The organism is Sphingobacterium sp. Ag1, assembly GCF_000988325.1.
Lineage (GTDB): Bacteria > Bacteroidota > Bacteroidia > Sphingobacteriales > Sphingobacteriaceae > Sphingobacterium.
Genome location: NZ_LBGU01000038.1, coordinates 57672 through 115342 on the forward strand (window position 1 = coordinate 57672; position 57671 = coordinate 115342).

Here is a 57671-nt window from a genome sequence, read left to right on the forward strand (position 1 = left end):
AGGTTGTTACTTATACCCCAGTAGCTATCTGTTGTCGTTTTAATCGTACTGGTTAGCAGGTAGGCCGGCTGAGGAGTTTCTGCTTCATTCTGATTTTGGTTTACTTTTGCCAACTCGTCTTTACAGGACGCCGTTAGGCCCAGTAAGAGAAAAAGTCCTGCTATATGTTTGTTATTTATTTTCATTTTCTATCGTTATTTGTTTATCAATTAGCTGTTATCAACGGTACTTGTACCTTATTTGCTTTGTTAATTGCCAGTTACTTGTATAAATCCGTAAGTTTTGTTCTATTTTTAATCCGATTGTTTCATTTTCTTAAAACTTCAGGTTCAAATTGAAACCAAAGCTTCTTGTAGTGGGCAATTGCAAACTTTCCAAACCTTGGGCATTTCCTGTGTTAAAAGCTGTTTCCGGATCAATGTTGGGTGCATTTTTATGAATAATCCACAAATTACGACCTACTAAAGAGAAAGATGCTCCCTGAAAACCAATTTTGGAAATCCAGCGATTGGGTAATTGGTAACCTAGTTTTACCTCGCGCAACTTGACATAGGAAGCATCGAATACATTTGCTTCATTGGTTCTATATAACGTTTTATAATATTGTTGTGCCGAAACAACCTTCGTGTTTTCCGAACCATCTGCATTAACGCCATCTGCAATAATACCGTCATCGTACGTTATACCGTTCACCGTATAGCTCAAACCGCCATGCTCAGCATCCCTTCCTGGAAGCGTGGAGGCTAATACTCCTGTTCCTGTACCTGTAGCATTCGTGCCAGAATACAGCTTTCCACCGTGTTTGATGTCGATCAAAAAGCTTAGGTCAAAGTCTTTGTAACGGAATTGATTAGTAATACCACCTAACCAGTTTGGTGTAAATTTTCCAAAATAGTGGTTGACAGGGTCGGTAGCAGGTGTCCCATCGGCATTCACAATAATACGTCCAGCGTCATTTCGCAAAAAGCCGGTTCCGTAGAGAGTTCCATAGGGTTTTCCGACTGCAGCTAAGACCTGTACTGTTCCCGAAGAACCGATCGTATAGCTTTTTAATAATCCGGCATCATCTAATTCTACGACTTTACTTTTATTCGTCGCAAAGTTTACATTGATGTCCCATTGAAAATCCTGTTTTTTTAACGGGGTAACACCGAGTTGAATTTCCAACCCTTTATTATTGATTTTTCCGGCGTTGACAAGTTGTTTTTTGTAACCTGTTGAAGGGCTAACATCAACGCTTAAGATTTGATTGATACTATTGATATCATATAAACTTAGATCCAAACGTACCCGACTTTTGAAGAAGGCCAACTCGGTACCTAATTCCGTCGAGGTTGTTGTTTCAGGTTTTAGATCTGGATTTTTCTTGATGTCATTGACTGATAATTGCGGGCTATTTCCATAAGGCGCACTAAAAAGATAAGAATCTATTAAATTAAATGGATCGGTGTCTTTACCTACTTTAGACCATCCGCCACGTAATTTCCAAAAAGAAAGTACATTGCTTTGAATAGCAAGAGCATCTGTCAATACGATACTTGCGTTTGCTGATGGGTAGAAATAAGATAGGTTATCAACGGGTAAAGTTGAAGACCAATCATTTCGTGCCGTCAGATTCAAAAAGGCATAATTTTTATAGCCTAATTGTGCGGAAGAAAAAATGCTGTAAGCTTTCAAGGGACTATACTCACCCGTTGAGATCAGAGCATCTCTCGAGTTTGCCAGTGTGTATACGTCAGGTACTGCCAAACGCGGTGCCTTTTGGTTATTCCGTTGTCGGGACTGGCTTCGTATATTTCCACCCCCTAGGATGTCCAATGTGAAATCATTGGAAAGGGGACGGTTATAATTTAAAGTAAACTCCGTATTATTTTCATTTACGGTGTAAGCATCCTCTTCGTAAGAGCCATAAGGCGTACCGTTCGTGCCATATGCGATTCTAATTTTACGCCGATCCGTATAATAATCGTTACCTGTACGGAAGTTTGCCGTCAAATGCTTATTGATTTTATAGTTCAAACCAATATTGCCAAAAATGCGGTCGCGCTGCTGCTGAACCGTATTCTCTTCCGCAATGAAATAAGGGTTGCTATAATAACTATTGTTCCAATTGACTAGATTGCCGTTAGCATCCCGATAATTTTTTAGACGCGAAACATCCACTTGTCTTCCAAACCACGTAAATTGTAACATGTAACCATTCGAACGGAAACCGCCTACACCGGGTAAATTACCAGAATTCGTTCGTACATAGTTTGCGTTGGCCGTAAGGGTTAGATCTTCTGTGATTTTATAACGTGTATTAATATTGAAATTGTTTTTTTCAATGGAAGAATTTGGAACAATCCCCGTTTGATTGCTATTATTATACGAGAAACGGTAATCAATTTTGTCCGTTGCATCGGCAATTGAAATACCATTATTTAAAGTTCTTCCCGTACCAAAGAAACTCCTGACGTTATCTGGATGTGCTACAAAGGGCACGGCTTCACCATTGGAATAAAACTGAGGAATCAGTCTGCCGTCCATCTTTGGCCCCCAACTTTCGTCCACACCATCATTTATCCCGCCGCCCTTGCCATCTACATAGCTAAATTTTCCATCGGCACCTTGTCCAAAAACATTTTGATAATCGGGTAAAACGGCAAGCCGTTCGATTGTATTATTTGAATTGATGTTTATTCCTAGTCCTTTGCGTTTTTTTCCGGATTTTGTTGTAATCAAAATTACACCTGCGGCGGCCCTTGAACCATATAATGCAGCGGCATTGGGTCCTTTTAGTACACTGATCGATTCAATATCTTCACTGTTGATGTCTGAGATTGCATTAGCATAATCCCGATTACCGCTCGTACCCAACTGGGAATTATCAACGGGGGTTCCGTCGATCACAAATAATGGCTGATTATTTCCCGCAATTGATGTTTCTCCGCGGATAATAATCCGGGAGGACCCCATGTTACCTTGACTATTTGTTACCTGAACGCCTGCAACCTTTCCTGCAAGTGAATTGACTAAATTACTTTCTTTAGCTTCCGAAAGGTCCTTTCCTTTCAGCTCCTGAATAGAATATCCCAATGTCTTTTTTTCCTTCGAGATATTTAATGCCGTCACAACGACTTCGTCGAGTTGTGAAGTCGTTGGCAAAAGTTGAACAGTGGTGAAACCTGTAGGATTGGTTTGAACAGTCCTAGTTTCAAAGCCAATGTATTGAATGCTGATGTTGAGTGAGCTTCCAGTCGAAGGGAACTCAAATAATCCATTTGCATCTGTTTGAACCTGCTTTTTGCTACTTGTTTCGGTAACTGTAGCCCCTTGGATAGGATTGTTGTTGTTGTCGACTACCTTTCCCTTTATAGTGGTTTGTGCGTATAGCGCGCCAGTACTAAGACAAAGCGCGGCCATTACGACAAAATTTATGTTATTTTTTGCCATATTAATTATAATAGTGAGTTTATTATTTGAGTTGGGTTATAGGAGATATTTGAAATTTACCTGTAAAACATCCCCTTAGGACATTCGTTTTTCAAGGATATTATCTGTATGCTGTTTCATGTGTTAAAAAATGTTAATGCAAATATATAAAATCTACCTGATAACTATACTTTGTTTTTTTGTTTTTTGTAATTTTTGAGTCAGAATGATGAGATGTGGTCGTTAAAGGAGGGGGGAGGCTAATTAATCAAGTTCGTTTTTTTTCCGGAATACCTTCATATGTTCTATGCAATATGTTGCTTATCAGAATATTGATTGGCGGATACGAATCATAAACGGCGACGTACGAATTGTAAATCTTCGTATTCTTGAATAGGAAAGGGCAATATTCTTGTTCAGCGATTCCATGTAATAAAACGTATAACGCAATGATTATTTTTGGTACAAGAACAAAGGTATTAGCTAACAGATCGCAATCGGCGATTGGCAACTGTGCATATTGTGGTATTGCTCAGTCTCTTTTTGCATACAGACAAGTGAAGTACATTCATATTTTTTGGATACCCCTATTTCCATATGCCTCGGAGATTATTACCATGTGTACCCATTGCAAAAAGCTAAGTTATCAACGTGAAATCGACCCACAAACACTTCAGTCCATATCATCGGGAACTATCCGTAAAACACCTATTGGATATTTTGCGGGCTTAGTTCTGATTGGACTTTTTGTATCCGCTATTGTTATAGCAGGAATTTCCGGTGCAAAAAAGAAGGAAAAATACCTGAAAGATCCAAAGGTTGGCGATGTGTATGAGATTTCCTATACAAAAGATGGAAAAACCATGCGTACCCTTTATCGCATCGCCAATTTAACGACGGACTCTGTTACCTTTGACCTAAACGATTATGAAGCGGATAGCCGAAAGGGCCTGCGCAAATTGCGCGAGCAACATGCAGATAGCTATTCTGAAAAGCAACGTTTATCACGAGCTGAACTTGAAGAAATGAAAAGTAAGATATCGAATATTGAAAGATTGTAATGATTATTTTTATCGTTGTTATGAACAAGCTTCAGCTCTTTACCTGATCTATTTCTTTGTTTTGACAATATTAAACTTGTGAATATAACCTACCATAAAATATTGTTTTAATGTTAGTGAATTTCCAAAATACGTCCTGTTGCCCTGACTGCCCCAATAATTTTGGGTATTCTGATTCAATATGTCAAAGCCAGTCAATTTTAGCTGTGAATTGTTTTTCAATGTGTAATAGACTGAAGCATTTAAGATATGGTAGTTTTTTCTTCCACTCAATCCGCTGGCCCGGTTATGTAGCGAGTAGGTAGATTCCAATGAAAACCCGTGGATCGGATTAATATTCAATCCTGCGCCAATTTTATGTGTAGAATAGGTTGATTCAATAAAGTCGGGGTTATCTTTTACCGAATTTATGTTTTTGTTCCAAGAATAAGTGTACTGTGGTGATATCGTCACCATGTTTTTCCACGTCGCGGAAAATCGTTGGCTGGCATTAATCCCTATATTGGTCCCTTTATTATCAACATCATTGATGGAACTATAATTTTCATAGGTGTAGATATTGTTGTTTTGCGATAGATAGAATGACCAATTTTTATTAGCTTTTAGGTTGTATCTCAGGTAAGTATAGGCACTATAGTTATATTTTGAGCCAGCGAGAAACATCTGGGTGGTCATTTGTCCTGTATTGTTGTTTCGCCAGCTACGGCTCCCGATGCTGTTATTGACATAATTGATATTCCCATTGACATTAAACTGCAATTTCGAGGTATACTTATAGTAGGATATACTAACATTCTGTTTTTCGATATTGTTGAATATAAAAGATGTCTTTCGCGTATACAATGGATTTAGATCCATGACGAGCTGTTGAATTGCGTAGAGTTCGGGAGACTCGAGATCTTTGTACCAGCCGAGGTTTAGATCTTTATAACGGATGTTAATATTGGGAAGCCAGTAGCCTAAAGATGATTTCTCGACCGAATTGATTTTAAGTAAATCAAAATGATTTGCCTTTACTTGATAGGCTGTTCCAAACTTTACATTGAAATCTTTGGTTGGTCTCCAGTAAAATATAATCCCCGTAATATAATCCTGGTATTTGTAACGGTAACTATTTTCATAGGGAGCAGCATGTACTTCTCCCGTACTGTCGCGGTTGATGTACACACGCTCCTGTGGTCCCTGCCGGTTGGTGACATAGGTTAAATAATAATCAAAGTTGAGTTTTTTAATAGTTTTATTGTAATAGGCAGCACTAAAATAGAGATTGTTGGAATTATTTTGTGTTAGGTTTTTATGCCATAGACTAGTTTGAGGATTCGCTGTATCGTATATATTGGTAAGCTGGAAAGAGCTGTCGGTCTTTTCATTGGTATTGATGGAAACCGTATTTCTAAATGATACAATATGATTTTTATGGAGTTGCTTTTCGATATAGAAACCATGTGAATAGTTCAGGGTATTTTCATTATCCCCCCCTGTACCTGTTGCGTCATTTAGTTTTTTGAGATCCGTATAGGAGCGGTTCATTCCGAAGGTTGAACTGTTTTTTGCATTGATACCCAAACTCGGTGTAAATTCAAAGTAGGCTGTGGTGTCCATGCGATGACGCAGCAGGGTTTTGATATTATGCCCAACAGATCTCTCCTGTCGTTGGTAATTGGATTCTGAATATTGTTTTTCCTGGTCGAATAAAGAGATTTGATTGCCTGTATTCTGATTTTCGGCTTTATTATATTTCAGCATATACATGATATTCAACTTGGTTTTCTTTCCCCAGTCATTGTTGAGGTTAAATCCTAAGCCAATATCGTTGGCTTTACCTGAATAGTTTCTACCTCCAAAATTATCAAAACCATAATTTTCGGAACGACCAAGCCCAGCTTCTTGGTTCAATTCATTGTAGTCAAAACTTTGGCGGTTAATGTTATTTCCAAAACCGATTAAACTCAGCTGGAGTGTATCCTTAAATGTATTGAATAAACCGCCCGCCTCATATCTACTCCGGTTGCCGACACTGCCATAGAGCTTACCGAAGCTAGCTCTGAGGAAATCTTTCTTAAATTTTAAATTAATCGTGATCGGCAGCTTATCTTCGTCCTCATTATCCTTTTTTGTTTCACCCTTATCGCGGTACACCTGTACAGTTTTAATAAGGGAAGCGTCCAGATTCCGTGTAGCAATGCGCAGATCGCTCGAAAAGAAATCCTTATCATTTACTTTTACTTTTGAAACTTCTTTCCCTTGATAGTAAATCGAACCATCCATATTAACTTGTAGACCAGGCAGTTCTTTGAGTAATTCCTCTACGTTGGCGTTGGGACGAGTTTTGAAGAAGTTTGTGTTATATTCTAAGGTATCTTTATTCATCCGTACGGGGGGAACAATATTGACGACTACTTCATTGAGACTTTTGGAATCGAGCTTTAATTGAGCGAAATCATAATTTTCTCCATTGGGAATATTGAATTCTTGACGAAAGGGGTTTGCATTAACATGTGAAATAAAAAGTGTTAATGCGGTCCCTGTGGGAATTTTAACAAATTCAAACTTACCTTTTGTATCAGTAAGGAGATAGGAAACCACGGAAGAGTCTTTTGAATTGAGAATCGTTACAGTTGCTTTTTCTAATGGTTCCGCATTTTGAGCAAATACCGTCCCGAGAACTTTTCCCTTCGACTGGCCTATAGCTATAGTTGCGGTGAGTAATAAAATTAAAATAAAGTAAATTTTCATAAAATTTAAGTACGTATATCTTGGCTATATTGTATTAAAATGATTAAATGTAAAATCATTTTAATACAATATTAAAGAAATGAATTTTATACTATAAATGAAAATTTATTTAAAAAACAATCGATTGCGGGTTTTATTTGTTACAATATTTTTTGCATTATTTGTCTGAAGGGCAATCTTTTTGCGATAATCTTATTGTGTTCACGATATAGCTAGCATTTTGATCAGCAATTTGAAAAAGGGTATAGCATTAAAAAGAGGGTATCCAGTAGATCGGATACCCTCATGACATTATTGGTCGATGTTGATTTTGTAAATAGCTTCTGCTTCTTTATCATCAAATTGGCGCATTTGCGTGATAAGTTTCTTTTTCATCCGTTTGACGACGCTTTGATAGGCTGGATCCTTGTAGACATTATGAAGTTCATTGGAGTCCTTTTGAAGGTCAAAGAGCTCCCAGTTTTCAATCCGTTTATAGTAGCGAATCAATTTATAACGGTCGTCACGAACACCAAAATGGGGGCTCACGGCGTGTTCGCCATTTTCAAAATAATGATAGAACAGCTCTTTTCGATGTTCCTCTTTGTTATTTTTCAGGACATGCACAAAAGATTCACCCTGCATGTCCTTCGGTTTTTTGATAGCAGCTAATTCCAATAACGTGGGAGCGATATCAGCGTTGACAATTTTAGCATTTATGGTTGAGTTTGGATGTAATAGAGCCGGGTACCGCATGACCATTGGTGTACGAAAGGATTCCTCATACATCCAACGTTTGTCGAACCAGCCATGTTCACCCATGTAAAAACCTTGGTCTGAAAGATAGATCACAATTGTATTTTCAGCGAGGGATTTTCGATCTAAATAATCCAATACTTTCCCGATGTTGCGGTCCATGGATTGGGCAGTATTGAGATAATCAATCATATATCGTCTAAATTTCCATTCGGCGAGCTGTTTTCCTGTCAAATTATTTTGTTTCAATTGCTCATAAATAGGACGATAATAGGCGATATAGCTGTCTTTTTGAGCTTGGTTCATCCGCTTGAAATTACCGTCGGCCATCATGTCTTCCAGCGAATTGAACATTTTGAGATCGTAGCCCATTTTCATATCCTTGTCAATAGACATTTCTTGCAATGCCGCAGCAGTTCTACTTTGATAATTGTCGTAAAAAGTAGTTGGCAAGGTAAATTTTACAGAATCATAGCTGCCAAAGTCCTTTGGATCCGGCATCCAAGTACGGTGTGTAGCTTTGTGACCGATGACTAAACAAAAGGGCTTATTCGCATCTACCGTATCTAGCCAATCGATCGCTTTTTCGGTTACGATATCGGATACATACCCTTCAGTGCGTTTGCGGCCCTCTTTGCTGATAAAATCTGGATTAAAGTAAGTTCCCTGACCAACAAGAATATCATAATAGTTGAAACCTTGAAGCTTGTCTCCTAAGTGAATTTTACCCACCCAAGCGGTATTGTAACCTACATTTTGGAGCTGTTTGACAAAAAGATCCTGACTAAAGTCAAACTCAGAGATCTCATTATCTTTGAATCCATTTTTATGGCTGTACTTGCCCGTCAATAATGTAGCCCGGGATGGTCCGCAGATTGAATTGTTTACAAACGCATTTTTAAATAGAGCACCCTGAGCAGCAATGCGATCTATCTGTGGTGTTTTTCCGTATTTCGAACCATAGGCGCCTATTGCCTGATAGGCATGATCATCGGAAATAATGATAATGATATTGGGCTTTTTTTGTGCAAATGTATTTTTATGCAGAAATGTTGCGAGTACAGCAAATAAAAAGATCCTGATTCTCATGGTGTTTTCGGTTTAAATTGAATGTATCAAGTTTTTTAACCTATGCTATTTGAAAAATAGTATAGACTTAGCAAAGATTATAATGCTGACTAAGATAATGATTAATATGTATTACATAAAATAGTAAATGATTGAATTTACTTTTTATATCATACCGCTATGTATTTTTGATGTGGATTAAAATGACAATAAGGAGAGGTAATCTATTTTTATACTATAATTATGGAATTTAAGGCAACAATTAAGTGTATACTCTTGGTAGCTTTAGTAGGTGCTTAAAGCCCAATCATATAATCGGGCTTTCTATAGTAAAGTGAATCAATCCTGTTAAACAGATTATCCAATAGATTTCTTATATAAAAAGAGTCGCTGATAATGATTATCAAGATGCTTGCGCATGGCATTTCGAAAAACTTCAGCATTACCCACCTTTAAGATATCGACTAGGCCTCGGTGTGAGATAAAGCTTTTCGATGGGCTGGGACTGGTCAGTAAGCCACTGCTGTGTACATACTGAAAAACAGGTAATAGCATGTTCTGAAAGTCTTTGAGAATCGTATTTCCAGTTATTTCGTAAAGCTTACCATGGAAGGCAATTTCTGTTTCAATGTCGAAAATAGTATTATCTGCATCTATAGGTTCTTTTGCAACAATCGCTTCCAATTCCTCAATGTCCTTTTCTTGTATATGTTCAAAGAGAATATCCGCCATACCCACCTCCAGCACCATACGCATTTCAAAAAGATCCTGTAAGGTCTTGTTTTCCATGATGGTCGGATAAAGCGATTTGCGTAGGGGCTTTATAAGATCTGGACTCGTTAAAACAGCTCCGCGATGTTTTTTGGACTCGATCAATCCGACCATACGCAACCGCAACATGGCCTCGCGAACAACCGTACGACTTACACCAAGGGTTTCTGCCAGTTCAATTTCCTTAGGTAAAGCATCTCCAACCTTTAAGCCTTGATTGACAAAAAGATTGATGATTTCTTTTTCTGCACGATCTACAAGTGAAGAAGTATCAATTGTGTTCAGATGTTCTATGAGCGAAGAATTCGGTTCCATATATATTACATAATAGCGCATTAGGCGCGTTAAGGCAAAGATAATTAATAAAAGCGATTAATATGTTATACATAATTTAATTAAAATTTGTTTTTTACATTTTGTAATTTATATATTTGCATATATGTAATACTTAATACAAACCAATATGTATTCAAACCTAAAATTGCGAACCCTTCTCAGCCTGTCTATTTTGATGGGCAACATGCTCCTAGCGCAAGCACAAGACCATGCCGTGCGGGGAAAAATTACCGATGCAAAGACAGGGGAATTGCTTGGCAATGTGACTGTAAAAGTCAAAGGATCCAGCCAATCTTTGCAGACAAACGCTGATGGAACGTTCTCGATCAGTACGAATCCCAATACGGTATTAATCATCACGTCTACGGGGTATAGACCGTATGAAGTAAAAGTTGGACAATTAAATCAATTGGATATCAAACTCGAGTCCAAGGTTGAGCAAATGGATGAAGTTGTGGTGGTGGGATATGGAAAAATGAAGAAGTCGAATTTAACGGGTTCTGTAAGCAGCTTGGATAAAAAAGTGCTTGAAACTGGAGTTCGTTCGAACCCAGCTTCTGCTTTGGCGGGTACGATACCGGGTATTCGAGTGCAGCAAACTTCAGGAAGACCGGGAGCGGTACCCACGGTTGTGCTTCGAGGCGGGACTACGTATGGCGGCGGTGGCACACCATTGGTTATTGTTGACGGCTTGATTAGAAATGGATTTAATGACATTAATCAAAATGACATTGAATCGATCGATGTCTTAAAAGATGCTTCTGCTACAGCAATTTATGGTGCTAGGGCTGCAAACGGTGTGATATTGATAACCACAAAAAGGGGAAAAGAAGGTGTTTCCAATATTACATTGTCGTCTAAAGTTGGTGTCAATAAATTGAACAACCCTTTTGATTTCCTAAGTGCCAAAGATTACTTAAACTGGAGTAGAAAAGGTGTTCAGGTATCGGGGCAATATCAACCGTCTCAGTTGAATCAATTAACAAGTGTGGGGCCCTTTGGTACAGGAAATAAATATAAGGATGATAAGGGAAATATCCTAGATGGTAATCTTACCAGCAATGCCGTGTGGAGTACCATGTTGCTCGATGATACCAATCGTGAATTGTTGCAACAGGGATGGCAGACCATGATTGATCCTGTAACTGGAAAAGAACTAATTTTTAAGGATTTTGACTATGCTAAATATGCACTTCGTGATGCTAGTTTGACGCAAGATTATAATATCGCTTTACAAGGTGGGAACGATAAAGGTAAATATTATGGAAGCGTGGGGAAGTATAACGAGAAAGGGATGCCAATCAATACTTTTTATGATCGTACAACTTTTGTGTTAAATGGCGAATATAAAGTTAAACCTTGGCTACATTCATTGTCAGGGGTGAATTTCGCGTATACGAAATGGCGTGACGCTATTAACGGAGAAGCAAACTATATGACGCGGGCACTGGGGGCCCCTCCAACAATGCGTGGTACAAATGCCAATGGAGATCTGCTCGTTGGTCGTGATTATCAAGATGGGAACCCTCTGGTAAATGATGATAAGTTCATACGTAAAAATCTAAATCAGAAGCTTACGCTTACCCAAGCTTTTACAATTAATTTTTTGGAGAATCTTAGCTTACGCGTCAGTGGTAACTGGTTTTTTAACCAGTCTACTTCCGAGTCCTTTAATAAGGATTATATAGCCAGCCCAGGAAATTATGTTCGCACAAGAAATTCCTCGGCTTCCTATGATAAAATATATAATCAAACCTATAACGCAGTTTTAAATTACAGAACTGAAATCGCGAGTTCGCATCATATTGACGCGATGTTGGGGTCGGAATTTTTCGATACGTATAACAATGGATTTACAGCTGCGGGAAGTGGAGCTCCAACAGACGACTTTATGGATCTTGGATTAACGAGTCCAGAGGCCAATAAAAGAAGTATCGATTCATACCATGATCGACAACGTATCATGTCCTATTTTGGACGCGTAAACTATGACTATAAAGAAAAATACCTTTTGACATTGACTGCACGTAGAGATGGTTATTCGACATTGCTAAATAATCGATGGGGAACCTTTCCTGGAGTTTCAGTCGGTTGGGCTCTACACCGTGAAGATTTCCTGAAGGATTATTTAGGCACTGATAAAGTCGTAAATACGTTAAAATTACGCGCTAGTTATGGAGGGAATGGGAATGTCAGTGGAATCGGATCCTATACACTTCAAGGTTCATATGGCACAAACAAGTATGATGGGCAGGTGGGGTACACCATGTCTACGCTTTCAATTCCAAACCTCAAATGGGAGAGTTTGATTACAAAAGAAGTCGGACTTGAATCCAGAATCTTAAATAAGATTGATTTGAGTCTTGCCTATTATCATCGGACGACTAAAGATAAGATTGCAAGTTTATCATTACCAGCTTCAGCCGGGTTTACTACAATTACGACCAACAATGGCGATATGCAGAATCAGGGAGTCGAAATTGGGGTGAATTATCAAATGCTGAGAAGGAAAGATTGGGATCTAAGCTTTAATTGGAATACGGCGTATAATAAGAACAAGATCTTAAAATTGCCTTTTAATGGCGTTGAAAATAACAGACAAGGCGGTTTACAGGTTTATGATCCAAAATCCAAAGAACTCATTTGGGTAGGGGGCAATCAGGAGGGGCAAGACCCGAACGTTGCTTATGCCTATGAAGCCATCGGGATCATTCGGACAAAAGAACAGTTGGATAGCTACGCCTTGCAATTGAAAGATCTGATCGGTGCGCGTACATTGGTACATCCGGATGTCTATAATGCATTGTCCAGCAGTGAGAAGAATTTATACTACCCATTAGCTTTAGGCGATGTTATGTGGAAGGATGTAAACGGAGATGGTATAATCAATTCTTATGATAGGGTGTATATGGGAAATACAGTACCGAGATGGACGGGTGGATTTGGTGCAGCTTTACGCTGGAAGAATATTAGCTTGAGTACTCGTTTTGATTACGCATTGGGCTATGTTGCTTATGACGGACCGAGAGCCTGGTTTCTTGGAATGATGCAGGGAACATTCAATACGACAACAAGTGTATTTGATACATGGACACCTGAAAATCCAAATGCAAAATATCCGACTTATTATTGGGCAGATCAATTATTTAAAAATAATACGAGTCGGGAAAGTAGCATGTTTTATAATAAAGGAAATTATCTGGCTTTTAGAGAGATTAATGTCGCTTATCGATTGCCTAAATCCATTGCTAACCGATTAAAAATGGAAGATTTAAGCATCTCCGCCACAGGCCAAAATTTACACTATTGGTCAAAAAATACATTGTTCTCCCCTGAAAGTGGAAGTGTGGGACAAAATGGAGGCGGATACCCTCTTCCTAAAACATTTATACTTGGGCTTCAATTAACATTTTAATTCCAAATTATGAAAAAGATATTTATATATATAGGTCTTGTAGTTTTTCTGTTTTCTTCTTGTAAAGAAATTGACTTGGACCTTAGTCCCGAGGATTACTTTGCCAGCGGGAGTTTCTGGAAAAGCAACGAGCAGGTCGCTGGAGCTATGTTGGGACTTCATACTCAGTTGCGTGGACAACAGCAAAACTTATGGAATTTGGGTGAACTGCGTGGGGGAACCTTACGAGATGGTACCAGTTTTACAGGAACAGCATCATTGAACTCAGCAGGTATAATTACACAGGATATTCGTGAAAGCTCTCCTGGCATATCGGGCTGGGCTGGATTGTACGCGCCAATTTTTCAGGTAAATAATTTTATTTATCAGGTTGAGAAAGCCGATTATTTGACAGATGTGCAAAAGGGCTACTATTTGGGGCAAGCCTACGGACTGCGTGCTTTTTATTATTTCTATTTGTTTAGAACTTATGGTCGGGTGCCTTTGGTGACAGAACCACAAGCAGCAATTAATACCCCGACCTCGGCAGAAGAAGCATATAAGGCGCGAACAGAAACGGAAAAAGAAACCTTAGACTTTATCAAATCGGAAGTTGATAAATCGGAAAAATCGTTTTCAGGAAACTACGAGACTAAAAATCAAAAAGCACAATGGTCTTTGGCGGCAACAAAAATGTTAAAAACGGAGGTATATTTATGGTCGGCCAAAGTTGATGTGGATGGAAAGGCCCCAGAGAATAGTCTTGCGGAATTAAAACTTGCAAAAGCCGCTATAGAAGAAGTAATTCCTAAATATACGCTTGTCAGCAATTTTGCAGAGGCCTTTAAATCTGCCAGTGTACCAGCGATGAAAGGTAATACTGAAATGATCTTTGTACTTCGTTACCTAAATGGAGAAGCGACTTCATTTTTCAGTAATTTCATTTATGCTGCAAGTGATGATATTACAGGCTATGTAGATGATAATGGGCAGGCAATTCCAAAAGATCCTCTTCAGACTGGATCCACGGGTTTGATCCGTTACGAGTATAAAATGGACCTCTATAGATTATATGAAAAGGCTGATACGAGGGCAAATGCAACATTCCTTAATTTTAATAAAGGAAATACATCTGCCATAGTATTTAGAAAATTCTTGGGAACTTTGATAGACGGCGTTCGTAACTATTCTGATGATTATCCTGTTTATCGTCTATCGGAAGCCTATTTATTGTTGGCGGAAATTAAGAATAAATTGGGAGAGGATCCAACTGCTGAAATCATGGCTGTACGTAATCGTGCCTACGCTGGAAAAGCACCTTTGTTTATAAATAGCAGTTTTGAGGCAAACGAATTAGCGATCTTCTATGAACGTACAAAGGAATTTGTGTCCGAGGGCAAGCGATGGTTCGATTTGCGACGCATGCAGGATTCTGCTGGAAAACCATTGGTGTTTCGTAAAGATTTGAACTTAGTCGGCGTATTGAACAATATTGATGGTCAGAAACACAAAATCTTATGGCCAATAGACTTGGGGACACTTACTGTAGATCCCAAATTAAATGATCAGCAAAATCCAGGTTATAAGGGAACCTAAAAACGAATAGCCTGTCTTAATCCCACGCGAAGGTCTGAGACAGGATATTGTTAACTTTTTATATAAAATACCATATGCTAAATCAAAAAATCTCAGGATTAATTGCAGCGCCATTTACTCCTTTCGATGAAAACGGAGAATTGAATCTTGAGCTGATTCCGCAATACTATGCGATGTTAAAGCGCAACCGCGTCACGGGTGCCTTTATTTGTGGCTCTACCGGAGAAGGGGTGTCGTTGACTTTTGAGGAAAAAGTTGCAGTGATGACGGCTTGGGCCAGATTGACAAAAGAGGATGATGCATTTACACTCATGATGCTTCTGGGGGGAACAAATATCAAAGAATGCCAACAATTGGCCGGGCTGGCCGAGCAAGCAGGGGTCGATGTCGTGTCATTTACTGCGCCATCTTATTTCAAACCTGCTAATGTGGATCAATTGGCAAAATGTTGTGTTGAAATTGCACGAGCGGCACCGAATACGGCTTTCTATTATTATCATATTCCTGTATTGACCGGCGGAAATTTCCAGATGATCGACCTGTTGAAGCAGATTGATGGGGTGATACCCAATTTTAAGGGAATCAAATATACACACGAAGATTTTATGGATTTTCTAAGCTGTATGAATTACGCAGATCGCAAGTATGATATGTTATGGGGAAGAGATGAGAATATGCTGTCCGCCTTAGTATTAGGTAACAAAGGAGCTGTCGGAAGTACCTATAACTACGCCGCACCTTTATACCTTGATCTTATGGAGGCTTATGATAAGGGAGAGCTTGACAAAGCGAATGCTTTGCAGCAGCAATCTATCGATATGATCACATTGTTAGGGAAGTACGGTGGTATTTCAGTAGGGAAAGCGTATATGAAATTAATTGGGCTTGACTGCGGAGCTTTTAGACTGCCCGTGAAAAATATGTCTGTTGAGCAGTTTGAACTGTTTACGGAAGATGCGGTAAAAGTTGGCTTTCAGGGTTTTTGCGCACATTAAGTCAGCTCACTTGTTCTTGTGGGCTAACGTGTTTCCCTCAGGAGATAACTAAGAATAGCTTGGCGTGTATGTTCAACAATAAAAAGATATGACAAAACAACATTGGATGGGAGTTATCGTGGGAATACTGTTTACAGGTGCTGTTGATGCGCAAGTTGGTCAATTGGAATGGCATAAAGGCATTACGCTGCCGGCTATGCAAGATGGAAAGACGCATATTGGTCTGGCAGGACCAATAGCTGGTGTTACGGGCAATTGTCTCCTGATTGCCGGTGGAGCGAATTTCCCACATTTACCACCCTGGGAAGGTGGTGCGAAAGAGATCCAAAAAGAAGTATTTATTTACAGAAAAGAAGGGGTAAGACTACGCTTAGCAGCGCAGGATAGTCTTTCTATGGCGGTTGCATACGCTGCCAGCCTGAGTCTACCCGATGGATTGCTGGTTATCGGTGGAGAGACTCCTGAAGGAAAAACAGCTGCTTGTAGACTAATTAAATATGATGGCTCTAACAAGAAAATTTCGCTGTCAGACTTTCCGGATCTCCCATTTCCGCTTGCCAATATGGGAGCGGTAGTTCATGGGAATAAACTCGTCATCGTCGGTGGTGAAAAGCAGGATACGGTATCGGACCAAGTGTTGCAATTGGATCTGGCGCATCTTGAAAAAGGATGGGGCTGTGTGGGGAAATTACCCTATGCCGTCTCCCATGTACAATTGTTGTCTGATAACCAAAATAATCTTTATCTACTGGGTGGAAGAAAGGGGAATTCGCAGGGTCCTTCAACGTTATACCATGAATTATGGTGCTCTACCGATGATGGCAGTACCTGGTCTAAACAGGCGGACGTTCCTTTTCCTGCTGCGGCAGGAACCGCATGTTTATTACCCGACCAAGGAATATGGTTGCTGAGCGCAGATCGGGGTGATACCTTCCATCGGGTGGAATCGTTGATCTTTGACGCTAAAAAGGAAGCGAATCCATCGAAGAGACAGCAACTTATTGATGCTAAAAACAAATTGCAAATCAATCATCCTGGTTTCGGTAGAGCAATATGGCGCTATGATTTGAATCTTAAAAAATGGAGCCGGATGGCGGATCTGCCATCGGATGGGGCGGTGACGACGACAGCGGTGGTCTGGGACGACATGATCATTCTGCCTAGCGGCGAAATTAAGGCTGGTATTCGTACGCCTAAGATTTTGGTAGCGACATTTTCTAATAAATAGGATTGAAAAAATAAGATATAAAAAATTCATATAACCCTGATAAAGCTTAAGATGATCTCTTCTTTACGACATAAATCTTTTTACCCGTGGCTCGTTGTAGCACTCCTTTGGGGTGTAGCCCTGCTGAATTATATGGACCGGCAGATGCTATCCACTATGCGCGAAGCCATGCAGGTCGATATTCCACAGTTGCAGCGTGCTGAGACTTTTGGTGTATTGATGGCCGTGTTTCTTTACATCTATGGTCTTATGAGTCCGATAGCGGGTATCGTTGCCGATCGTAGCAATAGAAAATGGCTGATCGTAGGTAGTCTTTTTGTTTGGTCAGCGGTAACTTATGGTATGGGGATGGCGCACGATTACACAACACTATTGGTACTAAGGGCTATTATGGGGTTTAGTGAAGCGCTGTATATCCCGACAGCCCTTTCCTTGATCGCCGATTACCATACTGGAAAAAATCGATCGCTGGCCATTGGGCTACATATGACAGGACTCTATACGGGGCAGGCTTTGGGCGGTTTTGGTGCAACATTGGCCGCTTCAAAAGGATGGCATACCGCTTTTCATTGGTTTGGAATTATCGGAATATGTTATGCCTTCCTACTTGCAGTCTTGCTCCTGGAGAAGAAACACGAACCGTCAACTAATGAGCGTACTTCAGAAGATCAATTACCCCTCTCTAAAAGCTTACTGCTGCTATTTTCCAATGTAGCATTCTGGATTCTATTGTTTTATTTCGCCGCTCCAAGCTTACCTGGCTGGGCTATCAAAAATTGGCTGCCAACATTGTTTGCAGATAGCCTAAATATTCCAATGGCCAGTGCAGGTCCATTGTCGACAATCACAATTGCGATCTCATCCTTTATCGGGGTTATCGTCGGCGGAATACTCAGTGACCGATGGGTGCAAAAGCATATCCGAGGTCGCATCTATACCAGTGCCATTGGCCTTGGACTGACTATACCGGCTTTATTGTTTTTAGGGTTAGGTCAGACCTTACCTGCGGTTGTGGGGGCGGCAGTCTGTTTTGGAATTGGCTTTGGTATTTTCGATGCCAACAATATGCCTATTCTTTGTCAGGTTGTTCCCAAAAATTTGCGGGCAACCGCTTATGGCTTTATGAATATGGTAGGTGTATTTGCTGGAGCTGTCATCACACAATGGCTGGGAAGATTTAAGGATGAAGGCCATTTTGGGTTAGGCTTTGCATTATTGGGGGCTGCGGTACTGTTAGCACTGCTCTTGCAAATCCTATTTCTTAAACCGAAAACACTGGAAAAGTAACCACAGCTATCTCTTGAATGAATAGATCATGAATATGAAACCCTTCATCGACATAATGCTTATCAGTATTTCAAAAAAAGGAGGCCTACTTTTTTGTTTGATCCTTTCCATCTTAATTTCCTTGGGACAGCCCCGGACAAAGGTAGCTTGTATTGGTAACTCCGTAACCTTTGGTTATGGCCTCGGCAATCCTAGGCTGGATTCTTATCCAGGGCAGCTTCAGTCATTGTTGGGCCAGCGGTTTGAAGTACGTAATTTTGGCCATTCAGGAGCCACTCTTTTACGTAAGGGGCATAGACCTTATTTTAAAACAGAGGAATACAAGAAGACCTTGGATTTTAAACCCGATGTTGCCATTATACATTTGGGACTCAATGATACCGATCCGAGAAACTGGCCAAATTATAAATACTCCTTTGCATCAGATTACGCGGATTTGATTGATTCCATACGATCCGTTAATCCCAAAATGCAAATTTACATCTGTCGATTGACTCCTATTTTTAGCGGTCATCCGCGTTTTCTCTCAGGAACCCGCGATTGGTACAACCAGATTCAGGAATTGATTCCTCAGATTGCTCAAAACAATCAAGTCGGACTGATTGATCTCAACACCCCGCTTCGGTATCGAATAGATCTTTTCGACGACTACTTGCACCCAAATAAGCAAGGAGCAACAATGATTGCGAGACAGGTGGCTAATGCACTGGTACCTCTTAGCCAAAAACTACAAGTGGCCGAAACCATCGGTTCGGATATGGTGCTCCAGCGTAATTGGGAGAATAGCATCTTTGGTAAGGGCACTGCTGCCGCTGAGATCAACATCGTTTTCAATAAGAAAAGCTATAAGACTAAAGTCAATCCTGATGGTTCCTGGGAAATCAAGTTACCCAAAATGGAAGCTGGGGGACCTTATGAAATCGCAGTGAGTTCTGGCAGACAGAAAGTAGTGTTGAAAAATATTCTTTTTGGTGATGTATATCTCGCTTCGGGACAATCGAATATGGCTTTTCAACTTCGCCGTGCCACAAACAGTGATTCGTTGATCAGAAATGCCGGCAGAATACAGCATCTGCGGCTTTTTAAATGTCAAAATCTTGTGGAGACCAATGCTGTTGCATGGGATACCGCGAGCTTAAAAAAAGTAAACGATTTGGCCTATTTCAACGGCAGCTGGAGGCAAGCGAATGAAGATGAAGCAGCACAGTTCTCTGCAGTAGCTTATGCTTTTGCTGAACAAATAGCCAGAGAACAACATATTCCTATTGGCATTATTGATCTGTCTGTCGGTGGATCCAATACGGAGTCGTGGATTGACCGTAAATCATTGGAAAACGATGATTTGCTTACTTCTTATATTCATAACTGGCAAAAATCTGATTTTGTGCAGGAGTTCTGTCGGGAACGTGCGGGTCAGAATCTCGCTGGTTCGAACGTTAAAAATCAACGTCATCCGTATCAACCAGCTTACAATTTTGAAGCTGGTGTCAGCAAATGGTTAAACACCGGGTTGAAAGGAATACTGTGGTATCAAGGTGAAAGCAATGCGCATAATATAGAACTTTACGAACGTCTTTTTAAAACATTGGTTTCTTCCTGGCGGAAGAATTTTCACCAAGAACTGCCCTTTTTCTTCGCGCAGCTCTCCAGTATAGACAGGCCTTCATGGGGAGATTTTAGAAACGCACAACGCTTATTGGAGAAGGGTATTAAAGGTACATACATGGCCGTAACGCTCGATGTAGGTGATTCTTTGGATGTACATCCCCGTGAAAAGATTACAGTAGGCCAGCGCCTGGCAAATTTAGTGCAGAAACACTTGTATAACGTTGAGCTGAATGCCGATCATCCTGATCCGGTCAGTTGTACACTTCATGAGGATAAGCTGGTATTGATATTTGATCATTGTAAAAAATTAAAAACTCAGGAAAATACAGCGGTAAGAGGATTTCAGCTGATGGACAATAAAGGAAGGATTTTCAATGTAAGCGCAAATATCCTATTGGATAATACCATCGAGATCATTAAACCGAATTTCCAAATCACCAAAATCCTGTATGGATTCGAACCGTTCAGTAGAGCAAATCTTCAAAATGAAATAGGAACACCGGTATCCACTTTCGATTTGACGATTCAATAAATAGAAATGAATTGATGTAAATAGTAAAACAGATGAAACAGATAAGTATAAAAGATACCGCAAAAATAATAGACAGGGATTACTTGAAGGATTTGGAAGTATTCTATCGTGATCAGCTTTTAAAAGACACTGTACCATTTTGGTTTCCACGGTCCATTGACCATGAATGTGGCGGGTATTTGTTCATGCGCGATCAGGATGGGACTTTGATAGATACCGATAAAGCCGTATGGATACAGGGAAGGGCATGCTGGTTGCTGGCCACACTTTACAATACGGTTGAGCAAAAAGAGGAATGGCTGGAAGGAGCCCGAATCGGCTATGAATTTTTGAAAGAGCATTGTTTTGACGCTAATGGAAAAATGTATTTTCATGTTGACCGTCTAGGCGATCCTATTCGTATGCGTCGCTATTTCTTTTCGGAGACTTTCGCGGCAATCGCCTTTGCCGCCTATGCAAAAGCGACTGGAGACGAGGAGATAGCAGATGAAGCACGACATCTACTGGGAATTTGCCTCGCGTATGCAAATGGAGAAAAATTGATCGAACCAAAGTATGAAGCCACAAGGCCAATGAAGGGGATCGGTGTGCCGATGATTATGATCAACACCGCTCAGCAGATTCGTGAGACCATTGGAGATCCGCGTTGTGATCATGTCATCAGTGATTGTATTGCACAGATTGAACGTGATTTTGTTAAGGATGATATCCGCTGCGTGATGGAACAAGTGGGACCTGAAGGTGAAATTGTCGATCATATTGACGGTCGTACACTCAATCCCGGACATGCCATCGAAGGGGCTTGGTTTATCCTGCATGAAGCTAGATCCCGGGGAAACGACCAATATTTGATTGACCTAGGCTGTCGTATGTTGGATTATATGTGGGAACGGGGCTGGGATAAAGAATATGGTGGTATACTATATTTTCGAGATGTCTATGGAAAGCCAGTACAAGAATATTGGCAAGACATGAAGTTTTGGTGGCCGCAGAATGAAACGATTATCGCAACATTACTCGCTTACCTGATGACTGGGAATGAGAAATATAAAAATTGGCATCAGCAGATCAATCAGTATGCCTATGATCATTTTCACGATAAAATCAATGGTGAGTGGTATGGTTACCTCCATCGTGATGGGAAGATTGCCCAAACCGCAAAAGGGAATTTGTTTAAAGGTCCTTTCCATCTCCCTCGCCAAGAATGGTATTGTATGCAAATTTTAAAGGAATTTAATTCCCTTAAGTAGAAGATTATGGAGCACCAAAAGCCCATTACATGTACATTGCTATCCGGTCTGCTGGTTATTCTTATTTTAATCAGTTCTTTACGCTGTCTACCGGATTCAATCAAACCTCCTTTGCTTCCTATGCCCCATACTGTGAGCTGGAAAACAGGGCGTTATTGTTTGCCGGAGCTTGTCCATGTGCATATCAAAGGGGAGGTTGCAAATGCTGATAGGCAGATGTTAAGCCTCTTGTTGAAAGATTGGAATGTAACTCAGGTTATTTTCGACAACTTCAAGAATAAAAATATCACCATTGTTTGTGATCAGGAATTGGATCTACCTTCGGCATCATTGGAGGCTTATCGGATCGACGTGGATAAACAGGGAATACAGATCGAAGCCAGAACGAGTACCGGTGTTTTTTATGCCTTACAAACTCTGGGTCAACTCAGAGGCAATGATGGCAAGTTGCCCTATTGCTCCATTACCGATTATCCTTCCTTTCGCTGGCGCGGTTACTTGGTAGACGTCGGACGAAATTTTCAGTCAATGGATGTGCTAAAGGAGCAGATCAATATCATGGCGCGCTATAAACTGAATATTTTTCACTTTCATTTCACCGAGGATATTGCTTGGCGACTGATCAGCAAAAAATATCCCGGTTTGACCGACTCGACGAATATGAAGCGTTGGAAGGGAAAGTATTATACCGTTGAGGAAATGCAAGAACTAATTCGCTATTGTCGTGATCGGCATATCCAACTTGTACCCGAAATTGATATGCCGGGACATTCAGCAGCATTTCGCCGTTATTTTAAAACTGATATGCAGAGCGATAGCGGCATAGCTATCCTCAAGGAACTGGTTAAGGAATTTGCAAACACTTATCCGGGACTACCTTATCTGCATATTGGGGGGGATGAGGTGAAAATTCATAATCAAGAATTTTTACCGATGATGACAACATGGACGGAGGATTTGGGTCTAAAAACTATTGGTTGGGAACCCGGCGGCAATTTGCAGCCAAACACAATCCGGCAGCTTTGGATGGGTGGCCCAAAAGCTATTACCAATGATTCGCCTTTTGAAGTCATTGATTCAAAGCACTTGTACATCAATCACATGGATCCTTTAGAAACGGTGACGACCTTGTTCTATAGGCAGTTGGGCGGACAGTCTTCAGAAAATGAAAAGTTAATGGGTGCGACGCTATGTTCTTGGCCCGATCGCGCGGTGAAGAATGAAAACGATCTATTTCGTCAAAATGGAGTTTACCCCGCTTTATTGACATTTGCGGAGCGCAGCTGGCGAGGCGGAGGGGACTTTGCATGGCGTAGTAATATCAAAACGGATGTGAAAGGATTGGCTGATTTTGTCGAATTTGAAAAGCGTTTACTTGCACATAAACAACTGTATTTTAATGGTCTTATCTTTCCCTACCACCAACAAAGTAGGCAAAAATGGATATTATACGGGCCTGTGGAAAATAAAGGCGATCTGGGTATGGCCTTAAAAAATGAAGCTACGGGAGATTTTAACGCTTTGAAAAAGATCGGCGAGTTTTACGGAGGTACCATTGTATTGCGCCATTGGTGGGCTGATGTTGTCGAGGGGGCGATTGATCGTCCACTTGAAAATAGTACCGTGTATGCCCTGAGCAAAGTGTGGAGTGAAAAAGGGGGCAACCAAGGTTTTTGGATCGGTTTTAATGATCTCTCGCGTTCGTATGCCAGTGATTCACCCTATTTGGGGACCTGGGACGATCGAATGAGCACACTTTGGGTCAATGGAGATAAAGTGCTTCCGCCAAATTGGCAACAGGCGGGCAAAAGGGGAGACCTTGAAATCCCCTTAATTGATGAGGGATACAGTTACCGAAGTCCTACGATGATTCGATTGCGCAAGGGCTGGAATACCATTGTAGTCAAACTGCCCGTGGGGAAATTACAAGGGAAAGACTGGCAAAATCCACTAAAATGGATGTTTACCTGCCTCCCGATTGAAAGGGAGCAGTAAATCGTATATCACAATGCATGAATGCAGATGAAATTTTTAAAGAAAAGTAACAATAAACTTATATCGATATGAAGAAATTAGGAACAATGGTGGTATTTGCAATGTTAGCCAGTATCTGCCATGCACAGGAAGTGAATGTGTTTGTTTCAGGCGAAGAGGGCTATAAAAGCTATCGCATACCTGCCATTGTAAAGGATAAAAATGGGCAGTTAATTGCTTTTGCCGAAGGTCGGGTGGATCATGCCGGCGATTTTGGTAATGTGGATATTGTTTATAAAACCAGTAAGGATAATGGAAAGACCTGGGGGCCATTGCAAGTCGCTGTGGACAACGATAATTTACAGGTCGGAAATCCGGCACCTGTAGTTGATCTATTGGATCCAGCATATCCTCAAGGACGTCTCTTACTTTTTTACAATACGGGAAATAATCATGAGGGAGAAGTGCGCAAAGGGAATGGCCTGCGGGAATGTTGGTCAATTAGTTCATCCGATGGCGGTAAAACATGGTCCAAGCCACAGAATATTACGCTCGAGACACATCGCCCCAATCAACCGTCAGTGAATGCGCAATATACCTTCAAGAACGATTGGCGAACCTATGCGAATACACCTGGGCATGCTTTACAATTTGATTCTGGTAAGTATAAAGGACGCATTTATATTCCTGCTAACCATTCTGAAGGAAATCCAAAAGAAAATGGCAAGGACTATTTTGCGCATTCGTATTATTCGGACGATCATGGAAAGACCTTCAAGATAGGGGCGAGCGTGAAATTTGAAGGATCAAATGAAACCATGGCCGCGCAAATATCGCATACAGGACTGTATATGAATTCCCGTAATCAACAAGGTAACGTAAAATCGAGGATTGTGTCCTATTCCAGTGATGGTGGTGTCAGTTGGGATACAACCTATTATGATAAAAATCTGGCCGATCCAGTCAACCAGGGCTCGGTACTTTCCTGGCAAAAGAAAGGGAAATATGTATTGGCTGTCTGTAATGCTGCATCAACCCATAGAAGGGACAATCTAACCGTTCGTTTAAGTAAAGATCAGGGCAAAACATGGTATTTCAATCAGGTCGTTGCCAAAGCTCCCGAAGGTGTGAAAGGGGATTATGCTGCTTATTCCGATTTAGTACTTTTAAATAAAAATAAACTCGGTGTTCTATTTGAAAAAGAGAATTACAGCAAAATTGTCTTTCTGCCAGTAAATTTTAAATAATCAGGCATATCGTGTTATGGAAATAATACACATTTTCTTTCATTTCTTCCTTTTGGTTAAAACAGGAAGGAATGAAAGAAAAAAATGAATCTTCGTTTCTAATGCAGCTTGCTCCACAGGCTGTCAAATAACGCTATAAACTTAAAATAAAACCAATAATCCAAAACTAAATGAGAAAAACCAAATTTTGGCTGGTGCTGAGCCTAATCGCAACTAGCCTGTCTATTTTTGCCTGCAAAAAAGATTCGACAACAACAAAAACTTCGATTCCGGAAGTCAGTAAGGCGAAGGCCTCGACTAAGCTATTCAATGCTACTGCCGTAGCGACAACAGATTACGAACTGATCTGGTCGGATGAGTTTAATAGTAACGGGGGATTTGATTCCACAAAATGGTCTTATGCAGACAGGGGCACTGTCGCATGGAATAAGTATATGACCTCCTTGCCGGTTTATGCATCCCAAGACGGGAGCAATCTTGTATTGCGTATGGATAATGCTGTTGTAGCCGGAGATCCTGTTGCCTATCATGCGGGTGGAGTTAAGTCGATGGGAAAATTTAGTATGACTTATGGTAAAGTTGAAGTGAGGGCTAAGTTTACACAAGGAAGAGGCTCCTGGCCTGCGATTTGGATGATGCCCGAACCGGCTACGGCGTATGGAGGCTGGCCAGCCTGTGGTGAAATTGATATTATGGAGCATGTCAACAACGAAAGTGTGATGTATCATACGATCCATAATAGCTCGGTTACCAATGCAAATGGTGGAAGCACCGCTTCAAAAGCGGCCACTTATAATACGACAGATTACAACTTATATACGATGATCTGGAGTCCTAACGACATTCGATTTTACGTCAACAATGTATTGCAGTATACCTACGCAAGGGTTTCTGGTGGCGGAACGCAACAATGGCCATTTGACGTACCTTTTTATCTGATTTTAAATCAGGCCGGTGGAGCTGGATGGCCAGGAGCGATCACAAATGCTGACCTGCCCTTTATTATGCAGGTTGATTATGTACGTGTGTATAAGCTACCTTTATTTAGCAATGGCGATTTCGAAAGTGGTACCATCTATCCATGGACAACATGGGGTGGAGGATCATCGGTCGTTTCCACCGACGCCCGGACAGGAAGCAGATGCATCCGCGAAACGGGCGGGGAGACATCCATTGAACAATACCTGACCGGTTTAACGCCAAATACGACCTATCGGTTCGGTGGCTACGCCAAAGTGTCTACAGCTGGCCAGTCTGTTAGTATCGGCGTCAAAAACTTTGGTGGAACTGCAGTCAATGCGACTATTGGTACGACCAGCTATTCCAATAATTCGGTTACTTTTACAACTGGCGCCAATAATACTACGGCTACGGTCTATTTCTATAAACCCTTGAGCGGTACTGTGTATGGTGATGATTTCTATTTAGAAAAACTGTAAAACAACGGTTGTTCGCTTTTATATTCGCCAACGAGACTTGAAATTTCTTTCGCTGTCAACTGTATTTCCGCAAGATCAGGAAGTGGAAACGGTCTTCAGCAAGTTATGCGGCATAGTGTTCGTCTTTGTCGGACCGTTGAGTGAAAATTTGGGCCTCAAACTATTTGTGATGGTCGTCGCAATTGATTGATTATAAATAGTTAAGGTAAATATTAATCTTGATACATGCAAATACCAACGTATACCTAATCCCACTATTCAATCAGTATTTATACAGTATTTAATCATTGCTTATTCAGTCTACACTGAGCTATCACTGAACAATCACTGAACGAGCACTGAACAAGCACTGAACAAGAACTGTGAAAAAGACGAATTTGATTGCTCTTTTACACTCATTTGTTCCGGTAGAGATTAATGGAAAAAAATGGCGGGAGTGACGCGATACGACCCTTAAAAAAGAAAAGCGGTGCGTGGGGTTAAGATGGTAAGCATTGGATTAAAAAAAAAACACTTGAAGTGGGGAACTTCAAGTGTTTAACCTAACCAATTATTAACCTAAATTTATGAAAAGTATACTTTCTCAAGTATAGTAGACTATATTCAATATCTGTGCCATTCTACTTGTTAGTTTTATACTATTTTTCTTTGTGTTATTTTTGTTACGTAATATCACTTGATTTGGTTGATGTTATATCTTATTTGGTAATATTTTTATGTTTTTAAAGATGTTAAGTAGTTTGAAAAAGGATTGAGTTAATTTTTGGTAAAATTTCGCCTATTTTATTGGGCAAACTTTCCGCATGTGTATATAAAAGAGAACAGCCCCTGTCCGAAAATAGGGTAATTGTGATTACACAGCGTAACACTTGAAGAGTTCTTTCCACTCATCATCCAGATTGCCTCTGTATACATTTTGTTTGGCGCGGCGATACCAATATTCTGCATTCCATTGATCACCTTCTTTGCGGTGTAAATAAGCATGAACATGTGCTGCGTCGGTTCCCCCCAATTGATCGATGAGGTCGTGCGCGGTTTTCCAATTTCCTTTCAGATTATACCAAAGTGACTTTTGTACCGCTGTCCAATGCTGAAGTGGACTTTCAAGTGATTGAAATTCTTCTATTGTCATATATTTTTTTATTCTGTTATTTCTTTGCTCCAAATTTCATAAATATCGTCTCCATTCGAGCTTTTTCCTCTATGCTGCCATCTGCCATCTACAATTTCACCGTCAAAGGCCAGTTCTTGCCCAACTCGATTATTGTCTCTCGAAAAGAACTGTATTTTTTCAGTATACCGATTGTTATCGTATTGATAATTGCCCCCGCCAGTACCATAGAAACCTTTTTGTGCAGGATTAATCGCTATCCATTGAAAATAGCCATCAACCAATATTTTGATTGTTTTGCGGTCTGCTTTCGGAATATCCTGCATTTTTTCTCCTTGTTGGCGACCAGTGATACGCCAAAGTGCGTCCAGGTCTTGCGGGACTTTTTTCTGTTTAATATAGAGATGATAGCTATTGGCTATTTTTAGGCGAAGGGAGTCTGCTTCACTCCGATACTGCAATTGGGTTGTTTTGCCGATCGCAGATGAATCCTGTGAATTATACTCGATGGCGATATTGATCAGATTAGGCTGTTTATCAAGTGGCCCACCCCAGGTGTGTTGAAAACGTTTTCTGACATCATCGTAACTTATGAATGAGATATAATGATCTTTAACGAGCATTAGATGTTTATTGATGCCATCCTGATATAGATAGGCTCCGTCGTGAAGTTGCTGTGCCTGGATTTTAAAAAAATAAATTCCAAAAAATAGGACGAATAGTAGGGTACAATTTTTCATAACGGGTCTAAACTTGTTTCCTCTAAAGATACAAAATAAACAGCGATACGAATGACGGACATTGGATTTAATCGAATCAAAAAAAAGCTGACCAGTCGCCGCAGTACCGCCAAAAAATGTTAAGCACTTTTATGAGGGGCAGTCCGGCGAACGGTCAGCTTTTCGATAGGAAGTTAAAACTATCTATTTGAACTTACTCGCCAATGCAGCGAGCTTGCTGGCCATATCCGTTTGTGGCTCGGCCTGCTTTTTAGGTTCATTTTTTTTGTTTTTGGGTAGCGCAGGCTTTTCATCTGTTTTCATTGACAATGCGATACGACTACGCTTTTCGTCTACTTCTGTTACTGTTACCATGACGTGTTGCTGTACTTTGACGACTTCATGGGGATCCGATATATAGCGATTCGATAATTGGCTTAGATGTACCAAGCCATCTTGATGTACGCCAATATCAACAAAGGCTCCGAAATTTGTAATATTCGTCACGATTCCTGGCAGCTTCATGCCCACTTTTAAATCCCCAATGGTATTGACGCCATCTGTGAATGAGAATGCTTCGAACTTTTCCCTTGGATCTAATCCGGGTTTCGCTAATTCATTGAGAATATCATTCAATGTCGGTAATCCAACTTCCTCTGAGATATAGTTTTTCAAAGGGATCGATTTTCGCAAGTCAGCGTCAGTCAATAGATCTTCTACTTTTTTGCCAAGGTCTTTGGCCATTTGTTCGACCAATGCATAACGCTCGGGGTGTACCGCCGACGAATCCAGTGGGTTTGCGGCATGGCGGATGCGTAGAAAGCCTGCAGCTTGTTCAAAGGCTTTATCGCCAAGGCGAGGAACTTTTTTCAGTTCGCGCCTGGAGGCAAAAGGACCGTTCTCATTCCGGTATTTGATGATCTGTTGTGCCAGGGATGGACCAAGACCGGAAACGTAGGATAAAATTTGTTTGGAAGCCGTATTCAATTCGACACCGACAGCATTTACGCAACTGATGACGGTATCATCCAATGAAGTCTGGAGTTTATTTTGATCTACATCATGCTGATATTGTCCGACACCGATCGATTTTGGATCGATCTTAACCAGTTCAGCCAATGGGTCCATCAACCGTCTACCAATAGATACTGCGCCGCGTACCGTAACATCTTGATCTGGAAATTCTTCACGGGCAGTTTCGGAAGCTGAATAAATAGAGGCTCCACTTTCATTGACCATTACGATGGTAACGTTATTTAATCCGAGTTTCCGTACAAATTCTTCCGTTTCACGACCGGCGGTTCCATTGCCAATTGCGATGGCTTGGATATCGTATTTTGATACTAGATACTGAATTGTTTTTTTTGCTTCTGCAAGCCCGTTGGCGCCTGTATGTGGAAAGATGGCCGTATTTTCTTTGAGCTGTCCCTGTTCGTCCAGAACAACCGTTTTACAGCCTGTACGAAATCCTGGGTCGATCGCGAGCAGCCTTTTCTGCCCTAGTGGAGCGGCTAGAAGTAGTTGACGCACATTGTCGGCAAAAACTTTGATGGCTTCTTCATCGGCTTTTTGACGTGTCAATACACGAATTTCCGTCTCCATAGAAGGTTTTAACAGACGCTTGTAGCTATCGACCAAGGCAAGTTTTACCTGAGCTGCGGCATCGTTGGCACCCTTAACATACATGGATTCGATACTCGGTAGAATTTCTTCTTCATTGATATCGATATCTAAATAGAGTAATTCCTCTTTCTCTCCGCGGCGCATGGCCAGCACACGATGTGAAGGTGCATTTTTCAACGGTTCAGACCATTCGTAATAATCTTTATACTTTAGTGCAGCTTCTTCCTTTCCGGGAACCACCCGTGAAACAAATGTGCTTTTTTCGAGGAAGATCGCTCTCGCTTTGGCTCTCACTGTCGCATCTTCCGCAATGATCTCTGCGATGATATCGCGGGCACCTGCCAGTGCCTCCTCTGTATTCTTGACGCCTTTTTCTTCATCTATTAAACTGTCGGCAAGGGCGAGGAAATCTCCTGTTTCTTGTGCTAGAATAAGATCCGCTAAAGGTTGCAGACCTTTTTCACGTGCCACACTGGCGCGAGTTTTACGCTTGGGTTTGTAAGGTAAATAGATATCTTCGAGACTGGCCATGGTTTCGGTACCCAAAAGTTGCTGCTCAAGCTCCGGTGTCAATTTTCCCTGATCGTTGATCGATTTAAGAACAGCTTCTTTACGTTTATCTAAATCACGCAGCTGCTGGAAACGATCTCTGATCGTGGTGATTTGAACTTCGTCCAAACTACCCGTCATTTCCTTACGGTAGCGTGAGATAAACGGAACAGTAGCACCTTCGTCTAATAGTGCTATAGTCGTGCGAACTTGTTTTTCGCTAATAGAAAGCTCATTAGCAATGGTAATTTCGTGTGTTGATAAGTTCATTGTCGGTTTAATCTTAAAAAGTAGAGCTGTTGAATGGCGATTCAACAGCTCTAAGTATATCTAATTATAAACTAAAGTAGTAAAATTAAGCAGGTTTACTGGTATTGTCCTGCTCAGGAACTTTTTTATCTTCTACCTCGTTGTTTTTCGTTTCAGCAAAATGATCGTTATACCCGTACGTGATGTGAGATGGCTCTTCGCCGTAATCGGGTTGTTTATGTGGGTTATGTTCGACGACACCGGCAGGTGTTGTGAATTCATATTTTTTCTTTGGTTGATCTGTTTCTGAACCTTCTACGGCTTCCTGTGGCTTAGCCCCTTCTTCGTGTGCTGCTTGAGCTTGCTCTTCAGCCAAACGAACATCATTAGGAACAGTTTCTTCTTTTACTTCTGTTTTAACGTCTATGTCTTTCTCGAAATTATTGATCTGATCTGAAATTTCACGTTTGATACCTTCTGATGCATCTTTGAACTCACGTATTCCTCTTCCTAAACCTCTCGCCAATTCAGGAAGTTTTTTGCCTCCAAAAAGTAACAAGATTGCAAACACAATTAAGATCATCTCTTGTGTTCCGATGTTTAGAAATGCTATTACTGGATTGTACATACTCTTTTTCCTCTTCTTTTGATTACTAACTAGATGCTAAGGTACATTTATATTTCTATAGTTCTTAGACCCAAAAGTAAATTTAAGATAATTTTAAGGTATTTGAAACATAAAAATTACTTAATAAAGTGCGGTTATTTGATGGGTGTAAATTGTTGTATTTTTGCTAAATATTTTTTAATATGACGATAGGGCGGAAATATCTTCGTATTTTTGTGGCTATTTTTTTGGGAAATCGATTATGTTGGGAAAATTTAAAACATTTAAACCGTATTACAAAAGTACGATGGTATTGGCGGGGCCAGTGGTGATCTCACAGTTGGGACATACGCTGGTGCATACCGCAGATAGTGTGATTGTTGGACATTTTGCAGGAACTATTCCATTGGCGGCAGTTTCGTTGGTACATGCTGTTTTTATGGTTGTTATGGTCATTGGTTTGGGGATTGCGTATGGCATCACGCCGTTGATTGCGCAAGAGAATGGCCGTGATAATAAAAAAGAATGTGCCATTTTGTTATCTAATAGCTTTTGGTTAAATATTATTGCAGGACTCTTGTTATTCGCATTGGTCTATTTTGGTTCGATGTTGGCGATCGATCACCTCAACCAAGATCCGGCTGTGGTGAAGGAGGCAAAGCCTTATTTGCTTATTCTGAGTTTATCGATGCTTCCATTGATGGTATTTAGCACCTTTAAGCAATTTGCTGAAGGCCTGGGATTTACAAAGCAAGCGATGAATGTAACTATTTGGGGGAATGTATTGAACATTATTTTGGCGATCATCTTTGTCAAAGGGATGTTTGGCATCAGTCCAATGGGGGTCAAGGGAGTCGGATACAGTACATTGATCGACCGTGTGTTAATGATGTCTGTGATGATGACCTATGTCTTGCGATCGCAGAAATTTAAAGGATATATTCAATACTTTAAGATAACAAAGGTCGATCGGGAGCGATTGCTGAAGATCGTGCGTATCGGGGCACCCGTGGCTATGCAATATGTATTTGAAATTGGGGCTTTTGCAGGGGCATCCTTATTGGCGGGTACCATAAGTGCGACAGCGCAAGCTTCTCATCAAGTAGCCATACAGCTGGCCGCGATGACGTATATGATGGCGAGTGGTATTGCTGCTGCTGCAACAATCAAGGTGGGGAATAGTTATGGTAATCGAAATCTTTTTCGTCTCGAACGATTTGCCATCACGTCGTATCAATTGGTGTTGATCTTTATGGTGATTACAGCGTCTTTGTTCGCGCTGTTGAATGATTATTTGCCTTATATCTTTACCTCAGATCATGCCGTGGTGATTATTGCTTCTCAGCTGTTGATTATTGCGGGCCTTTTCCAATTGTTTGATGGTACCCAAGTTGTCGGTCTGGGAGTGTTACGTGGGATGGGGGATGTGAATATACCAACCCTAATCACATTTATCGCTTATTGGATTATTGGGCTACCAAGCGGCTACCTCATGGGCGTCTTGTTTAACTGGGGTATCAAGGGGATTTGGTACGGGTTAACGCTGGGCCTGCTAAGCTCTTCGCTTTTACTTTACCTGCGGTTTCAATTGGTGATTAAGAAGAAAAAAATACAGTTCGAACAAAGTATGTTTAAGTAACAAAACGTATATACTAAATACAAAAAACGGCTCTGTTAAGAGCCGTTTTTTTATTCTGATTGCTAGATTACTCTATTGCTATCCCAGTTTTCCAGGTAGTCGGCCACACGTTTTAAGAAAGTACCTCCGAGGGCACCATCGATTGCACGGTGATCGTAAGAGAGTGACAGATACATCATATGTCTAATACCAATCATATCGCCATACTCTGTTTCTATGACCGCTGGTTTTTTCGTAATGGTACCGACAGCCAAGATTGCAGCTTGCGGTTGGTTAATGATAGGCGTTCCCATAATATTACCGAAAGCGCCGATATTGGTGAATGTGAATGTACCATCTTGGGTATCGTCAGGCTTCAATTTATTCGCCCGTGACCGTTGTGCGAGGTCGTTGACACTTTTACTCAACCCGACTAAGCTTAATTGGTCCGCATTTTTGATGACCGGAACGATGAGATTACCATTAGGCAATGCTGCCGCCATACCAATATTGATGTTTTTCTTCTTGATGATATTGTAACCGTCGATCGATATATTGACCAATGGAAAATCTTTGAGTGCCTTGCTAATAGCCTCGATAAACAAAGGGGTAAACGTGATGTTTTCTCCTTCGCGTTTTTTATAGGCATCTTTAACTTTATTGCGCCACAAAACTAAATTGGTAACATCTGCCTCAACAAAAGAACATACATGGGGAGAGGTCTGTACGCTTTTGACCATATGGTCCGCTATCAATCTCCGCATACGGTCCATTTCAATGATTTCATCACTGCCATTGGCAACGGTGTGAACATGCGACGGAGCGCTGGAGGTTATTTTTGGAGATTCCGTACCCATGCCCGTGCTCGTATTCGTGTGCTCTGCCGGAATGGCTTTTGTCGATTTTGAGGATGAATCCCGATGCGATACATACGTTAAAATATCTTCCTTAGTCACTCTTCCCTCTGCTCCGGTACCCTGGATACGGTCAAGTTCATCCTGGGACAATCCTTCGTGGCGTGCGATATTTTTCACTAAAGGTGAATAGAAGCGAAGGGTATTTTCGTATGAAGAAGATGGAATTTCAGCCGTTACATTGGGCAGCTGGTCTACACCTGGGATGTTCAATGCTATGATTTCTTCGGGAGTTGCCGCTGAAGGAGCGATATTTTCTTGTGCTTGAATCGCAGGTTCTTCATTTTCGCCTTCAATTTCTATAATTGCAACGACTTCACCAACTTGGACAGTCTGGTCTACGGTATAGCAATGCTCTTTTAAAACACCTTTTACAGGGGAAGGTACCTCTGAATCAACTTTGTCAGTTGCAATTTCCAATAAAGTGTCATCTTCATCAATCAGGTCACCAGGTTGTTTTAACCATTTTGTGATTGTTGCCTCGGATACACTTTCTCCCATTTTTGGGAGCAAGAGTTTATATAAAGCCATATTTTTTAGCAATCTCGTTATAGAAAAACGAAGTTAAATAAATTGTGGTTTACTTTCAACAATTTAAAATATTATTCCTTAAATAACGTTTTTTTTGAAATATTATTTTACTCTATTGTGTATCCTGTTCTTTTTCTTTTACAAGCAACTTCCATAGCAGTAATAAAGCATTCATACGGGTACGTTCGATGTTGATCAGTCTGTCGTTATCAAATTGAAACTTCTTGGTTAAAATTTCCTTTTTCCCGGCAACAGCCACCCAAATAGTGCCAACTGGTTTCTCAGCTGTTCCACCACCTGGCCCCGCTATTCCAGTTGTCGCAATAGCATAGTCGGAAGAAAATGCCTTTTTTGAACCGGAAGCCATTTCGATAGCAGTCTGCTCACTTACTGCTCCATATTGGATTAGTGTTTCTTCCTCGACGTTCAACAATTGTTGTTTTAACGCGTTGGAGTAGGGGATGGTACCACCAAGGAATATCGTGCTGCTTCCCGCTACAGCGGTTATTGAAGCGGCGAGGCTACCCCCGGTACAACTTTCCGCGGTCGTTAATGTCGCACCTCGGCGGCCAAGCTCTTTAATCAGATAGGGCTCGATGCTTGTGTCATAGTCCGCGATGACATAGTGTTGTAAACGATGGAGTAGCTTTGTTTTAAAAAGGGCAACCTGGAGCATAATGTCAGATTTATTCCTGCTTTTTCCGGAGAGTCTCAATCGGATAAAGGCCAGGGTTGGTAGATAGGCCAATTTTATGCTGGAAGGAAGTTCTGCTTCGATATCCTCTATTTCTTCTGCCAAATAAGATTCTCCGATTCCGCCAACCAAAATGGTCTCGTGACAGATAAATAAGTCAGGATCCTGTTGGGCTAATAAGGGTAGCACATGTTTTTCCATCAGAAATTTCATCTCAAAGGGCACGCCAGGCATAAAAATAAACCTTTTTTGGTCCTGATGGACCAGCATGCCGGGCGCAGTGCCATAGTTGTTAAATAGGACCTCACAATTTGCTAAAACATCGGCCTGCTGTAGATTAATGTCGAGCATCTTTAGATTGCGCGATTCAAATATGTTTGTCACATGCCGAAGTACATGCTCATCGCGGATCAAGGTGGTTCCAAAATATGCTGCGGCCGTTTTTTTTGTCACATCATCTTTCGTCGGGCCCAGACCTCCAGTGATTAAAATAAGATCTGCCCGAGTTGAAGCCTCTTTCAATGTCGTTGAAATAGCCTCTTCTGTATCAGGGATCGATGTCATTTGAACGATATCGACTTCGAATTGGAGCAGTTGTTTGGCAATCCAGCCTGAATTGGTATCAATAATCTGACCGATGAGAATCTCATCGCCTATGGTAATAATCTCTGCTTTCATCTTTAAAATAATTATGCGACACATCCCTACGTTGAAAAATACACATGTTGGTATGTATCGTGTTGGATTTTCTCAATCTTTTCGCGTTAAGATGTCCATGCGCCGGAGCCTAAAAAATGAACATTCAATACCCGAAGATTCAGCATATAAACTTACATAAAATTGCGGCTCAACGAAATGTTAAATTGTTATTTGATGGAAGAAGTTTTTTTAAGAAACTGAAGGTTTTGCTGCTCAATAAAGATACAGCATTTCAAAAAAAAGGCAGCTATTTTAAAAATAACTGCCTCCTGAACTGGCTCTTTTGGTGAGCTTAAGATCTTGTAATATTGAAGCCTTAGCACGAATAGTAACGTTGTAGCTTCGGTACCGCCCAAAAGGCATCCAGCCAAATGACATATCCCAACAATGCAGATCGCGATAGATATTGAAAGAGGTCATGACCACTTCCTTCTGTTTGAAATCGTACCCCGATTGAAAGGTGACTTTCCATTTTGGCGTAACACTGAAGTCGCCATGTAAATTCAATGTGCTTGTGATCTGGCTCTGCATTCTTCGTGTACTGGAGTTGAACGATTTTGCCATATTGAAACTGAACGATGCCGCAAGGTTCCATGGGATGTTAAAGTCCACAAATGCGTTTGGATCTGAGCTGATTCGAGCTAAGGCTTGTGCCTGTTCGGGAGTCATACCCGCTCCTGTCATTTCTTTTCTTAAAGAATCAATATTGTTATTACGTGATTTCGCAGCCTTAGGATTCAGACTATAGTCAAAGGAAAGACCAAAGTTTGTCAGGCGCGCAAGGCTACCATCTTTAATGGCGTAGCGATTGACACGGACACCATTTTCATTGACCGAATAGGGATCAAATGTACCGTTGAAGTTTACATTCATCTTTTGGTCGAAAAAAGCTGTACGGCCAGAGAAAGTAATTGGGGACAACTTTAGCGAGTCGGCTACAAAGTTGTAATTTCCGCTGAACGTCAGACCTTGAAGAATAGGGATTTTCTTCATACCGCCATCCGTGGTGTCAGATTTACTTTTGACCTTTGCTTCGATATTATTGTCGATGGAAAAACCTATCCCCGCAGATTTTCCTGCGGAAGGGGAACCGTAGACACCCTGGCTAAAGATTGAGTATACATTTCTGTTTCCATATTGATCGTTATAATGCTGATAGAAACCATATTTTGGATCCGAAAAGTCGGGTCTATAGTTCAAGTTGATCGACGGTGTAACAACATGCCTGATCTGCTTAAGGTTACCTATTTTAGGGAAATAATTACCATAAACCTTGGTCGAAAGTCCGGTCGATACCGAGTAATCGTATGCACGATTGAATCCCTGAACGGTATCGATACGTTGTTTATAACCTGCAGCGGTATTGTCGATGCTTTGTCGTGTACTTTGTAAATACCAACGTTCGGTATAGTTTACACTGGTATTGAACTGGAAATATTTAAAAGCATTGAGTGATAGACTGATTGGAATATTGTGTTGGAAACCATTTTGGAATTTTTTGAAACCTCCTGGTTTAAACAACAATGTATCAATGGTACTGACCGAGTTTTGCGCTTGGAAACTATAACCGACATTGATGCGTTGATACCATTTTTGTTCACCGACACGGTCTTTGCTGTCAAATGGATTGAAAGAGGATACGTTTAAGCTGATGTTGGGTAAACTCATCTGTATACTGCGTGTAGCCATGTCCTGGTTATGCGTTAAGCTGGCCGTGAGGTTTACCTTACCATCGGCAAATACTTTTCCATAACTGATGGACGATCCCATACGGTTACGGGCAAGATTTTCATAGGTATTTTGTGTACTTCCGGTTCCGGTATTTTGAAAGAAAGAACTTGTACCAAAGTTAACACTTGCAGAGAAAGATGTTCCTGGATTGGCTTCCTGCCGTTGGGTATGGTTCCATGTGACGTTAAAATCCTTATTGGAGCCGTAATTGGATGTTCCTTCAATACCTGTTTTGGTATTGGCGTAACGGATATTAAAACCACCGTTAAATTTATAGTTGACGGTATAGCGCGTATTGATGGAAGCTTCCCACGAACCTTTAGAATACAAGGAACCTCTAATCTCACTGTCCCAGTAATCGTTGAAGGCCAAATACCAACCGATATCCCGCATGGAGAATCCTCTGGTATAATCTTCTCCAAAAGAAGGGAAGAGAAACCCGGATGCTCTTTTATCTGGTTTTGGGAAAAATGCAAATGGAAATGCCACGGGCATCGGTACACCCATCACGACAAGGTAGGCCGGACCAGAAATAATCTGGTTTTTAGTGACAATTCCTTTGGTGATATGAATACCAAAATGGGTATGCGGATAGGGTAGATTACAGGTACTATATAATCCCTTGTAAATCGACATTTCGTCGTAGATATTCTTTCGAACAACATTGGCCTGGATAAATCCACCATCAACTTCGGTCATAATACCGTAGGTATTTCCCTCTTGCTTTTCGTAATCGTAGTAGAGTGAATCTACTGTTTTCGGTGATTCACCATTACCCATGATGACAATAGGACGCCCTACATATTTACCACTTTTGTCGTAGATCCCCGAAGCAAAAATCTGTTTCTTGTTTCGATCAAGACGGATATAATCGGCAGAAAGTTCAAAATCTTGGTACTTTACTTTTGCTCCGCGATAAAGGTGACTGATATTCTTGGCAACTTCAGATTTCTGCGAGTCAACCGCAATAATGCTCACTTCGGCCTGCAAGCCACTCCCTTTTTTCTTGGTTGTATCGTTTACAGATTTGGTCGTATCTGCAGTTTTCGATTTACTCGTATCTTGCGATTTATTGGTCGCCGAAATAGGATCTTTACCTTGAAGTCCGTTCTGTTTTAATGGAATATTACTTTGAGCAAAGCTAGCATTGCTCATTGCAAGAATGATAAATAGTGTTAAAATGTTGATTAACGACTTCAAAATTAAAGACAAATGTTATTTTTGTGAAATAATGTTAAACTTCGAGAGACAAAATTAGTCAAAAAAGCAATAGAAAATATGTTAAATATCGTTATCTATTAAAGAAATAATATTGACGCATTTTGATTCGTTTATAGTAGAGCAAATAATTATTCAATGAAATCAGATTTAAGAATTAGAAAATGGTGTAGCGTTGTGTTCGCTACTTTGGGATTTTTTTTATTGAATTCTTTCACATTAAACAATGGGCAAGCAGTGCCTCCAGACTACCAAATAAAAACGATTGTAATTGATGCGGGCCATGGTGGTAAAGATACCGGAGCACAAGGGCGGCGATCGTTGGAGAAAAATGTAGCCCTTGAAGTTGCGTTAAAATTGGGAAAGCAGATTCAGAAAGATATTCCGGGTATCAAGATTATCTACACGAGAACGACGGATGAATTTGTTGAGCTTTACAAACGTATTCGCTTGGCGAATGCCAATAAAGCAGATTTATTTATTTCAATACACTGTAATTCCAGTGGTGCTAGCGCACATGGTACCGAAACATTGGTCTCTGGCTCGCATCGTTTGGGACAGCAAGATGCTGCAGTTCGTGAAAATGCGTCCTTGTTACTGGAATCAAACTATAAAGAAAATTATCAAGGATTTGATCCAAAAGACCCTGAAAGTGCTATCATCTTCTCCTTGATGAAAAACCGATTCCGTGAAAAAAGTATTCGTCTGGCGCAGATGATTGAAGGTGAGTATGTGAAGGCAGGGCGATATAGTAGAGGATTCTGGGAGAAAGGCTTAGCTGTATTGGCTGAAGCAGGTATGCCCGCTGTGCTTACAGAAATTGGCTTTATTAGTAATAGAGAAGAAGAGAGCTACCTATTGTCTGATGAAGGTCAACAGGAAATTGTCAATAATTTAGTTTCGGCTCTGAAAATTTATAAAAATTCTGTAGAACGCTAAACAGATTTGCTTTTATGCTGTTTTAAACTTAAATTAATGATCATTACTAAATAGATTATTTGTGAAAATTTCAAACGAGACAAAAGTCGGCATATTAGCAACAGTTGCGATAGTTTTATTATTTATTGGCTATAGCTTTCTAAAAGGAAATGATGTTTTTAGCAGCGACAACACATATTACACAACTTATGAAGCTGTCGATGGCCTAACTCCATCAAAACCTGTTTTAGTAAATGGTTATCAAATCGGTCGTGTATCAAAAATGATTCTCCTACCTGATGGCAAAATTAAGACAGAGTTCAAAATACATTCCCATTATGATGTTCCAAAGAATACAATTGCGCGGATTTCAAGCACAGATTTGTTGGGCAGTAAGGCCATTGTTTTCGAAATGGGCAACAGTAAGGAATTGGCAAAGGATGGGGACTTTTTAGCATCGGGTGTCCAACCGAATATTATGGATAAGGTTGAACCTATTCAAAAACGGATCGAAACAATTACCATTAAACTGGATTCAACGTTATCGGTTGTCAATAATGTCTTAGACAAACAGTTTCAGGATGACTTTAAAAGAAGTATTCATAGTATTTCCACTTCTTTGAAAAATGTAGAAGGCATCACCAAAGATGTCGAAGGTCTAGTGGGGGATGAAAAGGGGAGGCTCAATCGAATCATGGCCAATCTCGAATCAATTACATCCAATTTTTCACAAAATGGCGAGAAAATCAATGCGATCATGTCTAATCTGAATAATATTACCGATAAGGCCGCCCGATTGGATTTTGAACATACCATGAACAAAGTAAATGCCGCAGTCAATGATTTTCAGGAGATCACGGGAAAAATCAATAGTGGTAAAGGATCTATTGGTTTATTGTTAAATGACGAAGCGTTATACAATAATCTCAATAATGCTTCAAAGGAAATGGATAATTTGATGAAGGATGTGAAAGAGAAACCTGGGAAATATATCAAACTTTCCATCTTTGGAAAAAAAGGCGAGAAATAGATTTCAGCAATCAGATCAAATAGGATACATAAAAAGCCTGCATATTGCAGGCTTTTTGTTTTTATATGTCCACTCCCTGAGTAACGCTTTTTGGAATTTAAACAGGTGAAGGTCGACTTTGTCAGTTGCGAAAATACATGATTTTACAAGCGGATTTTGCACGCCTCGTTATAAAGTTTCCTTAAGCCAGGTAAAGAATTCTCTTTGCCAAACTTGTGCGTTTTGTCCTGACAGTACCCAGTGATTTTCATCCGGTAGGTAGACCAGGCGGCTCTTAATTTTTTTGAGTTGAGCCAATTGGAATGCCGCTAACCCTTGTCCGATTGGAACACGATAATCTTTTCCGCCTTGAAAGATTAAAATTGGCGTGTGCCAATTATTTGCTTTTTCAATGGGGTTGAATGCGGTATAGGATTTCTCATTTTTGCTATCCCAGTACGCTCCACCCAGTTCGTGGTTGGCGAAAAAGAGTTCTTCTGTGGTGCCGTACCAGCTTCTCATGTCGAATAAACCATTGTGCGCAATAAACGTTTTGAAACGGTTTTGATGCACGCCAGCTAGCTGATAAACCGAGTACCCACCATAACTAGCTCCAATCGCCGCGCGACGAGTTGTATCTACATAGGATTCTTTGGAGATATCGTCTATCGCTGCCAAGTAATCCCGGATTGGCTGACCGCCCCAGTCCTGAGAAATGGCTTCATTCCATTTAACGCCCCAGCCAGGCATACCCCTGCGGTTTGGAGCGATGACAATATAGCCTTGTGATGCGATCAATTGTAAATTCCAACGGAAGGAGTAAAATTGCGTCAGAGCAGATTGAGGGCCGCCTTCACAGTAAAGTATGGTTGGATATTTTTTTGCAGGGTCAAAGCTTGGCGGATAGATTACCCATGAAAACAGATTGGCTCCATCGGATGCCTTTGTGATACGTTTCTCAATTTTGTTTTCGCTGATGCTTGCATATTTTGCATCGTTGACTTTAGTGACCGGAATTAAAGATTTGGTTTTTAGATCAAAGCTGAAGATTTCTGTTGCACGGGTAAACTTTGTCGAGCTAACGATTAATTTGTCAGCTACTTGGCCTACAATACCAGTGATGTCAAAGTCACCTTCTGAAATTTGATGTATTTTTGGTAAACTTTTAGCTTTGATATTGGTCGGTACTTCAAGTTCAAATAATTGAACTGTGCCTTTCGTTGCAGCTGTAAAATAGATTTTCCGGTTGTCGCTGCTCCAGATAAAACTATTGACGGTACCATCCCAATGTGCTGTTAGGTTAAGTCGAATCGAGCTATTCTTATCAAATAGCATGATGTCATTTTTGTCCGATTCATAACCATCGGTCTTCATGCTGAGCCAAGTTAGGCTTTTCCCATCGGGAGAATAGGTTGGGGCTGTATCATACCCATTCATTCCTTCTGTCAGGTTAGACGTCGTTCCGCTAGCGAGATCATAGCGATAAATATCGGTATTGGTACTGACAGCATAATCTGTTCCGAATTTCTTTTTACAGACATAGAGCACTGCCTTGCTATCGGGAGACCAGGCAAAATCTTCTGCGCCACCAAATGGTGCCTGAGGGCTGTAGAAAGCTTGATCCTTTAATAGGTCTACCGGCTCGCCAACTTTACCATCAATATAACTCGCCACAAAAGGATGACTGAATTTGCCATCATTGAAGGTATCCCAATGTCTGTAGTCTAAGTTGTCATAGATATAAGCGTCCGACTTTGGTAGTTCGGGATATTTATCCGTGCTGTGGTATTTTTTTACGAGCACGGACTGGCTGAAGAGTATTTGCTTGCCGTCGGGCGAAAATTTGACATTTTCTAAGGCAATATCACCATTCGTCAATTGAACTGCTTCACCCTTAGATAGGTTCTTCTTCCATAACTGCCCCTTTAACAAATAAATGACGTCGCCATTTGGTTCGATCTGAACGACTGTTTCACCACCTTTTTGGTCTGTGAACTGACTGCCAGTCCCGTTTGTGAGTGAAACTGTATAGAGATTTTTTTCACTTGAATTGCTCTCCAGATCATAATTGGAAACACCGTATACCAATGTTTTGCCGTCTGCAGAAAGTCCTTCGGCCGAAACACGGCCAAGGTCCCAAAGTGTAGTTGGGTTGATCGGTTGTGGCGATTCCGACACTAATTTGGAGTTATTTTTTCCGTCTTTGCTTTCTTGCGCATTGCTTAGGGTACACGCCATAATAATCGCTAATGTAAGTATTGTAAGTTTTTTCATCTGTTTAAACATATCTATGCCGCTGAAAAATTTCTTCGCAAGTTACAGAATTTGGTCATAAATGCTAAGTCGAGTAAAAAAATAGCCATCTCTTTCATTTAGAAATGGCTTATTAGAATTGTAAATCCTTATTTTTTTAATAGTATCTGAATTAATACCCAATAAAGTCGAAGATGTTGTTTATTGATCCACATGGCTATTATCAAATTGATACCAGTTTATTTTTGTTGAAACGCGCATCAAAATCGCCAAAATGATAAAGATGCCAATTGTTCCGGCGATAAGGGAATAATCCCGAAGTTGCATGAGGATATAGATAAAAAGATAAAATAAAGCCAGAATAGAACTCAGCAATAGCGCCGATTTCTGGTCTTTGGTAATTGATTTAATGAAACTGCCAATCAGCATAACTGTAGCGACGGAAGCCGTTAAGTAAGCTAGATTAAATCCAATATGCTCGGATAGCGCGAGCAGCAATGTATAGAAAAGAACCATCGCTGCTCCAATCAGAATATATTGGATGATATGGATCCGTTTTTTCTTGATCACCTCGGTGAATAGGAGCGAAGTAAAGGTCAAGATGATAACTAAAATACCATATTTGGCGACCCGTGTTGTTTTTTGATAGTTGTTGATATCTGGTAGGAAGTTAATTGTAATCATGTCTGCGTTATCCAATAGGTTATTTGCAGAGGCAATTGTAGTGCTGACGGTTTGTGCTGCTTTTTGCTCATTGCCCTCATTTCCATTTTCGAGGTTGTTATCGAACTGAAAGATCGGACGGGCATCGCCTGTCCATTGTTGTGGCAGCTTCCGACTGAAAGAAGGGATTTCCCAGGAAGCCGAAAAATTGGATGTTTCGGTATTACGTTTCCCCGGTAAGAATGCACCTGTGAAACTTGGATTAGCCCAGTTACCCTTAGCCTGGATATTTGTCTGATCACCCAACGGAAGAAAATTCAATGATTTGGATCCTTTTAGACTTAGTTTTATCTTGAAACGATTGTCCGTTTTCTGCGGATCCAAAGGTACAGGACAGACTAAATTTTGCGTAAATAATTTGAGAGTATTGAAGTCTGGGTCGAAAGTTAACTCGTTTCCATCCCAATTTAAGGATGGACGCTTGCCTAAACCTTTAAAGTCCTGGATACCGAAAATAAGCTTGCTGCCTTTCCAGTCAATTTGCTCATGCGGAATATCGAGTTTTTCTAGGGATATTTTGTCAAAAGAACCATCTAATGTGATGCTGCTGTTGTAAACTACAGCATTATAAATACCTCTAGAGAGATGCTGTGGCGTTATATCGGTTGTGATATTGGATGTTTTGGGTAAGATAAATATCCATTTTAGCTCTTCTCTAAGGTTAGATTTTTCGGCTTTTTCGGTAGAAAGTGAGATAGTCTCGCGATAAGGGATAGCTAACACGGGACTGGAAATAACCTGCTCCTTTCCCCAGTTTAATGCAATACCGCCAGAAACTTCCTGTTCCCTATTTTTCCGTTCTTCGATTAGATCGCTTATTAATGAAAGTGGAATGAGCAATATCAAGGAAAGAAAGAAAATGACAAATAACTTTAGGACAGTGGAATTACTGATTTTCTCAAAAAATGAGGATTGCTCTATCGGTGATGAATTGTTGTAGTCCATGGTTTTAGTTGTTTAAATTTATTTGAATGTTTTTACTGTATAAGGCAATTTGAAGCTCCGTTAATTGCCAATGAAGGATTTCTTTAAATTCTAAATGATGAAAGTTTTGGAGCGATCGACCTTTCTGAAAATGTCTTTTATAATAGCCGAAATGCTCGGGAAATAAGATTCCGCCAATAAAAATCATTGCCATGAGATAGAGGCTGATCTTTCCATTACCAAGTAAGAGGAATTGCATGGCGATTTCATCTTGTATCTCTGTTCCGGTTTCAGTCAGGATATGAAATACATCGTGATTTTCCAGTTTGGGCATGACATCAAAACCCTTACTTTCATAAAAGAGCCCCAGATTATGGCCGATGCTACCAACGGGGTAGGTCATAAAATCTGCCTTAGATATTCCCCAAGCTTTTTTGTTCCATTTAAAGATGTCTGCATATACTTTAGAAGACCAATTGTAGAGGTGCAGCATCAGTTTTAATCGAATTCCTTTCATTTAATCATGTTTTAAAAGTACTTTGATTTTCAAAGTAAATGAATAAAAAAATTATTTGTATTGTTGTTTTATTAAATTTTCAAGTGCAATAAGGTGATTCTCAAAGGCTTTAAGTCCTTTTGTCGTTCTTTTGTATCGGGTGTTCGGCTTCCGGTCTACAAAGCTTTTTTCGACACTAATGTATTCCTCTTTTTCCAACGTTTTTAGGTTGGAAGCAAGGTTACCGTCGGTTACATCCAACAATTCTTTCAATGAATTAAAATCATATTCTTCATTGGCAGCGAGAACACTCATAATTTGGAGGCGAACTCTGTTTTCAAATATTTTGTCATATAGGGAAAGATCTAATTTCACGATTCGTACTTTTTGTAAACGATAAAACCATAGATGATGTGTAACACACCAAATCCCAATCCCCACAATAGTAATCCGTTTTCTGGAAAACATATGCCAATCAAACCCAGGCAGATTTCCAGTATACCCAGGCCTTTTGCTTCGGCAAAGGTATAGATGCTCCCTGCAGTCAGTGCTAGTCCATAAAAGATCAGCAGCATAGCAGCAATCAGCTGGTAGTAGCCTTGGACAAAAAACAATAAGGATATCATGCCACCCGTTAGTAAGGGGATTGAAACTGCAAATAAAAGAGATTTGCTTGTAATGTTCCAAATCGACTGCTTATTTCTTCTCGCCTTTTTACGTGCCATTAGCCAGCCGGTCACCAGGGATGATAAGAGGACGATGAGCGCAATCATTAAAGACAGTAGGGGCTTATTCAGATTTTCGCCCAAGAGTAGCGCGGTACTTTCGGGTTGATGTAGAATATAGTATTCCAATAGCGTTCCCAGCAAAGCATAACAGCCCATGAGTACACCTGATAATCCGCTTATTGAAACAAATTTGGACGATTTTTCCATTAATGATCTGATCTGTCCAAGTTCTCTAAATAAATCTTTCTGTTCCATAAAAGTACTTTGATATTCAAAGTAAATGAATAATAATGAATTATGCAAGGGGTTGGGAGAATATTGAAAAAAAATAAAAAAAAGAGTAGAAAATACTTGCAGGATATAGGTTTGGTTTCTATCTTTGTGGCATCAAAAGAAATCCTAATGCGGAAGTGGCGTAATTGGTAGCCGCACCAGACTTAGGATCTGGCGCCGCAAGGCGTGGGGGTTCGAGTCCCTTCTTCCGCACTTGATGTCCTCCCGAACTTAAAACCTCGGGAGGATTTTTTTATGAATGCGATATAGCTAAAAAGAGTATGAATATTTCACACGAGAATGTAGATGCAATCAATGCGGTAGTCAACGTCGCATTAGCACCTGAAGATTATAATCCTCAAGTCGACAAAGAGATTAAAGCGCAAGCTAAAAAAGCAAAATTACCAGGGTTCCGTCCAGGTCAAGTTCCAGTGGGACATATCAGACGTACTTATGGTAAATCTATTTTATTTGATGAGATCAATAAATTAGTGAATGAGAAAATCACCAATTATATTGCTGAGAATAAATTAGAAGTTTTAGGTCAACCACTTCCTTTGGAAGATGATGCACAATACAGCTGGGATTATAAAGACAATTTCAACTTCAAATATGAAATTGGTCTTGCTCCTGCTTTTGAACTACCTTTTACTGCTGAGACTGAATTTACTTCGTACGAAATCAAAGCTGATGAAGAGACATTGGCAGATCGTATCAAGAACTTGCGTCGTAGCTATGGAAAAATGACTAATCCAGAAGTATCTGAAGAAGGTGATGTATTGTATGCAACATTGAAACAAGATAAAGAGGAAGGTCTAGAAAAAACAACTTCTATTCGTACAGATATCGTAGAAGATGCTAAGATCAAAAAATCATTGGTTGGTCTTAAAAAGGACGATGTTGTTAAGATTGATGTTAAAAAAGCATTCAAAACTGAAGATTTAGCACGTATCTTAGGTATCACTGAAGAGGAAGCAACTGCTTTAGACGTTACTAAATTTGAATTGACTGTTAAGAATATCAACCGTTTAGAGGAAGCTGATCTTAACCAAGAATTTTTCGATAAATTATTCGCAGAAGGTGAAGTAACGGAAGAAGCTCAATTCACAGAAAAAGTGAAAGAAGAAGTTGAGAACTTATTCAAACAAAATTCAGATCAAAGATTACGTAATGATATGTATACTTTTGGTATGGAGAAAGTTGATGTTTCTTTCCCTGAAGAATTCTTGAAAAGATGGTTGAAAGCAACTAACCCAAGCATTTCTGAAGAAGAATTGAACGAAGGTTTTGCTGACTTCTTGAACAACTTGAAATGGACAATCATCGAAAACCGCGTTGTTACTGAAAATGGTCTTGAAGTTAAATATGATGAAGTTATCAATTTAGCAAAAGAACGTATCTACGCGCAAATCAAGATGTATAACATCAACGAAGAGCCTTCTGATGAGCAGTTGAACCAATTTGCAATTCAATTGTTGCAAGATAGAGAGCAAGGTAATCGTTTGTTCGAAGAAGCTAAAGCTTTAAAAGTATTTGATCACTTGAAAGGTTTAGTGAAATTGAATGCTACGGACATTGAATACAAAGAATTCGAGAAATTAGCATAAGCGAATTTTTTAAATAAAAAAAGAGTCCTTCCATTTATTTGGAGGGACTTTTTTTATTGCAGTCCGGTAGCGGATTATACACTATTCGTTTATAGTTGTTCAGCTCATCCACAGATCGCCTGTATAGGAAGTTATATGACGCTGGAAAAGGTCTACTGGCAGAATCGAGGTGGAGCTCAGGATAGGGACAATGCGGTTGGGATAAGAGGTGGAAGCGAGCATTGAAAGCGGTCTGCTAGAGTTGGAAGTGATCTGTTGAAATCGTAAAGGGACTATTCGGAAAAGTTAATTGACCTTGCTTTTCTTTGTTTCAACAGGAGCTGTTGTAATCGTCTTCTTACCAAAAGGGAATAGCCTTTTTAGGAATTCTGAGAAGGTGTTAAATTCCTGCCGATAGAGTAACCCGAAAGCACTGATGTATTCGCCGTCGTTGGGGCTAAGAAGAAAGTTACGTGTATTTAGGCGATTGGAAGCCCGGAGGACCAAACGTCCATCTTTTCTCAAATAAAACATAGCCTCGGCATCGGTTGAGACGCGATCTGAAAATACATTTAAATCTGTTAGTGCCTGACTTCTACGGTCGGAGATACCGCCTGTCAAAACAAGTCGGTCGTTGAATAGACGAAGTGAGGCGGATGCGTCATTTAAAGATTTGATATTAATATCAAAGAAATTGATGTTGAGCGATTGGGCTATGATGTTGTTGATTTGGTTGAATGCTATTTCAGTTCCTGCAGATAGCAAGGTGTTATTGACTTCTTTACCAAAGTCTGTCTGTGTGCCAGGTGTAAAACTTCGTCTCACGATCAGACTAAGCGCCTGTTGATTGACATTGTTGGCATCTGAAAAGTATCCCTGCAGTTCATCCTTAACTCCAGGGTTTTGTGGAAAGTTGATGTCAAACGTGATTTCCGGCTGACTTAACTGCCCTTTTAGGATCATGTCGGCCTGTGCCAATACACGCTCGGGGTTTTCTTCCCGGCCTGCTGCATTATACAACGGCGCTAAGCTTGTTCTTTGTTGGTAGATGGCATTGATATTAATATTCGCTTCTGTTGGGTTTCCCGCCCATCGTACTGTTCCGCCTTCTTTGAGATCAAAAATCTTGTTGATATAATCTTGAGCGGTGAAATTGAATTTTCCGCTGTTTATGATAAAATCCCCAAACATTTCAAAATCTCCCAAAGAAGATATCCGCATATTGAGATTGCTATTTCCCCTTCCCGATAATTCGCCCATACTGGAGAATAGATTTATTTCTGCATTCGGGTTGATCAAAAGGTCCATATTCATCGTCAGACCGTTGAAATCTCGTTTCTTAACGTTTTTCTTCGTTTTGGTCGAGTCTTTCTCAATAAAGTAGATAAAGTCCGTATCTGATATTGTACTGGCACTATTAAAGGGAATATTAATAACGGTGTTTTCTTCGGATTTAGCCCGTATATTGATATTCATGGCAGACGTTAGTCCTTTAAACTGAAAAGTGCCCGAAGCGTAAGCAGTGCCATAATATACATTATTGTCCTTTATTGTGGTATTTAATACCAGGAAATTCTTCGTCTCTGCAGTAACATCGATATCGGGATCACTCAGTTTGTTGAGATCTACAACGCCATCAATGGTTGCTATATTGTTTTTGGGATCGTATACTTTTAGCCCTGTGAGAAAAATTCGGTTATTGGTAACCGCAATTTCGTCAGAAAGTCGGTAGGGTGTTTTGAGGTAATTGATAACCATCGAAGCATTATCCAATTTTCCGGAACCTGTAATTTTGGGGTTCAGGATATCGCCTTCGATATCGAGGTCTGCATTGACCTTGCCCTGAATATTGGATACCAGGCTTCGTAAAAAGGGCTGGAAAACAAACACATCTGTGTTTACGAGTTTAGCTTTGAGATTAAGCTTATTGTTTTCGCTTAGATGGTTATAGGAACCTTGTAACTGAATCAATTTGTTGCCTTCTTCTATTTTACTATCTAGTTTAACCAATTGATTTTCGGGATCGTAATTTGCATTCAGTACTAATGAGCCGATTGGAATATTGTTATAGAGGATAGGTGAAGTTTTTATATTGGCTACAACAAATGGAGCTTTGAATACAGAATTAACTTCAATATTTCCGTTTAAGTTGCCGGACAGATTGATGCCATGTGGCTTGGTAATACCATTTAAGGACGTCAGATTAAAGTCCTGAAATTTGAGATTGATCTGATCACTGACTTCGTTGGACAGGATGCCATCGATATGAACTTTTTGTTCGTCGTGACTCAGCGTCAGTTTTTCAAAGTACCATTTTCCTTTCGATATTTTCAATTGCGCATCATTATTGACAAGCCACCGCTCTCTATTAATTAAGATATTCGATGGGTAGAAATTGATATAAGCAGGTTTGGCATGGGCAAAGCGTATAACGCCATTAAGATCCAGACTATTGCTTGCTTCAAGTTCCGACATTTTGATGTTAAATTGTAAACTGTCGTTTGCCAAGGTATTTGAAATATTGACGTTTTTAATATAGGTACTGTCGGTGAAATTGATGCGATCGATGGAGGTCTGCAATTCCATATTTTTCAAATTGGCATTTTGATCCACAATCAGATGAGTTAGTCGAATACCATTGTATTTGAATTCGGGTGCGTAAAAATTAAAACTGGCCGTTTGTTTTTCACTTTCAAATTTTGCATTGAGTGTAGCGCCGCTGTCTAAAGCAATGTCCTTTCGGAAGAATGTTGCGATCGGTTTAAAAGAAGTTATATTAATATTCAGGTCAAAGTCCTGGCGATTAAAAATGTTGTTTTCAAACCCGATTGCCGGAGCGTAGCGCATAGCTAAAGCTTTAAAATAAGGAACGATGGTATTGAGGTCTATTCTTCCTTTAAGATCAATGTGTCCGATAGCCGACTGCAAGGTAAGGGAGCGTGCATTTTCATCTCCTTCGGCAAGGAAATTGATATCGCGAATGACGAATTGACCCTTAGAGGAAGTGAAATTGACACTGTCTGATTTAAATTCACCGGTAATATTATTGATGTTGTCCCCAATTAAACTGGTATGGAATTTTGTGTTAATAATATTGATGGAATCTCCCTGAAAGAAGTTAAGTTTTTTTAGATTCGCTTGTTGGATATCAGCATCCAGGTGATAGTTGGGTTTGTTAGACCAATCGATATCTGTGGTAAACTGTAGTTTTACATTTGGATCATATATTTGCCCTGAAGCAAGAACTAACTGTTTAGCTGTATTTCCTTCAATCTGTATACGTTGATAGCTGTAATTCTTGAAATTGAAATTACTGAGATCTCCTTTTATCTTTAAGCTCAGTTTCTTGGGGTCGGTACCTGTTCCGTCAACCTGTAGGTTGAAGCCTGTAGTTCCCAGATCTTTTAGTTTTGTTATCCTACCTACATCGAACTTTTTAGATTGAAAACTGCCTGCATATTTTATTTCCTTCTTGATATCCAATAAGGCGTCCGCCTCAACATTACCGATCGCAGTCGTGAATACTCCTTTGGTCTTAAATTTATTGTAGAACCCATTTAGGCTACCTTTGAATGAAAATTTGTCGAATATCTGGACAATTTCAGGGAGTTTAAAATTTTTTAGATTTCCGAGATCGCTAATAACGGCATTTAAGTCTTTATGCTCAGATGAAATTGCTACACTGGGAACAATAAATTTAGTTTTGTCAATATCTGGTAGACCGATAATCTGCAGCTCACCTGCCAAACTGGTTTTTTTTCCAATTGTTAAATCGACCTGTGATGCGTTGATGGAAGATACCGTTCCTTCTAAATTCGCGCGCTTGATATTCACGTCAAATTTGACTTGGTGCATAGGAGAGGAAAAGAAAGCAATATCCTCGGAGTGAATACGGGAGTCCCGAGCACGAAGTTTTACATGAACTTTATTGATGAAGTCCGAAAAATCGTCAAAGCTGTTGTAGCTAAGCTTGATGTAATTTTTGAATGTAGAACGGTTGGTGGCTAGCATAAGCTCGCTGAGTTCAATGCTTGTCTTGCTTACTGTCGTTTGTCCAAGAAGGCCTTTGATCACTAGACCTTTCTTTTCGCGCAGATTGAATGTCTTTATGTTCGCCGAAATTTGATTGGAATCTATTTTTATTTTATCAAAATGGGCGTTAAGTTTGGAAATACCTAAATCTCCAAAATCGACCACTTTATTGTAATGCTTACGTCTATGGTTAACATAGCTAAATGTATTGTTCTTAATAATCAGTTCCTTTATATCGAAGATGATTTTTTTTGAACTTTTCTTTTTTTCTTTTTTAGGTGGGTTAAAGTAACGGATTAAAAATGAGATATTGGAGCTGTCCTGAAATTGCTCAAAAGTGCCTTCGGTATCTTCAATGGTTAGTTTGTTGATCACAATTTTGTTCAATTCAATGAATTGAGAAAGGTTGACGTTGGCTTCTAACTTTCCTGATTTTAATATTTCTTTTCCCTCTGGACTATAGAGTTGAAAATCTTCTACTACAATAGATTTAAAAGGTTTGAAATAGATGCTTTTGAGGCTTATTTTGGTGTTTAGTTCGTTGGATAAATAGTCGACAGCTTTTTGGGCAACATAATTTTGTACCGGTTTCAACTGTAGTGATAACGCCAATGCAAGCAGTATAATGAATATACTACCAAGGACTATTGACACTATTTTAATTATTTTTTTGATACTTTTGTATTAAAATTTATTACCTCAAGCTATGGCTATTATTTTAGGGATTGAATCCTCTTGTGATGAAACCTCCGCTTCTATCTGTATTAACGGTGAAATTCATTCAAATGTTATTGCAACTCAGGCAATCCACGCAAAATATGGTGGAGTGATTCCCGAGCTCGCTTCACGTGCTCATCAACAAAATATTATTCCAACAGTGGAAGAAGCCATTCGCCAAGCAAAAGTAAGCAAAAATCAAATAGATGCAGTGAGTTTTACGCGTGGGCCTGGATTATTAGGTGCACTTTTAGTAGGAACCTCATTTGCTAAATCTTTTGCACTTGCACAGAATATCCCTTTAATTGATATAAACCATATGCAGGCGCATATCCTGGCTCATTTTATTGAGGATCCGAAACCGAATTTTCCGTTTTTATGTCTTACTGTTTCTGGTGGTCATACGCAAATTGTATTGGTGAAAGATTATTTTGAAATGGAGCTTTTGGGAGAAACATTGGATGATGCGGCAGGAGAGGCTTTTGATAAAACAGCTAAAATCCTGAATCTACCTTATCCCGGTGGACCGCTTATCGATAAATTTGCAAGAGAAGGTAATTCAGCCGCTTATAAGCTGCCCGAACCACAGATTCCAGGTCTTAATTTTAGTTTTTCAGGATTAAAAACTGCGATATTGTATTTGGTTCAAGATCAATTGAAGCAGAACCCAGATTTTCTGACACACCATATGGCCGACTTATGTGCTAGTGTACAATCGCGTATTGTATCAATCCTGCTGAATAAATTAAAGAAAGCAGCAAAGGAAACTGGTGTTAAGGATATTGCCATCGCGGGTGGTGTTTCGGCTAATTCTGGCCTGAGGCAAAGCTTAATTGAAATGGGCGAGAAATACAATTGGAGGGTGTTTATTCCAAAATTTGAATACTGTACAGATAATGCCGCGATGATTGCTATTGCAGGTTATCATAAGTTTTTAAAGAAAGATTTCGTTGGTCAGGACGTTGCTCCTATGGCTAGGATGCATCTGTAGTTTATACCGATATAGGAGTTTCCTCGGGCACTGTCCTTTTGTGCTGAGGAAACTTAAACTTGTTTATTTATAAGGGGGAACTATACCCATAGGCCTGCGCCGTAGAGGTAAATAAGTTTTTCTTTGGCTGGTAAAAGTTCAGTTCGTAACCCTCGGCACCCCAAAAAATGCTGATAAAACTAATTCCTTGCTCAGAACGCAATACGGTTAGTATCTGAAAAGCCTCGTTGTCAAACTGACCGCCATCATCAACACGCCAAGTGCTGATATCATCGTATAAGGCCGGGAAATCCAAATTGATCAGCTGTTCGTCCTTTGCGTAGGAAAATACAGCTAAAGCAGAGTCTTGTTGATTTTCAAACACCGTAAGATTAAACTCGGACTGATCACTGAGGATCGCAACTGTCGTACTTTTATTAATCTTCCTATTGTATTTCTTTTCAAGCTGCTCCTTAATTTCTGGAGAAGTTTCTTTTTGAACTTTTGTAAAGTTCTCAATTTTATACTGGTCTATAAAAGCTTTATTGACAAGCATGCCGAATTCGCCAGACTTGATCGCGTCACTAATTTTAAATAACGAACCTTCACTATTTGCAAAGTTCTGGGCGGTCTGTCTTCCGTTACTCTCTTTGTTGTCCATTTTATTCTGAACAAATTCAAGCGGGCTTACCTGATTTTCCACAATCACATAGTTGTATTTTTCAGGTCCTTCCATCGCTTGATCCATAGGTAAAGCGATAAGTGAATCTTTTTGTTGGTTTAAAAAACCAAAATATGGCGAAATAGTCTTTTCCTTGTTTTCGTGCTTGATTGCAGTTTTGGATTGATTTTGATTGTTCCCGCAAGCATACAATGTAAGTAGAAAAATAGCTGAAAAAAGTGACTTCATAAGTATTTTGAATTTTTTTGTGAAATATAAGGCTTTCGCTCATCATAATGAAAAGATTTAAACTTTAATGTTATGATGAACTCTAAATTGAATATCTACCGCAAAGAATGGCTGGACGTTATTTTTGCTGGTCGCAACAAAATGTACGGAGCTTACGAGTTGCGAAATCTCTCTGATAGAGCAACAAATATGGGTTTGGGAATTGTTGTTTCTTTTGCAGTTTTGCTGATTGCAGGATCCTATGCATATAATAAATATTTTAAGCAAACTGTTCCGGCCGTGATTTATGAAGTACAAGATATTGGACCCGACATGCTGGAAGAAATTCAAAAGAAGGTGGAGGAAAAAGAGCAGGTTCCTGAAGAACCTGTTATGATGCAGGAGAAAGCCCCGCAGCAGGTTGCCCAAGATGTATCCAAATTTGATCTGGTTCGGATGCCCGATATAAAAGTGACCGCAGCGAGCAGAGTTACCGAAGAGCTTGTGAGTCAGGATGAGTTGAAAAACCCCAATACAATGACCTCAAGGATCACATTGAAAGCAAGTCCATCGGGAACATATATTGCGCGCGGTGAATTTGGTTCTTCAAAAAGAGATGGTGATATTACTGGTTCTAAAGATGGTTCATTATCGGGAGGCGGAACTGATGATAATGCTAACAATACATTTACATCAGTAGAAATTATGCCAACACCTGTGGGGGGACTGCCTGCTTTTATGAAGTGGATCGCCGAGAATTACAACTTTCCACAACAGGCCTTAGACCAAGGAGTTTCGGGTGTTATAGAGGTTTCTTTTGTCGTTGAGAAAGATGGATCATTGACAGATATTGCTGTTAAACGTGATATGAAATTTGGTACGGGAGATGCTGCTATAAACTTATTGAAGAAAGCGAAAAAATGGAAACCTGGGGTGCAAAATGGACTTAAAGTGCGTGTAGCGTATACTTTACCGATCCGTTTAAGTGCTGTCTCACAATAAATGCTTCTTAACTTTATTTAACAGATCATCAATTAAACTTTCGATAGCCGAGACGACTCTTACTGATAAATAAGTTGAAAAAGAGTACTTATTAAAAAGAATGATTGTTGGTTTTATAAAAAATAAAGAAATGAAAAAGTTGATGTTAAGTTTGGCGCTATCTGGATTGATGTTAGCCGGTTTCGCTCAAGAAAAAAAAGATGTTAAACCAGAAATGAAAGAAGTGCAAGCTTCGGTGCATAAACATAAAATAGGAAGAATGCACGATAGTTTTCAAAATAAAACTCCAGAGGAAGTTGCTAAAATGAAAACTGATCGCATGGACCAAAAGTTGAAATTTACAGATAAACAGCGTAAAGATATCTATGCTTTTAATTTGAAGCAAGCAAAGGACCATCAGAAATTAGCTGCTGAACGCAAAGAATATCGAGCAAAAGTGAAAAAACAACGTGTGGCAGAACATGAAAAAATGATGGGAATGTTAACTCCAGAGCAACAAAAAACGTTAAAGGATTCCTACGCTGAAAATCGTAAAATGCATAAAGAACATTGGAAAAAAGACAGACAGCTAAAGAAAAGGGACTTTAAAAAGACTGAGATAAATAAAACAAATGATGCTGAAGTTAAAGCTGGTTAAGTGTTTAAAAAAAGGATAGTTTTCATATTAAATAGTGGTGAGTGTTAGTAGAGGAGGGAACCATTGGTTCCCTCTTTCTTTTTTGTTATTCTTTATTTTTTTGATGTTCTTTCCATTGTTTGGAGAATGATTTATCGGCCAATTTGGGTAGCTCTCGTTGATCTCCCCAGGTTTTCTGAAAGAATTTCTTGAGGAAGAAATTCTTGAATTTTCCACCAAAGAAATCAATCAGTTTTCTGCGCATTATCCCGTAGGTGAACCATTGCCATACTTTTTGTTCCGTTTTTGTTGCCAGACCCTGATCAACGGAATCTTTTCTGTTGACGAGAAGCATACGCTGTATGTCAATACCAACGGGGCAGACCTCTGTACATTTGCCGCATAAGGTGGAGGCATAGCTCAGGTGTTTGAATTCTTTCATTCCATTTAAATGCGGCGATATCAGTGATCCAATTGGACCTTGATAAGTCGTCTCATAAGTATGTCCGCCGATATTCTGATAGATTGGGCATACATTTAAACAGGCTCCGCAACGAATGCAGTATAAGCCTTGACGCTGTTCTTTCTGTGCTAAGAGCTTGCTGCGGCCATTGTCAAGCAGTACAACATACATTTCTTCGGGGCCATCTGATTCATAAGACTGCTTTGGTCCAGTAAGTAGCGTATTGTATACTGTTAGATTTTGGCCCGTACCATGTGTGGATAGGAGTGGCCAAAATACGTCTAAGTCCTGTAAGTTGGGTATTATTTTTTCTATTCCAACGACGGCAATATGTGTTTTGGGGAAGGTTGATGTCAACCGGGCGTTTCCCTCATTTTCGGTTATCGCTATACTTCCAGTTTCAGCAATTAAGAAATTGGCTCCAGTAATCCCAATTTCTGCCGATAGATAGCGATCTCGAAGTAATTCACGGGCCTTCATTGTAAGTTGTTCCGCAGATGCATCTAACGGTGTGTCAAATTTTTCGTGAAAAAGATTAGCAATATCTTCCAGGCTCAAATGCATAGCCGGCGTAACAAAATGATAAGGCTTTTGATCCAGCAGCTGAATGATATACTCGCCAAGATCAGTTTCTACAGCTTCAATATTTTTGGAAGCTAGAAAATGATTAAGCTCGATCTCTTCAGTCGCCATGGATTTTGACTTGACAACAGATTTTGCTTTTTTACGCGCAATGATCGAATAGATTTCGTCCAAGGCTTCCGTGGCGTCATTGGCCCAAATTACTTTTCCACCTCGAGCCGTGAAATTCGCTTCAAATTGCAACAAATAGCGATCGAGATTTTCCATGACCTTCCATTTGATCAGATTCGCTTTTATCTTGCTATTTTCAAGGTCTGCAAATTTGCTCTTACCTTTTTCAAAAGCCATGCTATATTTGTCGATATTGTAATTGATAATATCGCGGTGTTTGGTGTCAAATGCTTTTTGCGCACTTTCCTTAATAAACGTATTAGCGGTACTCTCTGCCATCTAATCTGCTAATTTTTCACAAAAAAAGTTGGTAAAAATTACCAACTTTTAAATATACTGTTAATAAATTGTTTCTCGAAAATCGAGTTAAATAATTTATGCTTTT

At 40.0% G+C, this 57671-nt stretch carries 39 protein-coding genes and 1 tRNA gene (2 of these 40 cut by a window edge); 19 read left to right on the forward strand and 21 right to left on the reverse strand.

The window, feature by feature from the left end; genetic code table 11:
- On the reverse strand, nucleotides 1-185 hold the 5' end (the start) of the coding sequence (locus AAW12_RS12285) for a SusD/RagB family nutrient-binding outer membrane lipoprotein (RefSeq protein WP_046673934.1). The gene continues 1255 nt to the left of window position 1, outside the view; only the first 185 of its 1440 coding nucleotides appear in the window; it begins with the start codon at nucleotides 183-185; the stop codon falls past the left edge of the window.
- Between the two features lie 130 nt (nucleotides 186-315).
- Entirely contained in the window at nucleotides 316-3435 is a 3120-nt protein-coding gene (locus AAW12_RS12290; RefSeq protein WP_053003662.1) for a SusC/RagA family TonB-linked outer membrane protein, read from the reverse strand.
- Between the two features lie 428 nt (nucleotides 3436-3863).
- Between AAW12_RS12290 and AAW12_RS25490 the strand changes: the two genes are divergently transcribed.
- Nucleotides 3864-4475, forward strand: coding sequence for a hypothetical protein (locus AAW12_RS25490; protein ID WP_053003663.1), 612 nt, complete (start codon nucleotides 3864-3866; stop codon nucleotides 4473-4475).
- 48 nt (nucleotides 4476-4523) lie between these two features.
- Here AAW12_RS25490 and AAW12_RS12300 read toward each other — a convergent pair whose 3' ends face one another.
- From AAW12_RS12300 to AAW12_RS12310, 3 genes are all read right to left on the reverse strand, one after another.
- Complete coding sequence (locus AAW12_RS12300) at nucleotides 4524-7211, reverse strand: carboxypeptidase-like regulatory domain-containing protein (protein ID WP_046673935.1); 2688 nt, start codon at nucleotides 7209-7211, stop codon at nucleotides 4524-4526.
- A gap of 291 nt (nucleotides 7212-7502) precedes the next feature.
- Entirely contained in the window at nucleotides 7503-9035 is a 1533-nt protein-coding gene (locus tag AAW12_RS12305) for a sulfatase (RefSeq protein WP_046673936.1), read from the reverse strand.
- 336 nt (nucleotides 9036-9371) lie between these two features.
- The gene (locus AAW12_RS12310; protein WP_046674026.1) at nucleotides 9372-10100 is read right to left on the reverse strand and encodes a FadR/GntR family transcriptional regulator; all 729 of its coding nucleotides are present in this window, start codon (nucleotides 10098-10100) and stop codon (nucleotides 9372-9374) included.
- 148 nt (nucleotides 10101-10248) lie between these two features.
- Here AAW12_RS12310 and AAW12_RS12315 point away from each other — a divergent pair, with 148 nt between their 5' ends.
- From AAW12_RS12315 to AAW12_RS25495, 10 genes are all read left to right on the forward strand, one after another.
- Nucleotides 10249-13536: a SusC/RagA family TonB-linked outer membrane protein gene (locus tag AAW12_RS12315; protein ID WP_046673937.1), complete on the forward strand. Its 3288-nt coding sequence runs from the start codon at nucleotides 10249-10251 to the stop codon at nucleotides 13534-13536.
- 9 nt (nucleotides 13537-13545) lie between these two features.
- Nucleotides 13546-15111 (forward strand): RagB/SusD family nutrient uptake outer membrane protein, encoded by a 1566-nt coding sequence (locus tag AAW12_RS12320; RefSeq protein WP_046673938.1) that lies wholly within the window; start codon nucleotides 13546-13548, stop codon nucleotides 15109-15111.
- Nucleotides 15112-15185: 74 nt separating this feature from the next.
- The gene (locus AAW12_RS12325) at nucleotides 15186-16106 is read left to right on the forward strand and encodes a dihydrodipicolinate synthase family protein (RefSeq protein WP_046673939.1); all 921 of its coding nucleotides are present in this window, start codon (nucleotides 15186-15188) and stop codon (nucleotides 16104-16106) included.
- An 88-nt stretch (nucleotides 16107-16194) separates the two neighbouring features.
- A complete protein-coding gene (locus tag AAW12_RS12330; RefSeq protein ID WP_046673940.1) occupies nucleotides 16195-17334 on the forward strand; it encodes a hypothetical protein in 1140 nt (379 codons plus the stop codon).
- Nucleotides 17335-17385: 51 nt separating this feature from the next.
- Complete coding sequence (locus tag AAW12_RS12335; protein WP_046673941.1) at nucleotides 17386-18621, forward strand: MFS transporter; 1236 nt, start codon at nucleotides 17386-17388, stop codon at nucleotides 18619-18621.
- A gap of 34 nt (nucleotides 18622-18655) precedes the next feature.
- Entirely contained in the window at nucleotides 18656-20761 is a 2106-nt protein-coding gene (locus AAW12_RS12340; protein WP_197084029.1) for a GDSL-type esterase/lipase family protein, read from the forward strand.
- 32 nt (nucleotides 20762-20793) lie between these two features.
- Nucleotides 20794-22011 carry an AGE family epimerase/isomerase gene (locus AAW12_RS12345; protein ID WP_084823157.1) on the forward strand — a complete coding sequence of 406 codons (1218 nt, stop codon included), beginning with the start codon at nucleotides 20794-20796 and terminating at the stop codon, nucleotides 22009-22011.
- 6 nt (nucleotides 22012-22017) lie between these two features.
- Nucleotides 22018-24006 (forward strand): family 20 glycosylhydrolase, encoded by a 1989-nt coding sequence (locus AAW12_RS12350; protein ID WP_046673942.1) that lies wholly within the window; start codon nucleotides 22018-22020, stop codon nucleotides 24004-24006.
- A 68-nt stretch (nucleotides 24007-24074) separates the two neighbouring features.
- A complete protein-coding gene (locus AAW12_RS12355; RefSeq protein ID WP_046673943.1) occupies nucleotides 24075-25232 on the forward strand; it encodes a sialidase family protein in 1158 nt (385 codons plus the stop codon).
- A 170-nt stretch (nucleotides 25233-25402) separates the two neighbouring features.
- Nucleotides 25403-26671 carry a family 16 glycosylhydrolase gene (locus AAW12_RS25495; RefSeq protein ID WP_053003665.1) on the forward strand — a complete coding sequence of 423 codons (1269 nt, stop codon included), beginning with the start codon at nucleotides 25403-25405 and terminating at the stop codon, nucleotides 26669-26671.
- A gap of 853 nt (nucleotides 26672-27524) precedes the next feature.
- Here AAW12_RS25495 and AAW12_RS12365 read toward each other — a convergent pair.
- The 4 genes from AAW12_RS12365 to AAW12_RS26775 form a co-directional block, all read right to left on the reverse strand.
- Nucleotides 27525-27803 carry a hypothetical protein gene (locus tag AAW12_RS12365; RefSeq protein WP_046673944.1) on the reverse strand — a complete coding sequence of 93 codons (279 nt, stop codon included), beginning with the start codon at nucleotides 27801-27803 and terminating at the stop codon, nucleotides 27525-27527.
- Between the two features lie 8 nt (nucleotides 27804-27811).
- On the reverse strand, nucleotides 27812-28522 hold the full coding sequence (locus tag AAW12_RS12370; RefSeq protein WP_046673945.1) for a hypothetical protein: 711 nt from the start codon (nucleotides 28520-28522) through the stop codon (nucleotides 27812-27814).
- 183 nt (nucleotides 28523-28705) lie between these two features.
- Nucleotides 28706-30943, reverse strand: a complete 2238-nt coding sequence (locus AAW12_RS12375; RefSeq protein ID WP_046673946.1) for a Tex family protein — start codon at nucleotides 30941-30943, stop codon at nucleotides 28706-28708.
- An 85-nt stretch (nucleotides 30944-31028) separates the two neighbouring features.
- Nucleotides 31029-31550: a twin-arginine translocase TatA/TatE family subunit gene (locus tag AAW12_RS26775; RefSeq protein ID WP_046673947.1), complete on the reverse strand. Its 522-nt coding sequence runs from the start codon at nucleotides 31548-31550 to the stop codon at nucleotides 31029-31031.
- A 241-nt stretch (nucleotides 31551-31791) separates the two neighbouring features.
- Between AAW12_RS26775 and AAW12_RS12385 the strand changes: the two genes are divergently transcribed.
- The gene (locus tag AAW12_RS12385) at nucleotides 31792-33168 is read left to right on the forward strand and encodes an MATE family efflux transporter (RefSeq protein WP_046673948.1); all 1377 of its coding nucleotides are present in this window, start codon (nucleotides 31792-31794) and stop codon (nucleotides 33166-33168) included.
- A gap of 62 nt (nucleotides 33169-33230) precedes the next feature.
- Here the strand turns inward: AAW12_RS12385 and AAW12_RS12390 are convergent, their stop codons facing one another.
- The 3 genes from AAW12_RS12390 to AAW12_RS12405 form a co-directional block, all read right to left on the reverse strand.
- On the reverse strand, nucleotides 33231-34592 hold the full coding sequence (locus tag AAW12_RS12390; protein WP_046673949.1) for a dihydrolipoamide acetyltransferase family protein: 1362 nt from the start codon (nucleotides 34590-34592) through the stop codon (nucleotides 33231-33233).
- 112 nt (nucleotides 34593-34704) lie between these two features.
- Nucleotides 34705-35964 (reverse strand): competence/damage-inducible protein A, encoded by a 1260-nt coding sequence (locus AAW12_RS12395; RefSeq protein WP_046673950.1) that lies wholly within the window; start codon nucleotides 35962-35964, stop codon nucleotides 34705-34707.
- 273 nt (nucleotides 35965-36237) lie between these two features.
- Nucleotides 36238-38871, reverse strand: coding sequence for a putative LPS assembly protein LptD (locus tag AAW12_RS12405; protein ID WP_231585259.1), 2634 nt, complete (start codon nucleotides 38869-38871; stop codon nucleotides 36238-36240).
- A 201-nt stretch (nucleotides 38872-39072) separates the two neighbouring features.
- Between AAW12_RS12405 and AAW12_RS12410 the strand changes: the two genes are divergently transcribed.
- A complete protein-coding gene (locus tag AAW12_RS12410) occupies nucleotides 39073-39873 on the forward strand; it encodes an N-acetylmuramoyl-L-alanine amidase (RefSeq protein WP_046673952.1) in 801 nt (266 codons plus the stop codon).
- A 61-nt stretch (nucleotides 39874-39934) separates the two neighbouring features.
- Nucleotides 39935-40882 carry an MlaD family protein gene (locus AAW12_RS12415; protein ID WP_046673953.1) on the forward strand — a complete coding sequence of 316 codons (948 nt, stop codon included), beginning with the start codon at nucleotides 39935-39937 and terminating at the stop codon, nucleotides 40880-40882.
- 168 nt (nucleotides 40883-41050) lie between these two features.
- Here the strand turns inward: AAW12_RS12415 and AAW12_RS12420 are convergent, their stop codons facing one another.
- The 5 genes from AAW12_RS12420 to AAW12_RS12440 form a co-directional block, all read right to left on the reverse strand.
- The gene (locus tag AAW12_RS12420; protein ID WP_046674031.1) at nucleotides 41051-43135 is read right to left on the reverse strand and encodes a S9 family peptidase; all 2085 of its coding nucleotides are present in this window, start codon (nucleotides 43133-43135) and stop codon (nucleotides 41051-41053) included.
- Nucleotides 43136-43315: 180 nt separating this feature from the next.
- Nucleotides 43316-44782 (reverse strand): cell envelope integrity protein CreD, encoded by a 1467-nt coding sequence (gene creD / locus AAW12_RS12425; RefSeq protein WP_046673954.1) that lies wholly within the window; start codon nucleotides 44780-44782, stop codon nucleotides 43316-43318.
- A 4-nt stretch (nucleotides 44783-44786) separates the two neighbouring features.
- Nucleotides 44787-45278 carry a hypothetical protein gene (locus AAW12_RS12430; RefSeq protein ID WP_046673955.1) on the reverse strand — a complete coding sequence of 164 codons (492 nt, stop codon included), beginning with the start codon at nucleotides 45276-45278 and terminating at the stop codon, nucleotides 44787-44789.
- A 51-nt stretch (nucleotides 45279-45329) separates the two neighbouring features.
- Complete coding sequence (locus tag AAW12_RS12435) at nucleotides 45330-45632, reverse strand: winged helix-turn-helix domain-containing protein (protein ID WP_046673956.1); 303 nt, start codon at nucleotides 45630-45632, stop codon at nucleotides 45330-45332.
- A complete protein-coding gene (locus AAW12_RS12440; protein ID WP_046673957.1) occupies nucleotides 45629-46240 on the reverse strand; it encodes a hypothetical protein in 612 nt (203 codons plus the stop codon). The genes AAW12_RS12435 and AAW12_RS12440 overlap by 4 nt, the downstream gene beginning before the upstream one ends.
- Before the next feature lie 149 nt (nucleotides 46241-46389).
- Here AAW12_RS12440 and AAW12_RS12445 point away from each other — a divergent pair.
- Together AAW12_RS12445 and AAW12_RS12450 are read left to right on the forward strand one after the other, a co-directional pair.
- Nucleotides 46390-46471, forward strand: a tRNA-Leu gene (locus tag AAW12_RS12445).
- A gap of 68 nt (nucleotides 46472-46539) precedes the next feature.
- Nucleotides 46540-47865 (forward strand): trigger factor, encoded by a 1326-nt coding sequence (locus AAW12_RS12450; RefSeq protein WP_046673958.1) that lies wholly within the window; start codon nucleotides 46540-46542, stop codon nucleotides 47863-47865.
- Nucleotides 47866-48150: 285 nt separating this feature from the next.
- Here AAW12_RS12450 and AAW12_RS12455 read toward each other — a convergent pair whose 3' ends face one another.
- A complete protein-coding gene (locus tag AAW12_RS12455; RefSeq protein ID WP_156167634.1) occupies nucleotides 48151-52530 on the reverse strand; it encodes a translocation/assembly module TamB domain-containing protein in 4380 nt (1459 codons plus the stop codon).
- Nucleotides 52531-52582: 52 nt separating this feature from the next.
- Here AAW12_RS12455 and tsaD point away from each other — a divergent pair, with 52 nt between their 5' ends.
- Nucleotides 52583-53584, forward strand: a complete 1002-nt coding sequence (gene tsaD / locus AAW12_RS12460) for a tRNA (adenosine(37)-N6)-threonylcarbamoyltransferase complex transferase subunit TsaD (protein WP_046673959.1) — start codon at nucleotides 52583-52585, stop codon at nucleotides 53582-53584.
- A 67-nt stretch (nucleotides 53585-53651) separates the two neighbouring features.
- Here tsaD and AAW12_RS12465 read toward each other — a convergent pair whose 3' ends face one another.
- Nucleotides 53652-54473 carry a hypothetical protein gene (locus AAW12_RS12465; RefSeq protein ID WP_046673960.1) on the reverse strand — a complete coding sequence of 274 codons (822 nt, stop codon included), beginning with the start codon at nucleotides 54471-54473 and terminating at the stop codon, nucleotides 53652-53654.
- 72 nt (nucleotides 54474-54545) lie between these two features.
- Here AAW12_RS12465 and AAW12_RS12470 point away from each other — a divergent pair, with 72 nt between their 5' ends.
- Nucleotides 54546-55454, forward strand: a complete 909-nt coding sequence (locus AAW12_RS12470; RefSeq protein WP_046673961.1) for an energy transducer TonB — start codon at nucleotides 54546-54548, stop codon at nucleotides 55452-55454.
- A 100-nt stretch (nucleotides 55455-55554) separates the two neighbouring features.
- A complete protein-coding gene (locus AAW12_RS25500) occupies nucleotides 55555-56091 on the forward strand; it encodes a hypothetical protein (RefSeq protein WP_053003666.1) in 537 nt (178 codons plus the stop codon).
- Between the two features lie 85 nt (nucleotides 56092-56176).
- On the opposite strand, the gene AAW12_RS12480 is transcribed toward AAW12_RS25500, so the two are convergent.
- The gene (locus tag AAW12_RS12480) at nucleotides 56177-57565 is read right to left on the reverse strand and encodes a LutB/LldF family L-lactate oxidation iron-sulfur protein (RefSeq protein ID WP_046673962.1); all 1389 of its coding nucleotides are present in this window, start codon (nucleotides 57563-57565) and stop codon (nucleotides 56177-56179) included.
- Between the two features lie 96 nt (nucleotides 57566-57661).
- Nucleotides 57662-57671, reverse strand: partial view of an aspartate--tRNA ligase gene (gene aspS / locus AAW12_RS12485; RefSeq protein WP_046673963.1) — the 3' end only. Its footprint extends 1742 nt past the window's final position; 10 of the gene's 1752 nt are visible here — the last part of the coding sequence; its start codon lies off the right edge, out of view; the stop codon is at nucleotides 57662-57664.

Excerpts from the sequence above, each read along its gene's own strand:
- AAW12_RS12420 (WP_046674031.1), bottom strand. The coding sequence starts at position 43,135 with ATGAAAAAACTTACAATACTTACATTAGCGATTATTATGGCGTGTACC.
- AAW12_RS12405 (WP_231585259.1), bottom strand. The coding sequence starts at position 38,871 with ATGAGCAATGCTAGCTTTGCTCAAAGTAATATTCCATTAAAACAGAAC.
- AAW12_RS12315 (WP_046673937.1), top strand. The coding sequence starts at position 10,249 with ATGTATTCAAACCTAAAATTGCGAACCCTTCTCAGCCTGTCTATTTTG.
- AAW12_RS12350 (WP_046673942.1), top strand. The coding sequence starts at position 22,018 with ATGGAGCACCAAAAGCCCATTACATGTACATTGCTATCCGGTCTGCTG.
- AAW12_RS12410 (WP_046673952.1), top strand. The coding sequence starts at position 39,073 with ATGAAATCAGATTTAAGAATTAGAAAATGGTGTAGCGTTGTGTTCGCT.
- AAW12_RS12330 (WP_046673940.1), top strand. The coding sequence starts at position 16,195 with ATGACAAAACAACATTGGATGGGAGTTATCGTGGGAATACTGTTTACA.
- AAW12_RS12450 (WP_046673958.1), top strand. The coding sequence starts at position 46,540 with ATGAATATTTCACACGAGAATGTAGATGCAATCAATGCGGTAGTCAAC.
- AAW12_RS12345 (WP_084823157.1), top strand. The coding sequence starts at position 20,794 with ATGAAACAGATAAGTATAAAAGATACCGCAAAAATAATAGACAGGGAT.
- AAW12_RS12430 (WP_046673955.1), bottom strand. The coding sequence starts at position 45,278 with ATGAAAGGAATTCGATTAAAACTGATGCTGCACCTCTACAATTGGTCT.
- AAW12_RS12375 (WP_046673946.1), bottom strand. The coding sequence starts at position 30,943 with ATGAACTTATCAACACACGAAATTACCATTGCTAATGAGCTTTCTATT.
- AAW12_RS12340 (WP_197084029.1), top strand. The coding sequence starts at position 18,656 with ATGAAACCCTTCATCGACATAATGCTTATCAGTATTTCAAAAAAAGGA.
- AAW12_RS12440 (WP_046673957.1), bottom strand. The coding sequence starts at position 46,240 with ATGGAACAGAAAGATTTATTTAGAGAACTTGGACAGATCAGATCATTA.
- AAW12_RS12480 (WP_046673962.1), bottom strand. The coding sequence starts at position 57,565 with ATGGCAGAGAGTACCGCTAATACGTTTATTAAGGAAAGTGCGCAAAAA.
- AAW12_RS12470 (WP_046673961.1), top strand. The coding sequence starts at position 54,546 with ATGATGAACTCTAAATTGAATATCTACCGCAAAGAATGGCTGGACGTT.
- AAW12_RS12370 (WP_046673945.1), bottom strand. The coding sequence starts at position 28,522 with ATGAAAAATTGTACCCTACTATTCGTCCTATTTTTTGGAATTTATTTT.
- AAW12_RS12290 (WP_053003662.1), bottom strand. The coding sequence starts at position 3,435 with ATGGCAAAAAATAACATAAATTTTGTCGTAATGGCCGCGCTTTGTCTT.
- tsaD (WP_046673959.1), top strand. The coding sequence starts at position 52,583 with ATGGCTATTATTTTAGGGATTGAATCCTCTTGTGATGAAACCTCCGCT.
- AAW12_RS12320 (WP_046673938.1), top strand. The coding sequence starts at position 13,546 with ATGAAAAAGATATTTATATATATAGGTCTTGTAGTTTTTCTGTTTTCT.
- AAW12_RS25500 (WP_053003666.1), top strand. The coding sequence starts at position 55,555 with ATGATTGTTGGTTTTATAAAAAATAAAGAAATGAAAAAGTTGATGTTA.
- AAW12_RS12465 (WP_046673960.1), bottom strand. The coding sequence starts at position 54,473 with ATGAAGTCACTTTTTTCAGCTATTTTTCTACTTACATTGTATGCTTGC.
- AAW12_RS12385 (WP_046673948.1), top strand. The coding sequence starts at position 31,792 with ATGTTGGGAAAATTTAAAACATTTAAACCGTATTACAAAAGTACGATG.
- AAW12_RS12395 (WP_046673950.1), bottom strand. The coding sequence starts at position 35,964 with ATGAAAGCAGAGATTATTACCATAGGCGATGAGATTCTCATCGGTCAG.
- AAW12_RS12355 (WP_046673943.1), top strand. The coding sequence starts at position 24,075 with ATGAAGAAATTAGGAACAATGGTGGTATTTGCAATGTTAGCCAGTATC.
- AAW12_RS12300 (WP_046673935.1), bottom strand. The coding sequence starts at position 7,211 with ATGAAAATTTACTTTATTTTAATTTTATTACTCACCGCAACTATAGCT.
- AAW12_RS12335 (WP_046673941.1), top strand. The coding sequence starts at position 17,386 with ATGATCTCTTCTTTACGACATAAATCTTTTTACCCGTGGCTCGTTGTA.
- AAW12_RS12310 (WP_046674026.1), bottom strand. The coding sequence starts at position 10,100 with ATGGAACCGAATTCTTCGCTCATAGAACATCTGAACACAATTGATACT.
- AAW12_RS12325 (WP_046673939.1), top strand. The coding sequence starts at position 15,186 with ATGCTAAATCAAAAAATCTCAGGATTAATTGCAGCGCCATTTACTCCT.
- creD (WP_046673954.1), bottom strand. The coding sequence starts at position 44,782 with ATGGACTACAACAATTCATCACCGATAGAGCAATCCTCATTTTTTGAG.
- AAW12_RS12365 (WP_046673944.1), bottom strand. The coding sequence starts at position 27,803 with ATGACAATAGAAGAATTTCAATCACTTGAAAGTCCACTTCAGCATTGG.
- AAW12_RS26775 (WP_046673947.1), bottom strand. The coding sequence starts at position 31,550 with ATGTACAATCCAGTAATAGCATTTCTAAACATCGGAACACAAGAGATG.
- AAW12_RS12305 (WP_046673936.1), bottom strand. The coding sequence starts at position 9,035 with ATGAGAATCAGGATCTTTTTATTTGCTGTACTCGCAACATTTCTGCAT.
- AAW12_RS25495 (WP_053003665.1), top strand. The coding sequence starts at position 25,403 with ATGAGAAAAACCAAATTTTGGCTGGTGCTGAGCCTAATCGCAACTAGC.
- AAW12_RS12390 (WP_046673949.1), bottom strand. The coding sequence starts at position 34,592 with ATGGCTTTATATAAACTCTTGCTCCCAAAAATGGGAGAAAGTGTATCC.
- AAW12_RS25490 (WP_053003663.1), top strand. The coding sequence starts at position 3,864 with ATGATTATTTTTGGTACAAGAACAAAGGTATTAGCTAACAGATCGCAA.